The sequence below is a fragment of the Pseudomonas sp. GL-B-12 genome (assembly GCF_019955895.1).
Lineage (GTDB): Bacteria > Pseudomonadota > Gammaproteobacteria > Pseudomonadales > Pseudomonadaceae > Aquipseudomonas.
The window spans coordinates 56,888-109,599 of the sequence record NZ_JAHBCX010000010.1; the positions used below are offsets into that span (position 1 = coordinate 56,888).

At 60.9% G+C, this 52,712-nt stretch carries 47 protein-coding genes (1 of these 47 cut by a window edge); 23 read left to right on the forward strand and 24 right to left on the reverse strand.

Annotation, left to right across the window (positions count from 1 at the left end):
- The 5 genes from KGA85_RS05840 to KGA85_RS05860 form a co-directional block, all read left to right on the forward strand.
- Positions 1-777, forward strand: the 3' portion of a protein-coding gene (locus KGA85_RS05840) for an NnrS family protein (RefSeq protein WP_223458090.1). It extends 378 nt beyond the left edge of the window; 777 of the gene's 1,155 nt are visible here — the last part of the coding sequence; its start codon lies beyond the left edge, outside the window; it ends in the stop codon at positions 775-777.
- A 171-nt stretch (positions 778-948) separates the two neighbouring features.
- Complete coding sequence (locus tag KGA85_RS05845; RefSeq protein WP_223458088.1) at positions 949-1,404, forward strand: (2Fe-2S)-binding protein; 456 nt, start codon at positions 949-951, stop codon at positions 1,402-1,404.
- Positions 1,405-1,429: 25 nt separating this feature from the next.
- Positions 1,430-3,598 carry a xanthine dehydrogenase family protein molybdopterin-binding subunit gene (locus tag KGA85_RS05850; RefSeq protein ID WP_223542972.1) on the forward strand — a complete coding sequence of 723 codons (2,169 nt, stop codon included), beginning with the start codon at positions 1,430-1,432 and terminating at the stop codon, positions 3,596-3,598.
- Position 3,599: 1 nt separating this feature from the next.
- Positions 3,600-4,181 (forward strand): hypothetical protein, encoded by a 582-nt coding sequence (locus KGA85_RS05855; protein WP_223458084.1) that lies wholly within the window; start codon positions 3,600-3,602, stop codon positions 4,179-4,181.
- Positions 4,182-4,255: 74 nt separating this feature from the next.
- Positions 4,256-4,828 (forward strand): GGDEF domain-containing protein, encoded by a 573-nt coding sequence (locus KGA85_RS05860; RefSeq protein ID WP_223458082.1) that lies wholly within the window; start codon positions 4,256-4,258, stop codon positions 4,826-4,828.
- Positions 4,829-4,953: 125 nt separating this feature from the next.
- On the opposite strand, the gene KGA85_RS05865 is transcribed toward KGA85_RS05860, so the two are convergent.
- Complete coding sequence (locus KGA85_RS05865; protein WP_223459466.1) at positions 4,954-5,379, reverse strand: VOC family protein; 426 nt, start codon at positions 5,377-5,379, stop codon at positions 4,954-4,956.
- A gap of 113 nt (positions 5,380-5,492) precedes the next feature.
- On the opposite strand from KGA85_RS05865, the gene KGA85_RS05870 reads away from it, so the two are divergent.
- Complete coding sequence (locus tag KGA85_RS05870; protein WP_223459468.1) at positions 5,493-6,353, forward strand: LysR family transcriptional regulator; 861 nt, start codon at positions 5,493-5,495, stop codon at positions 6,351-6,353.
- 170 nt (positions 6,354-6,523) lie between these two features.
- Here the strand turns inward: KGA85_RS05870 and fabI are convergent, their stop codons facing one another.
- The 8 genes from fabI to gloB all read right to left on the reverse strand — a co-directional run bounded on the left by fabI (position 6,524) and on the right by gloB (position 17,281).
- A complete protein-coding gene (gene fabI / locus KGA85_RS05875; RefSeq protein ID WP_057398455.1) occupies positions 6,524-7,318 on the reverse strand; it encodes an enoyl-ACP reductase FabI in 795 nt (264 codons plus the stop codon).
- Between the two features lie 19 nt (positions 7,319-7,337).
- Positions 7,338-8,948, reverse strand: coding sequence for an ABC transporter ATP-binding protein (locus tag KGA85_RS05880; RefSeq protein WP_223459470.1), 1,611 nt, complete (start codon positions 8,946-8,948; stop codon positions 7,338-7,340).
- 1 nt (position 8,949) lies between these two features.
- Complete coding sequence (locus KGA85_RS05885) at positions 8,950-9,969, reverse strand: ABC transporter permease (protein WP_223459471.1); 1,020 nt, start codon at positions 9,967-9,969, stop codon at positions 8,950-8,952.
- 1 nt (position 9,970) lies between these two features.
- The gene (locus KGA85_RS05890; RefSeq protein ID WP_223459473.1) at positions 9,971-11,044 is read right to left on the reverse strand and encodes a microcin C ABC transporter permease YejB; all 1,074 of its coding nucleotides are present in this window, start codon (positions 11,042-11,044) and stop codon (positions 9,971-9,973) included.
- Between the two features lie 4 nt (positions 11,045-11,048).
- Positions 11,049-12,890, reverse strand: a complete 1,842-nt coding sequence (locus KGA85_RS05895; protein ID WP_223459475.1) for an extracellular solute-binding protein — start codon at positions 12,888-12,890, stop codon at positions 11,049-11,051.
- Entirely contained in the window at positions 12,887-14,707 is a 1,821-nt protein-coding gene (locus KGA85_RS05900) for an extracellular solute-binding protein (protein ID WP_411741651.1), read from the reverse strand. Before KGA85_RS05900 ends, KGA85_RS05895 begins: the two co-directional genes overlap by 4 nt.
- Before the next feature lie 276 nt (positions 14,708-14,983).
- Positions 14,984-16,414 (reverse strand): LysM peptidoglycan-binding domain-containing protein, encoded by a 1,431-nt coding sequence (locus tag KGA85_RS05905; RefSeq protein WP_223459479.1) that lies wholly within the window; start codon positions 16,412-16,414, stop codon positions 14,984-14,986.
- 99 nt (positions 16,415-16,513) lie between these two features.
- Positions 16,514-17,281, reverse strand: coding sequence for a hydroxyacylglutathione hydrolase (gene gloB / locus KGA85_RS05910; RefSeq protein WP_223459481.1), 768 nt, complete (start codon positions 17,279-17,281; stop codon positions 16,514-16,516).
- Positions 17,282-17,346: 65 nt separating this feature from the next.
- Here gloB and KGA85_RS05915 point away from each other — a divergent pair, with 65 nt between their 5' ends.
- The 5 genes from KGA85_RS05915 (at position 17,347) to KGA85_RS05935 (ending at position 22,723) form a co-directional block, all read left to right on the forward strand.
- Positions 17,347-18,105 carry a class I SAM-dependent methyltransferase gene (locus tag KGA85_RS05915; RefSeq protein WP_223459483.1) on the forward strand — a complete coding sequence of 253 codons (759 nt, stop codon included), beginning with the start codon at positions 17,347-17,349 and terminating at the stop codon, positions 18,103-18,105.
- A gap of 93 nt (positions 18,106-18,198) precedes the next feature.
- Positions 18,199-18,651, forward strand: coding sequence for a ribonuclease HI (rnhA, locus tag KGA85_RS05920; RefSeq protein WP_007979123.1), 453 nt, complete (start codon positions 18,199-18,201; stop codon positions 18,649-18,651).
- A gap of 154 nt (positions 18,652-18,805) precedes the next feature.
- Positions 18,806-19,564: a DNA polymerase III subunit epsilon gene (gene dnaQ, locus KGA85_RS05925; RefSeq protein ID WP_223459485.1), complete on the forward strand. Its 759-nt coding sequence runs from the start codon at positions 18,806-18,808 to the stop codon at positions 19,562-19,564.
- 274 nt (positions 19,565-19,838) lie between these two features.
- Positions 19,839-22,094 (forward strand): Orn/Lys/Arg decarboxylase N-terminal domain-containing protein, encoded by a 2,256-nt coding sequence (locus KGA85_RS05930; RefSeq protein ID WP_223459486.1) that lies wholly within the window; start codon positions 19,839-19,841, stop codon positions 22,092-22,094.
- Positions 22,095-22,108: 14 nt separating this feature from the next.
- Positions 22,109-22,723 carry a GNAT family N-acetyltransferase gene (locus KGA85_RS05935; protein ID WP_116261234.1) on the forward strand — a complete coding sequence of 205 codons (615 nt, stop codon included), beginning with the start codon at positions 22,109-22,111 and terminating at the stop codon, positions 22,721-22,723.
- Here KGA85_RS05935 and KGA85_RS05940 read toward each other — a convergent pair.
- Both KGA85_RS05940 and KGA85_RS05945 read right to left on the reverse strand, forming a co-directional pair.
- Positions 22,689-23,582, reverse strand: coding sequence for a LysR substrate-binding domain-containing protein (locus KGA85_RS05940; RefSeq protein WP_223459488.1), 894 nt, complete (start codon positions 23,580-23,582; stop codon positions 22,689-22,691). The two genes, KGA85_RS05935 and KGA85_RS05940, sit on opposite strands and share 35 nt — an antisense overlap.
- An 88-nt stretch (positions 23,583-23,670) precedes the next feature.
- A complete protein-coding gene (locus tag KGA85_RS05945; protein ID WP_008051885.1) occupies positions 23,671-23,898 on the reverse strand; it encodes a hypothetical protein in 228 nt (75 codons plus the stop codon).
- 175 nt (positions 23,899-24,073) lie between these two features.
- Between KGA85_RS05945 and KGA85_RS05950 the strand changes: the two genes are divergently transcribed.
- Positions 24,074-24,634, forward strand: coding sequence for an NADPH-dependent FMN reductase (locus tag KGA85_RS05950; RefSeq protein ID WP_223459490.1), 561 nt, complete (start codon positions 24,074-24,076; stop codon positions 24,632-24,634).
- A gap of 196 nt (positions 24,635-24,830) precedes the next feature.
- On the opposite strand, the gene KGA85_RS05955 is transcribed toward KGA85_RS05950, so the two are convergent.
- Positions 24,831-25,781, reverse strand: coding sequence for a DUF1853 family protein (locus KGA85_RS05955; RefSeq protein ID WP_223459492.1), 951 nt, complete (start codon positions 25,779-25,781; stop codon positions 24,831-24,833).
- A gap of 117 nt (positions 25,782-25,898) precedes the next feature.
- Here KGA85_RS05955 and KGA85_RS05960 point away from each other — a divergent pair, with 117 nt between their 5' ends.
- Genes KGA85_RS05960 through pepN form a run of 6 tightly spaced genes read left to right on the forward strand, consistent with a single transcriptional unit; the run spans position 25,899 to position 32,414 of the window.
- Positions 25,899-26,789, forward strand: a complete 891-nt coding sequence (locus tag KGA85_RS05960; protein ID WP_008016128.1) for an NAD(+) kinase — start codon at positions 25,899-25,901, stop codon at positions 26,787-26,789.
- On the forward strand, positions 26,789-27,760 hold the full coding sequence (locus tag KGA85_RS05965) for a metallophosphoesterase (RefSeq protein WP_150724073.1): 972 nt from the start codon (positions 26,789-26,791) through the stop codon (positions 27,758-27,760). The genes KGA85_RS05960 and KGA85_RS05965 overlap by 1 nt, the downstream gene beginning before the upstream one ends.
- On the forward strand, positions 27,757-28,626 hold the full coding sequence (locus KGA85_RS05970; RefSeq protein WP_223459494.1) for a rhomboid family intramembrane serine protease: 870 nt from the start codon (positions 27,757-27,759) through the stop codon (positions 28,624-28,626). The genes KGA85_RS05965 and KGA85_RS05970 overlap by 4 nt, the downstream gene beginning before the upstream one ends.
- A gap of 32 nt (positions 28,627-28,658) precedes the next feature.
- The gene (locus tag KGA85_RS05975; RefSeq protein WP_223459496.1) at positions 28,659-28,919 is read left to right on the forward strand and encodes a YeaC family protein; all 261 of its coding nucleotides are present in this window, start codon (positions 28,659-28,661) and stop codon (positions 28,917-28,919) included.
- A complete protein-coding gene (locus KGA85_RS05980; protein ID WP_223459498.1) occupies positions 28,916-29,746 on the forward strand; it encodes a DUF2797 domain-containing protein in 831 nt (276 codons plus the stop codon). The genes KGA85_RS05975 and KGA85_RS05980 overlap by 4 nt, the downstream gene beginning before the upstream one ends.
- A 10-nt stretch (positions 29,747-29,756) precedes the next feature.
- A complete protein-coding gene (pepN, locus tag KGA85_RS05985) occupies positions 29,757-32,414 on the forward strand; it encodes an aminopeptidase N (RefSeq protein WP_223459500.1) in 2,658 nt (885 codons plus the stop codon).
- 1,385 nt (positions 32,415-33,799) lie between these two features.
- Here the strand turns inward: pepN and KGA85_RS05990 are convergent.
- From KGA85_RS05990 to KGA85_RS06035, 10 genes are all read right to left on the reverse strand, one after another.
- Positions 33,800-35,755, reverse strand: coding sequence for an acetoacetate--CoA ligase (locus KGA85_RS05990; protein ID WP_223542973.1), 1,956 nt, complete (start codon positions 35,753-35,755; stop codon positions 33,800-33,802).
- 125 nt (positions 35,756-35,880) lie between these two features.
- Positions 35,881-36,654, reverse strand: a complete 774-nt coding sequence (locus KGA85_RS05995; RefSeq protein ID WP_223542974.1) for a 3-hydroxybutyrate dehydrogenase — start codon at positions 36,652-36,654, stop codon at positions 35,881-35,883.
- 7 nt (positions 36,655-36,661) lie between these two features.
- A complete protein-coding gene (locus KGA85_RS06000; protein ID WP_223459506.1) occupies positions 36,662-38,053 on the reverse strand; it encodes a GntP family permease in 1,392 nt (463 codons plus the stop codon).
- Between the two features lie 201 nt (positions 38,054-38,254).
- A complete protein-coding gene (locus KGA85_RS06005; protein WP_223542975.1) occupies positions 38,255-39,661 on the reverse strand; it encodes a sigma-54 interaction domain-containing protein in 1,407 nt (468 codons plus the stop codon).
- A gap of 140 nt (positions 39,662-39,801) precedes the next feature.
- Positions 39,802-41,379 carry an ABC transporter ATP-binding protein gene (locus KGA85_RS06010; protein ID WP_223533791.1) on the reverse strand — a complete coding sequence of 526 codons (1,578 nt, stop codon included), beginning with the start codon at positions 41,377-41,379 and terminating at the stop codon, positions 39,802-39,804.
- 14 nt (positions 41,380-41,393) lie between these two features.
- Positions 41,394-42,416: an ABC transporter permease gene (locus KGA85_RS06015; RefSeq protein WP_223542976.1), complete on the reverse strand. Its 1,023-nt coding sequence runs from the start codon at positions 42,414-42,416 to the stop codon at positions 41,394-41,396.
- Entirely contained in the window at positions 42,416-43,477 is a 1,062-nt protein-coding gene (locus KGA85_RS06020; RefSeq protein ID WP_223461731.1) for a microcin C ABC transporter permease YejB, read from the reverse strand. Before KGA85_RS06020 ends, KGA85_RS06015 begins: the two co-directional genes overlap by 1 nt.
- Positions 43,477-45,345: an extracellular solute-binding protein gene (locus tag KGA85_RS06025; protein ID WP_223461733.1), complete on the reverse strand. Its 1,869-nt coding sequence runs from the start codon at positions 45,343-45,345 to the stop codon at positions 43,477-43,479. The genes KGA85_RS06020 and KGA85_RS06025 overlap by 1 nt, the downstream gene beginning before the upstream one ends.
- A 135-nt stretch (positions 45,346-45,480) precedes the next feature.
- Entirely contained in the window at positions 45,481-45,762 is a 282-nt protein-coding gene (locus tag KGA85_RS06030) for a peptidylprolyl isomerase (RefSeq protein WP_008051985.1), read from the reverse strand.
- 107 nt (positions 45,763-45,869) lie between these two features.
- A complete protein-coding gene (locus KGA85_RS06035; RefSeq protein WP_223461734.1) occupies positions 45,870-46,751 on the reverse strand; it encodes an esterase/lipase family protein in 882 nt (293 codons plus the stop codon).
- A gap of 338 nt (positions 46,752-47,089) precedes the next feature.
- Here KGA85_RS06035 and KGA85_RS06040 point away from each other — a divergent pair, with 338 nt between their 5' ends.
- Positions 47,090-48,154 carry a hypothetical protein gene (locus KGA85_RS06040; protein ID WP_223461736.1) on the forward strand — a complete coding sequence of 355 codons (1,065 nt, stop codon included), beginning with the start codon at positions 47,090-47,092 and terminating at the stop codon, positions 48,152-48,154.
- Between the two features lie 57 nt (positions 48,155-48,211).
- Here the strand turns inward: KGA85_RS06040 and KGA85_RS06045 are convergent, their stop codons facing one another.
- Positions 48,212-49,291 (reverse strand): 3-deoxy-7-phosphoheptulonate synthase, encoded by a 1,080-nt coding sequence (locus KGA85_RS06045; protein WP_223531847.1) that lies wholly within the window; start codon positions 49,289-49,291, stop codon positions 48,212-48,214.
- Between the two features lie 337 nt (positions 49,292-49,628).
- Positions 49,629-49,757, reverse strand: coding sequence for a hypothetical protein (locus tag KGA85_RS31120; RefSeq protein ID WP_259674428.1), 129 nt, complete (start codon positions 49,755-49,757; stop codon positions 49,629-49,631).
- Between the two features lie 162 nt (positions 49,758-49,919).
- Here KGA85_RS31120 and KGA85_RS06050 point away from each other — a divergent pair, with 162 nt between their 5' ends.
- From KGA85_RS06050 to uvrC, 4 genes are all read left to right on the forward strand, one after another.
- Positions 49,920-50,678, forward strand: a complete 759-nt coding sequence (locus KGA85_RS06050) for a carbon-nitrogen hydrolase family protein (protein WP_223461740.1) — start codon at positions 49,920-49,922, stop codon at positions 50,676-50,678.
- Positions 50,678-51,151: a GNAT family N-acetyltransferase gene (locus KGA85_RS06055; protein WP_223461743.1), complete on the forward strand. Its 474-nt coding sequence runs from the start codon at positions 50,678-50,680 to the stop codon at positions 51,149-51,151. Before KGA85_RS06050 ends, KGA85_RS06055 begins: the two co-directional genes overlap by 1 nt.
- A gap of 96 nt (positions 51,152-51,247) precedes the next feature.
- Positions 51,248-51,889 (forward strand): UvrY/SirA/GacA family response regulator transcription factor, encoded by a 642-nt coding sequence (uvrY, locus tag KGA85_RS06060; protein WP_008015884.1) that lies wholly within the window; start codon positions 51,248-51,250, stop codon positions 51,887-51,889.
- Between the two features lie 2 nt (positions 51,890-51,891).
- Positions 51,892-52,712, forward strand: an 821-nt coding sequence (uvrC, locus tag KGA85_RS06065) for an excinuclease ABC subunit UvrC (protein ID WP_223542977.1), incomplete at its 3' end; no start/stop codon positions are given.

The window sequence follows — 52,712 nt, forward strand, 5'->3', positions numbered from 1 at the left end:
GGGCGCGACCTGCTGGCCGCGGGCAAGCGCGAGAATTATCCGATTCTGTTGATGGTGATGCTGCTGGCCGGGTGTCAGGCGTTGACGTTGCTGGGGTTCGCCGTTGATGACGCCAATCTGCAACGCCATGGCGTGCTGGCTGCCTTGTGGCTGGTGGGCGCGCTGATGAGCGTGATCGGCGGGCGGGTGATTCCGTTCTTTATCCAGCGCGGCTTGAACCGTCCCGCAGCGCCTGCGGCCCATCCGTTGCCGGGCAAGGTGTTGCTGATCAGCGCCATGCTGGCGGCGGTGTCTTTTGCCGCCGGTTTGAATGACGTCCCACGTGTATGGCTGGCGCTGTTGTTTGCGTTGATCAGCGGTTTGCATCTGCTGCGATTGTGGCGCTGGCATGATCGTGGCCTGTGGCGCGTGCCGCTGTTGTGGTCGCTGTACCTGGCCTACGCCTGGCTCGCGGTGGCGACGTTGGCCATGGCGCTGTGGCACTTGGGCTGGATGCCGCAACAAAGCCTGGCCACCCATTCGCTGGCCGTCGGCGGTATCGGCGGGTTGGTTCTGGCGATGATCGCGCGGGTCAGCCTGGGGCATACCGGGCGCTTGTTGCAGCCGTCAAAGGCGATCGTTGCGGGGTTTGCCCTGTTGTTGCTGGCGGGTGCGTTTCGAGTGTGGCTGGTGCCGTTTTCCGGTCAGGGGTTGGCGCTGTCGGCGTTGCTGTGGTGTAGCGCTTTCGGTGTTTTTGTCTGGCGCTACACCGGCATTTTATTGGGGCCGAGGCTCTAGCGAAGACCTTCAGGGCCGCCCTTCGAGGCGGCTTTTTCATGACCGGTGGTCGATGCGCCACGGCCTGCCGGCAAATTTGCGCTTAGCTGAAGGGATAGCCCGAGGCGCGCGCAGGTTTACAAGGCCGCAGCGACGCCCCTTCAGATCACCCTGAGTCTGAGGAACCGCGCCATGCTCACCCTGAACATCAATGGCCAGGATCAGGAGCTGGATGTCCCCGCCGACATGCCGCTGCTCTGGGTCTTGCGCGATGTCGCCCACCTCACTGGCACTAAATTCGGCTGTGGCGTCGCCCAGTGCGGGGCCTGCACCGTGCACGTCGATGGCGCTCCGCTGCGCTCCTGCATCACACCGGCCACGGCCGTGGCCCAAGGGCAGAAAATTCTCACCATCGAAGGCCTGTCTGTCGACGGCTCGCACCCGGTGCAACAAGCCTGGGCAGAGATCGATGTGGTCCAGTGTGGCTACTGCCAGTCCGGGCAGATCATGTCGGCGGCGGCGTTGCTGGCGAAAATTCCGCAACCGACCGACAGCGACATCGATCAGGCGCTGTCCGGCAACATCTGCCGTTGCGGCACTTACCCGCGGATCCGCGCAGCGGTCAAACGCGCCGCCGAGCTGGGTTGAGGCCGGGTTTAAGGGAGCTTGCGCCATGAACAGCATCAACGCGTTATCGCGTCGTGGTTTTCTCAAGGGCAGTGCCGTGCTGGGCGGTGGGCTGGTGGTGGCGTTTGCCATGCCCGGTGCCCACCGATTCGCCATGGGCGCGGAGAACCAGGGCAACGTCTTTGCACCCAACGCCTTCCTGCGCATTGGTAACGACAACAGCGTCACCGTGTTGCTCGGCCATTCGGAAATGGGCCAGGGCATCTGGACCGGCCTGACCATGCTGATCGCCGAAGAGCTGGACGCCGACTGGACGAAAATCCGCGTCGAGCATTCCCCGGCCTCGGCCGCCGATTACGGCCTGCCTGGCTTTGGCGGGATGCAAATCACCGGGGGCTCGACCTCGACCTGGATGGAGTTCGACCGCTATCGCCAGGCCGGCGCGGCGGCACGCTTGATGTTGATCGACGCGGCGGCCAAGCGTTTCAACGTTGCGCCTTCCGAGATTCATACCGAATCGGGGGTGGTCATTGCCGGTGAGCACCGTGCCACCTATGGCGAGTTGGCCGATGACGCCGGGCAGTTGCCACGGCCGGACCCGGCCTCGATCAAACTCAAGGACGCGAAGGACTGGCGGCTGATCGGCAAACCCACCAGGCGCCTGGACACACCGGAAAAAATCACCGGCCGGGCGAAGTTCGGCATGGACGTGCAGTTTGACGGGCTGATGACCGCGATGGTCGCCCGTTCACCCACCTTCGGCGGAAGCGTCAAATCCTTTGAAGGCGCCGAAGCGCTGGCGATTCCGGGTGTGCACAAAGTGGTGCAAGTGCCGACGGGCATCGCGGTGATTGCCGATCATTTCTGGGCGGCGAAGCTGGGGCGCGATGCGCTGAAAATCGAGTGGAACCCGGGGCCGAATGCCGGGCTCAATAGCCGGGCGCTGCTGGAAAACTTCCGCAAACTCGCTGCCACTCCCGGCATGAACGCCGGTCAGGCGGGCGATACCCAGGCTGCGCTGGCGAAAGCGGCCAAGAAAATCGACGTTGAATACAGCGTGCCTTATCTGGCCCACGCGCCGATGGAGCCGCTGAACTGCACGGTGAGCATCACTCAGGACAAGTGCGAAATCTGGACCGGCACCCAGTTCCAGACCCTGGACCAAATGGTCGCCGGGAAAATCACCGGGCTCAAACCGGAACAGGTCGAGATCCATACCGAGTTTCTCGGCGGCGGCTTCGGGCGCCGGGCCAATCCGACGTCGGATTTCGTCAGCGAAGCGGTGTATGTCGCCAAGGCCGCCGGTGCACCGGTGAAAACCGTGTGGGCGCGGGAAGACGACATCCGTGGCGGCTATTACCGCTCGGCGTTCCTGCACCATGCGCATATCGGGCTGGGCGCCGACGGTATGCCGCTGGCCTGGAAGCATGTGATGGTCGGGCAGTCGATCATGGCCGGGACCTCGCTCGAAGCGAGCATGGTCAAGGACGGGATCGACAAGACCTCCGTCGAAGGCGTAGCCGACAGCCCTTACTTCGAAGGACTGGCCAATCACCAGATCGAACTGCACTCACCGAAAACCGGCATCAGCGTGTTGTGGCTGCGTTCGGTGGGACACACCCACACCGCGTTTGTCATGGAGTCGCTGATCGATGAGCTGGCCACGGCGGCCGGCAAGGATCCGGTGGAGTATCGGCGTACCTTGCTCAAGGACCATCCGCGCCACCTCGGTGTGCTGAACCTCGCGGTGGAGAAGGCCAACTGGACGGCGCCGCTGGCGGACGGCCATGCGCTGGGTGTGGCGGTGCATGAGTCGTTCGGCAGCTACGTGGCCCAGGTGGCCGAGGTGTCACAGGATAACCTCGCCATCCGCGTGCACCGGGTGGTGTGTGCGGTGGACTGCGGTATTGCGGTCAACCCGCAGAGCATCGCCGCGCAGATGGAATCGTGCATTACCTTTGGCCTGAGCTTTGCCTTGCGCAGCAAGCTGACGATCAAGGACGGGCAGGTGGTGCAGTCCAACTACCACGACTATCAGGTGCTGCGGCTCAACGAAATGCCGGTGGTCGAAGTGCATATCGTGCCCAGCAGCGACAAACCCGGTGGTATCGGCGAGGCCGGTGTGCCACCCATGGCACCGGCGGTGGCCAACGCGGTGTTTGCCTTGACCGGGCAGCGCCTGCGGGAGCTGCCCTTGCAGCTGTCGGGGGTGTGAGATGAAACGACATCACTGGTTGCTTGGTGCGGTGATCCTGGTCCTTCTCGTCGCCTACGCATCCCACGTGCTCGCCGATGACCACGATGCCTTGCAGGCGTTCGACACCGTGCAGAAGGTCTTCCAGAGCCCCCGTTGCCAGAACTGCCACATTCCCGGGGATTCGCCGCTGCAATTCGATGCTGGCGTGCCCCACGCCATGAATGTCGTGCGGGGCATGGACGGCAAGGGCTCGGCCGGGTTGCCCTGTGCAACCTGCCATGGCCAAAGCAATTCGCCGGCCAGTTACGGTCCGCACGCGCCACCCGGGGCGCCGCACTGGAGCCTGCCGCCAGCAGCGCAGCGGATGGCCTGGATTGGCCTGCCAGCCGATCGGCTGTGCGCGATGATCAAGGATCGCTCCAGCAACGGCGATCGGGATTTTGCCGCGCTGATCAAGCACGTCAGCGACGACAAGCTGGTGCTGTGGGGCTGGAACCCCGGCGGCAATCGCGCGCCGGTACCGGTGCCCCACGATATCTTCGTCACCCGGTTCAAACGCTGGGCCGATGCAGGAGGGCCGTGCCCGGTGGCAGGTAGCTGACCAACGGCACGCTAACAGGGAGTCAATGTGGGTACGGGCGACTCTAACGTGCATACCTGCCAAAGGAGTGAACGATGTTGATCTCAGGCAAAACGGGCCGATCCGCAAACCCGTTGCTCACGCCACAGCAAGAACGTGAACGGCTGCGCGATCTGGCTCGCCGGGCCGAGCAAGAGCTGGCAGGCGTGCAGATGGCGAGCATGGACGAGCTGACGCTGCTGTCCAATCGCCATGGTTTCACCGCGCTGGCCCGGCTCGGGCTGGACGCCTGCCGGGAACTGGGGACGCCGGCGACGCTGCTGTACTTCACCCTCGATGAATTCAAGCGCATGAGCTATCTGTATGGCCGGGCCAAAGGTGACGATGCGCTGAAGACGTTCGCCGATGTCCTGCGTATCGGCTTTCGTGAAAGCGATGTGGTCGGCCGACTTGAAGGCGACCGGTTCGTGGCGCTGTTGACCGGTTCCAGCGTCGTGGAGATTGCGGCGATCAAGGTACGGCTCAATGAGATTCTCGATGAACGCAACGCTACGGCGCATCGCAGTTATGACATTCGGTTCAGCGTTACCCAGGTCGAATATGACCCCACTGCTCATGACTCAATCGAGGAACTGCTGGGTGAGGCCGAGCGTTTGATGAGCCGTTAGGGCGGTGTTGTGTTGGCGGGCCTCATCGTCGGATCGCCGCCCGGAGCAGGCTCCCCACAGGTTTTGTGAACGCCACAAATCCACTGTGGGAGCGAGCCTGCTCGCGAAGGCGTCCTGACAGACAACTATTTGGCAAACAACTGCCCAATGTCCTTGAACGCCTTGAACTCCAGCGCATTACCGCAAGGATCAAACAGAAACATCGTCGCCTGTTCACCCACCAGCCCCTGAAAACGAATCCCCGGTTCGATCACGAAGCGAGTCCCCAGTGACTTCAACCGTTCGGCCAGCGCCTCCCACTCGGCCATCCCGAGCACCACGCCAAAATGCGGCACCGGCACATCGTGACCATCCACGGCATTGGTGTGCGCGGCTTCTTGCGCAGGGCTTTTCGGTGCCAGGTGAATCACCAGTTGATGGCCGAAGAAATTGAAATCGACCCAATGCTCGCTGGAACGACCTTCTTCCAGACCAAACACTGAACCATAGAAATGTCGGGCGGCCGGTAAGTCGTAGACCGGGATGGCCAGGTGAAAAGGGGACAATTGCATCAGGCGAACCTCGTTGGTGGGTGGGAATGTGTCGAGTTTAGCCCTGTGCTTTTTGATTGAAAGACGATAATTTTTGCGTCGAGCTCAAATAATTTCGATCAATCGAGGCCGCCATGCTGCGAGAACTGAAAACCTTTATCGCAGTGGCGCGTTACGGCACGTTCGCCGCGGCCGGCATGCACATTGGCCTGACGCAATCGGCGGTCAGTGCGCAGATTCGCAATCTGGAACAGGCCCTTGGCATCCGTCTGTTCGACCGCACCGGCCGCCAGGCGCTGCTCAATGCGGCGGGGCAGCGGGCGTTGCCGATGGCCAGGGAAATGCTCGAAACCTTCAGCCGTATGGCTGTCAGTGACGATGTCAGCGAGTACCGTGGCGAACTGAAAATCGGCGCGGTGGCCACCGCCCAGACCGGGCTGCTGCCCCAGGCATTGTTGAAATTGCGCCAGCAGGCGCCCTTGCTGGAACCCAAGCTGGTGCCCGGTGTGTCACTGAACTTGCTGAGCCAGGTGGACACGGGAGAAGTGGACCTGGCGATCCTGATCAAGCCGCCGTTTGAGCTGCCCAAGGAGTTGTCCGCGCAGGTGATTCGCCGGGAGCCGTTCGTGCTGATCGTACCGGCGGACTTGGACGGCGATGATCCGTTACAACTGCTCGCCGAGCACCCTCATGTGCGCTACGACCGCAATTCGTTCGGCGGGCGACTGGTGACGCGGTTTCTGCGCGAGCGGCAGATCGAGGTGCACGTGGCGCTGGAGTTGGATGAACTGGAGGCGATTGTGAAAATGGTCGAGTGCGGCTTGGGGGTTTCCCTGTTGCCGGAGGCCGGGTTGTGGCTTGAGCATGGGGCCAGGGTGCGAGTCATCCCCTTGGGCGAGTTGACGTTCTATCGGGAGATTGTGTTGTTGCAGCGGTACAGCCAGCGAATGCAGCCAATTCAGCAGTTGTTTGCGCAATGCCTGACACAACACTAACCCTGTGGGAGCGGGCTTGCTCGCGAAAGCGGTGTGTCAGTCAACATCAATGCTGAATCTGAAGCCGTCTTCGCGAGCAAGCCCGCTCCCACAGGGGATTGTGTTTGTCCGTGAAATCGCAGGCATAAAAAACCCGCCAAAAGAGGCGGGTTTTTTAGGCTGACCGAAGATTACTCTTCGAGGCTGCCCATGGCTGTGGTGTTGAAACCACCGTCCACGTACATGATTTCACCGCTGATGCCGGACGCCAGGTCCGAGCACAGGAAGGCGCCGGCGTTGCCGACTTCTTCGATGGTGACGTTGCGGCGCAGCGGGGTTTGCGCCTCGTTGGCGGCCAGCATCTTGCGGAAGTTCTTGATACCGGAAGCGGCGAGGGTGCGGATCGGGCCAGCCGATACACAGTTGACGCGAGTACCGTCCGGGCCCAGGGAGCCGGCCAGGTAACGTACGCCAGCTTCCAGGGAAGCCTTGGCCATGCCCATTACGTTGTAGTTCGGCATGGTGCGCTCGGCGCCCAGGTACGACAGGGTCAGCAGGCTGCCGTTGCGGCCTTTCATCATTTCGCGGCCAGCCTTGGCCAGGGCCACGAAGCTGTAGGCGCTGATGTCGTGCGAGATGCGGAAACCTTCACGGGTGGTGGCTTCAGTGAAGTCGCCGTCCAGTTGGTCGCCCGGGGCGAAGCCTACGGAGTGCACGATGCAGTCCAGGCCGTCCCACTTCTTGCTCAGCTCTTCGAAGACCTTGGCGATTTCTTCATCGCTGGCCACGTCGCACGGGAAGCACAGCTCAGGGCTCGAACCCCAGCCTTGTGCGAACTCTTCGACACGACCCTTGAGTTTGTCGTTCTGATAAGTGAAGGCAAGCTCAGCGCCCTCGCGATGCATGGCGGCAGCGATGCCGGATGCGATGGACAGCTTGCTGGCGACACCGACGATCAGTACGCGCTTACCGGCGAGAAAACCCATGTGTTGCTCCTCTTTCAGGTTATTGCGCAGTGGCCGGAGCCAAAAAAGCGGCTTCCAGCAACTGCTGTGTATACGGATGTTGGGGGGCGGCAAAAATACTTTGCGCGTCTCCCTGTTCGACCACTTGGCCATGCTTGACCACCATCAACTGGTGGCTCAGCGCTTTCACCACAGCCAGGTCATGGCTGATAAACAGATACGTCAGGTTGTACTTGGTTTGCAGTGAACGTAAAAGCTCCACTACCTGGCGTTGTACCGTGCGGTCGAGGGCCGAAGTCGGCTCGTCCAGCAAAATCAACGCCGGTTTTAACACCAATGCCCGGGCAATGGCGATTCTCTGCCGTTGCCCGCCGGAAAATTCGTGGGGGTAGCGGTGCCGGGTTTCCGGATCCAGGCCTACCTCCTTGAGTGCTGCAATGATCGCTTGTTCCTGTTCCGCCGCGGTGCCCATCTTGTGGATCCGCAGGCCTTCGCCAACGATGTCATTCACGCACATCCGTGGGCTCAGGCTGCCGAACGGGTCCTGAAACACTACTTGCATCTCCCGCCGCAGCGGCCGGACCTGTTGCTGCGTCAGGCAGTCTAGCTGCTGGCCCTCAAAACGGATGGCGCCTTTGCTGGCGATCAACCGCAAAATCGCCAGACCCAGTGTCGATTTGCCGGAACCGCTTTCGCCCACGATCCCCAGGGTCTGGCCCTGGGGCAGGCTGAAGTTGATGCCGTCGACCGCCTTGACGTAATCCACCGTGCGCTTGAGCAGGCCTTTCTTGATCGGAAACCAGACTTTCAGGTCCTCGACCGCCAGCAAGGGCGGGCCGATCACGTTGCTTGCAGGCTTGCCGCCGGGCTCCGCTGCCAGCAGTTCCCGAGTGTACGGATGCTGCGGCGCGCGGAACAATTCTTCGCACGATGCCTGTTCGACGATACAACCTTGCTGCATGACACATACGCGATGCGCAATTCTTCGCACAAGGTTCAAATCGTGGCTGATCAGCAGCAGCGCCATGCCCAGGCGGGCCTGCAGTTCCTTGAGCAATTCGAGGATTTTCAGCTGAACGGTCACGTCCAGCGCGGTGGTTGGCTCGTCGGCAATCAGCAGTTCCGGCTCGTTGGCCAGGGCCATGGCGATCATCACCCGCTGGCGCTGGCCGCCGGACAATTCGTGGGGCAGGGCCTTGAGGCGCTTGTGCGGCTCGGGGATGCCGACCATCTCCAGCAGTTCCAGCGTGCGTTTGGTCGCGACCTTGCCGGTCAGGCCCTTGTGGATGCCCAGCACTTCGTTGATCTGCTTCTCGATCGAGTGCAGCGGATTGAGCGAGGTCATCGGCTCCTGGAAGATCATCGCAATGCGGTTGCCGCGAATGTGGCGAATGGTTTTTTCTTTCAGGTCCAGCAGGTTCTGCCCGGAATACAAGATGGTGCCGGACGGATGCCGCGCGAGCGGGTAGGGCAGCAGGCGCAGGATCGAATGCGCTGTTACCGATTTACCGGAACCGCTCTCGCCGACCAAAGCCAGGGTTTCACCGCGCTTGATGTCGAAGCTGACACCTTCGACCGCCAGCTGGCAGCGATTGCCGACGACAAAATCGACGGACAGGTCGCGCACTTCGATCAGATTGTTCTGATTCATTTCACTTCCTCGGGTCGAAGGCATCGCGAGCGGACTCGCCGATGAACACCAGCAAACTCAACATCAAGGCCAGCACGGCAAAGGCGCTGATGCCCAGCCACGGCGCTTGCAGGTTGGATTTGCCCTGGGCCACCAGTTCACCCAGGGATGGGCTGCCCGCCGGCAGGCCGAAACCGAGGAAGTCCAGGGCGGTCAATGTGCCGATGGCGCCGGTGAGGATGAACGGCATGAAGGTCATGGTCGAGACCATCGCGTTGGGCAAAATGTGGCGGAACATGATCGCACCGTTCTGCATGCCCAGGGCGCGGGCGGCGCGTACGTATTCCAGGTTGCGCCCGCGCAGGAATTCGGCGCGTACCACGTCCACCAGGCTCATCCACGAGAACAGCAGCATGATCCCCAATAACCACCAGAAGTTGGGCTGCACGAAACTGGCAAGGATGATCAGCAGGTACAGCACCGGCAGTCCGGACCAGATCTCCAGGAACCGCTGCCCGGCCAGGTCCACCCAGCCGCCGTAGAAACCCTGCAAGGCCCCGGCGATCACGCCGATGATCGAGCTGAGCACGGTCAGGGTCAGGGCGAACAGCACCGAAATGCGGAAACCGTAGATCACCCGAGCCAACACGTCGCGGCCCTGATCGTCGGTGCCCAGCAGGTTATCCGTCGATGGCGGGGCCGGGGCCGGGACTTTCAGGTCGTAGTTGATGCTCTGGTAGCTGTAGGGAATCGGCGCCCACAGCACCCAGGCGTCCTTGGCCTTGAGCAGTTCGCGGATGTACGGGCTCTTGTAGTTGGCCTCCAGCGGAAATTCGCCGCCGAAGGTGGTTTCCGGGTAGCGCTTGAGCGCCGGGAAGTACCAGTTGTTGTCGTAGTGCACCACCAGCGGCTTGTCGTTGGCGATCAACTCGGCGCCCAGGCTGGCGCCGAACATGATCAGAAACAGCCACAGCGACCACCAGCCACGCTTGTTGGCCTTGAACAGTTCGTAGCGTCGGCGATTGAGAGGGGACAGGTTCATCTCAATGCTCCCGGCTTTCGAAGTCGATGCGCGGATCGACAAAGGTATAGGTGAGGTCGCCGATCAGTTTCACCACCAGCCCGAGCAGGGTGAAGATGAACAGCGTGCCGAACACCACCGGGTAATCGCGGTTGATCGCTGCCTCGAAACTCATCAGGCCGAGGCCGTCGAGGGAGAAGATCACCTCCACCAGCAACGAGCCGGTGAAGAAGATGCCAATGAGGGCCGAGGGGAAACCGGCGATCACCAGCAGCATGGCGTTGCGGAACACGTGGCCGTACAGCACACGGTGGTTGGTCAGGCCTTTGGCCCTGGCGGTTATCACGTACTGCTTGTTGATCTCATCGAGGAAGCTGTTTTTGGTGAGCAGGGTCATGGTTGCGAAGTTGCCGATCACCAGCGCGGTCACCGGCAGCGCCAGGTGCCAGAAGTAGTCGAGGATCTTGCCGCCCATGCTCAGTTCATCGAAGTTGTTTGAGGTCAGCCCGCGCAACGGGAACCAGTCCAGGTAACTGCCGCCGGCGAACACCACGATCAACAGGATGGCGAACAGGAACGCCGGGATCGCGTAGCCGACGATGATCGCCGAACTGGTCCAGACGTCGAAGTGGCTGCCGTGCCGCGTGGCCTTGGCGATCCCCAGCGGGATCGACACCAGGTACATGATCAGCGTGCTCCACAGCCCGAGGGAGATCGACACCGGCATCTTTTCCTTGATCAGGTCGATGACCTTGGCGTCACGGAAGAAGCTGTCGCCGAAATCCAGGGACGCATAGTTCTTGACCATGATCCACAAGCGTTCCGGCGCCGATTTATCGAAGCCGTACATGTGCTCGATTTCCTTGATCAGCGCCGGGTCCAGGCCCTGGGCGCCGCGATAGGCCGAGCCTGCCACCGAGACTTCGGCACCGCCGCCGGCGATGCGGCTGGTGGCGCCTTCGAAGCCTTCGAGCTTGGCGATCATCTGTTCCACCGGCCCGCCCGGGGCGGCCTGGATGATCACGAAGTTGACCAGCAAGATGCCGAACAGGGTCGGAATGATCAGCAACAGTCGCCGAAAAATGTACGCCAGCATCTGATTACTCCGTGCCCGCAGGATCGGCCTGCAGTGTGGTTTCGACTTCTATCGCCGGCTTGATGTCGGGCTTGACCCACCAGGTGGCCGTGCCGATGTCGTATTTAGGCGAGACTTTGGGATGGCCGATGTGGTTCCAGTACGCCACGCGCCAGGTCTTGATGTGCCAGTTGGGTATTACGTAATAGCCCCATTGCAGCACCCGGTCCAGCGCACGGGCGTGGGCCACCAGGCTGGTGCGCGAATCGGCGTTGATCAGTTGCTCGACCAGTTGATCGACCACCGGATCCTTCAGGCCCATGGAATTGCGGCTGCCGGGTTTGTCGGCGGCGGCCGACATCCAGAATTCCCGTTGTTCGTTACCCGGCGAATTGGATTGCGGGAAGCTGCCGACAATCATGTCGAAGTCCCGGGAACGCACGCGGTTGATGTATTGCGAGACGTCGACCCGGCGGATCACCAGATCAATGCCCAGGTCACTCAGGTTGCGCTTGAACGGCAGCAGCACCCGTTCGAATTCGGTCTGGGCCAACAGGAATTCGATGACCACCGGTTTGCCGGTGGCATCGACCATTTTGTCATCGACGATGCGCCAGCCGGCCTCTTGCAGCAGTTGATAGGCTTGCCTTTGCTGGGTGCGGATCATGCCGCTGCCGTCAGTGGTCGGGTTCTGGAAGGCTTCGCTGAACACCTGCGGTGGCAGCTTGCCGCGGAACGGTTGGAGGATCGCCACCTGATCAGTGTCAGGCAGCCCGGTGGCGGCCATTTCCGAGTTTTCGAAGTAACTGCGGGTACGCGCATAGGCACCGTTGAACAGTTGCTTGTTGGTCCATTCGAAATCCAGCAGTAGCGACAATGCCTGACGCACGCGGACATCCTGGAACACCGGGCGGCGCAAGTTGAACACGAACCCCTGCATGCCGGTCGGATTGCCGTTGGGAATCTGTTCCTTGACCAGTCGACCTTCGGTGACTGCCGGAGTGTTGTAGGCATTGGCCCAGTTTTTCGCGGTCATTTCCAGCCAGTAGTCGAACTGTCCGGCCTTGAGCGCTTCCAGAGCCACGGTGTTGTCGCGGTAGTAATCGGTGGTCATTACGTCGAAGTTGTAGAAACCCCGATTGACCGGCAGGTCCTTGCCCCAGTAGTCCTTGACCCGCTCGTAACGCACCGAGCGTCCGGCCTTCACTTCGCTGACTTTGTACGGGCCGCTGCCCAGCGGAATTTCCAGGTTGCCCTTGTTGAAGTCGCGGTCGGCCCACCAATGCTTGGGCAGCACCGGCAACTGGCCGAGGATCAGCGGCAGCTCGCGGTTGTTGGTGTGCTTGAACTTGAACAGCACGGTCAGCGGGTCTTCGGCGATCACTTCAGCCACGTCACTGTAGTAGCCGCGGTACATCGGCGCGCCATCCTTGGTCAGCATCTGGAAGCTGAACACCACGTCTTCGGCGCGAATCGGATGGCCGTCATGGAAGCGTGCTTCGGGGCGCAGGTAGAAGCGCACCCAGGCGTTGTCCGGAGCTTTCTCGATCAGCCGGGCAATCAAGCCGTACTCGGTGAACGGCTCGTCCAGGCCTTGCTTGGCCAGGGTGTCGTAGATCATGCCAATATCGTCCGCCGGCACGCCTTTGCTGATGAACGGGTTGAGGCTGTCGAAGCCGCCGAAACCGGCCTGACGGAAAATCCCGCCCTTGGGCGCGTCGGGATTGACGTAATCGAAGTGTTTGAAATCGGCCGGGTATTTCGGCGGCTCGTTGTACAGGGTCACGGCATGTTGCGGGGCGGCGCAGGCCAGCCCGGCGAATAGCAGACCGCTGGCCTGCAGGAGCAGGGCACGGATGGGTTTCATTGATCTTTCTCCGAAGATTTCAGCCACCACGCGTTCAGGCCCAGGGTGTAAGGCGGCGTGGTGACGAAGGCGAGCCGGTTGCGGTACGCCAGACGGTGATAATTGAGGTACCAGTTGGGAACGATGTAGTGCTGCCACAGCAGCACGCGGTCGAGGGCCTTGCCGGCGGCGACTTGTTCATCGCGGGTCTGGGCGGCCAGCAACTGTTCGAGCAAGTGGTCGACCACCGGGTTGGCAATGCCGGCGAAGTTCTTGCTGCCCTTGACCCCGGCCTGGCTGGAGTGAAAGTACTGCCATTGTTCCAGGCCGGGGCTGAGCGTCTGGTTGAGGGTCATCAGAATCATGTCGAAATCGAACTGGTCGAGGCGCTGCTTGTATTGCGCGCGATCGACCGTGCGCAGCCGCGCATCGATGCCGATGCTGGCGAGGTTCTCGACGTAAGGCTGGAGGATGCGTTCCAGGTTCGGGTTGACCAGCAGCAGTTCCAGGCGCAAAAGCTGCCCGGCGGCGTTTTGCAGACGCTGGCCATTGAGCTTCCAGCCGGCGTCGGCGAGCAGGCCGAGGGCTTTGCGCAGAGTCTCCCGGGGGATGCCACTGCCGTCGGTCTGCGGCAGGCTGAACGGCTCGGTAAAGAGCCTGGCCGGCAGTTGCTCGCGATAGGGCTTGAGCAACAGCCATTCATGCCCGACCGGCAACCCGCTGGCCGAGAACTCGCTGTTGGGGTAGTAGCTCATGGCGCGTTGGTAGGCGCCGCTGAACAGCGTGCGGTTGGTCCATTCAAAGTTGAACATCAGCCCCAGTGCTTCACGGACCTTGGCGTCCGAGAAAGCCGGACGGCGGCTGTTCATGAACAGGCCCTGGGTCTGGGTCGGGATCTGGTGGGGAATCTGCGCCTTGATCACCTCACCGCGGCGTATGGCCGGGAAGTTGTAGCCGGTGTCCCAGTTCTTCGCCTGATGCTCGATATAGATATCGAATTCACCGGCCTTGAACGCCTCGAACGCTACGTCGCTGTCGCGGTAGAACTCGACCTCCATGCGGTCGAAGTTGTACTTGCCGCGATTGACCGGCAGGTCTTTGCCCCAGTAGTCCTTGACCCGTTCGAAGACGATCTGTCGTCCCGGCGTGACCGAGGTGATGCGATACGGCCCGCTGCCCAGCGGCGGCTCGAAAGTGGTGGCCTTGAAGTCGCGGCCTTTCCAGTAGTGCTGCGCCAGCACCGGCATTTCGCCCAGGCGCAGGATCAGCAGCGGATTGCCGGCGCGCTTGAACACGAAGCGGATGCGCTGCGGGTTGAGGATGTCGACCCGCGACACTTCCTGAAGGCTGGTGCGGTACAGCGGATGGCCTTCCTTGAGCAACACGCGATAGGAGAACGCGACGTCGTAGGCGGTGATCGGTGTGCCGTCATGGAAGCGTGCTTCGGGACGCAGGTTGAACACCACCCAGCTGCGGTTCTCGCTGTATTCCACCGACTGGGCGATCAGGCCATAGCTGGACGCGGGCTCGTCACCCGAAGGCGCGTACTGCCCGGTACCGACCATCAGCGGCTCGTTGAGCTCGTTGATACCGTATTGCAGGAAGTTCGGCGTGGTGACCGGGCTGGTGCCCTTGAAGGTGTAGGGGTTGAGCGTATCGAAGGTGCCAAACGCCATGACCCGCAACGTACCGCCCTTGGGCGCTTGCGGGTTGACCCAGTCGAAGTGGGTAAATCGGGCCGGGTACTTGAGCGTGCCGAACTGCGCATAACCATGGCTTTCGCTGATCGTCGCGCTTGCGGTGGAGCTCAAGGCCAGGCTGATCAGGAGCAGGGGCAGGGGACGCTTCAAATAGGGGATCCGATCCAGGCGGCTTGGGCTTTGTGGACCGTACAGTAACAGCTTGTATGGACAGGAAAAAGACGGGGGGTTAAAGCGCAATATCGGCCGGGCCACAATCCTGTAGGAGCGAGCTTGCTCGCGAAGGCGGCCTGACAGACGAAATGGATGTTGATTGTGCCGGCGCCTTCGCCGGCAAGCCAGCTCCTACAGGTTTTGTGCTCGCCACAAAAACTGCGCAGGCATAAAAAAGCCCCTGAATTCAGGGGCTGTTTTTTAATGCGGATTGGCCACTGTCAGCATCTGACCAGGCTTCAGCGCCTGGCCGACACGCGGATTCCAGCGCTTGAGGTGCTGCATCTCTACGTTGAAGCGTTTGGCCACGATGTACAGCGAGTCGCCTTGCTGGACCTTGTACGTGGTCTGCTGCTTTTTGGTATTGGCTGCAATCACGGTGTTGACGCGCCCGGAGCTGCGTTTGCTGGTGTCCTGCATGACCAGGGTCTGGCCGGGCTTGAGGTTCTTGCCAGTCAGATTGTTCCAGCGCTGCAGGTCCTTCACGTCAACGTTGTTGGCCTTGGCGATGGAGCCGAGGTTGTCACCCCGCTTGACCCGGTAGGAACGCTTGACGCTGGCGACCTGGGTATCGTCGGCACCTTCGAAGACCGGTTTGAGCGATTTCTTGCTGATCAGTTCTTCAGGACGCATGGTCTGCAGGCTGCTGGTCAGCAGTTGCGCCTTGGAGGTCGGGACCAGCAGGTGCTGCGGGCCGTCGATGGTGGTGCGTTGCTTGAAAGCCGGGTTGAGCTGGAACAGTTCGTCTTCGTCGATGTTGGCGACTTCAGCAACCTTGGACAGGTCCATGCGCTGGTTGATTTCAACGACCTTGAAGTAAGGTTCATTGGCGATCGGGTTGAGGTTCACGCCGTAGGCTTCCGGCGCCATCACCACTTGCGACAGTGCCAGCAACTTCGGCACGTAGGCCTGGGTTTCGGAAGGCAGCGGCAGGTTCCAGTAGTCGGTCGGCAGGCCGAGGCGTTCGTTGCGCTCGATGGCCCGGCTGACGGTGCCTTCGCCGGCGTTGTAGGCCGCCAGGGCCAGCATCCAGTCGCCGTTGAACATGTCATGCAGGCGGGTCAGGTAATCCAGCGCGGCGGTGGTCGACGCGGTGATGTCGCGACGGCCATCATAGAAACGGGTTTGACGCAGGTTGAAGTAACGCCCGGTGGAGGGGATGAACTGCCAAAGACCCACCGCGTCGGCCCGGGAGTAGGCCATCGGGTTGTAGGCACTTTCAATCACTGGCAGCAGGGCCAGTTCCAGCGGCATGTTGCGTTCTTCAAGGCGTTCGACGATGTAGTGAATGTAGAGGCTGCCACGTTCGCCGGCGTTTTCGAGGAAGGATGGATTGCTGGCGAACCATAGGCGCTGTTGCTCGATGCGCGGGTTGACGCCCAGCCCGTCCTGCAGCTGGAAGCCCTGGCGCATGCGCTCCCAGACGTCCTGGGGAATTTGCGGGCTGGGTTTTTCGCTGAGCCAGATCGGCTTCTGCTTGGCGCGCGCGGCGATGTTCTGCGTGTGCGCCGCATCGGTCTGCGGCGCATGGCTGGAACAGCCCGCCAGGGTGGCGGACACAGCCACCGCAATGGCTTGAGCCAAGCGGGTCAATGCGTCTGAACTGATGGCTTTGCGAATAGGTGACGACATTGGCTGGAAGTAAGTTCCGGGCAAAAATGTCGGGCGATTCTAGAAAGCGCACCTTGCGCGGTCAACCTTTCAGAATTGTTGCAATCTTGAGAGGCCCCTTTAGAACCTGTCTTTCCATGCTCGAAGCGCAGCAAAAACCATATCGGGCGCCGAGTTATCGGTGCCGGTCCGTTCGTCCGCTTTTTCTTTAACGGATGTTTCACCGGAGCGCAAAAACGGGTTAGTGAGCTTTTCCAGTGCCAGTGTCGACGGCAGCGTCATGATCCCGGATTCCCGTTGGCGGGTGACTTTGGCCAGGCGTTCGGCGGTGTGCGGATTGTTCGGTTCGACGGCCGCGGCAAACTTCAGGTTGCTGAGGGTGTACTCGTGGGTGCAGTACACCTGCGTGTCATCCGGCAGCCCGGCGAGGCGTGTCAGCGAGTTGTACATTTGCTGTGGCGTGCCTTCGAACAAGCGTCCGCAGCCGGCGGCAAACAGTGTGTCGCCGCAGAACAGCAAACCGTGATGGTAATAGGCGATGTGCCCCAGGGTGTGGCCCGGGACCGCGAGGACGTCGAAGTCGCAGCCGAGCACGCTGACCTTGTCGTTGTCCTTGAGCGCAACGTCCCGTGCCGGGATCGTTTCGCTGGCTGGACCATAGACTTTCGCGTCCGTCGCTTTTTTCAGCTGTTCGACGCCGCCGACGTGGTCATGATGGTGATGAGTGATCAGAATATCACTCAGTACCCAGCCCGGATTGGCCGCGAGCCAGGCTTGTACGGGGCCGGCATCACCCGGGTCGACGACCGCGCAGCGTTTGCTGCCGTGGTCTTGTAACAACCAGATGTAGTTGTCGGTGAAGGCGGGCAGGGCAGTGATCTGTATCATCGTCGGATTCGCCAAGCGGAAAACATTGGCGCATCTTAGAACTTCCTGGCGCGTTGGAGAATGCAATGACTGATAAAGCGTTCGCACAGGCTGATCCTGACTGGCTGGCGTTGATCAGCGCCGCCCGTGAATGGCTGGCCGGTCCCCTCGGGCAATTTCTGCTGGGCGAAGAGCGGCGCATGCTCGAAGACGAGCTCGGGCGGTTCTTTGGTGGCTATCTGGTGCATTACGGTCCCTCGGCCCAGACCCCGCCGTCGGCCCCGCAGGTACAGCGCAACGTGCGCCTTGGCGCGCCCTTGCCGGGGGTCGAGATCGTTTGCGAAGAACAGGCCTGGCCTTTGAGCGAGCATGCTGCCGATGTGGTGGTGCTGCAGCATGGCCTGGATTTCTGCCTGTCGCCCCACGGTTTGCTTCGTGAGGCGGCAAGTAGCGTACGCCCCGGCGGGCATTTGCTGATCATTGGCATCAACCCCTGGAGCAGTTGGGGCCTGCGGCATGTGTTTGCCCAGGATGCGCTGCGCAAGGCGCGCTGCATTTCGCCGTCACGGGTCGCGGACTGGCTGAACCTGCTGGGCTTCGCGCTGGAGAAACGCCGCTTCGGGTGCTATCGTCCGCCGCTTGCGTCACCGGCGTGGCAGACCCGCCTGGCCGGTTGGGAGCGCAAGGCCGGTGACTGGCAACTGTCGGGCGGCGGCTTCTATTTATTGGTGGCGCGCAAGATCGTGGTGGGTTTGCGGCCGGTCCGTCAGGAGCGGCGCGAGCCGATGGGCAAGCTGATCCCGTTGCCGATGGCCAAGGTCAACCGGCGCAACATCGAACCGTAATACACACTTTTTTATTTGCTGCCGGGCCTGTCCCGGCTTCGGGCGTCGTCGGTCAGCGATCGGCGGGCCAGCGCATTTTCTGGATAGATTGGCATGAGCGATAGCGTAGAACTGTTCACCGACGGCGCCTGCAAAGGCAACCCTGGCCCTGGTGGCTGGGGCGCACTGCTGGTGTGCAAGGGCGTCGAAAAGGAACTCTGGGGCGGCGAAGCCAATACCACCAACAACCGCATGGAACTGATGGGTGCGATCCGTGGCCTGGAAGAGCTCAAGCGTCCCTGCGAGGTGCTGCTGGTGACCGACTCCCAGTACGTGATGAAAGGCATCAACGAGTGGATGGACAACTGGAAGAAGCGCGGCTGGAAAACCGCGGCGAAGGAGCCGGTGAAAAACGCTGACCTGTGGAAGTTGCTTGACGAGCAGGTCAACCGCCACAAGGTCACCTGGAAATGGGTGCGCGGACACATTGGCCATCACGGCAACGAACGGGCCGACCAGCTGGCCAACCGTGGCGTGGATGAAGTGCGTGGGTACAAGCAGGGCTGATTCGGTTCAACCGATGCACCGAGTTGCGGCCAATCGTCGGAGCGCCGCCCGGAGCCTGCTCGCGAAAGGCGCAACACGGTCCACCTGAAAGACCCCCGCGAGCGTGTTAACATCGCCGCTTTTGCACGATTGACCGATTGAGAGCTGAGCACTGATGGCCACCAGATCCGTTGTACTCGACACCGAAACCACCGGCATGCCGGTGACCGACGGCCACCGGATTATCGAAATCGGTTGTGTCGAGTTGATCGGCCGACGCCTGACGGGCCGGCACTTTCACGTGTACCTGCAACCCGATCGCGAAAGTGACGAGGGCGCCATCGGCGTCCACGGCATCACCAACGAATTCCTCGTGGGTAAGCCGCGTTTTGCCGAAGTGGCCGAAGAGTTCTTCGAGTTCATCAAGGGCGCGCAGCTGATTATCCATAACGCGGCGTTCGACGTTGGCTTCATCAACAACGAATTCGCCCTGATGGGCCAGCAGGACCGCGCGGACATCACGCAGCACTGCTCGATCCTCGACACCCTGATGATGGCCAGGGAACGTCACCCGGGGCAGCGCAACAGCCTCGACGCCCTGTGCAAACGTTATGGAGTAGACAACTCCGGCCGTGAACTGCACGGCGCCTTGCTCGACTCCGAGATTCTCGCCGACGTCTACCTGACCATGACCGGGGGGCAGACCAGTCTGTCCCTGGCCGGCAACGCCTCCGATGGCAATGGCTCCGGTGAAGGAGCGGACAATTCGGCCACCGAGATTCGCCGTTTGCCAGCGGACCGCCCGCCGACGCGCATCATCCGTGCCAGCGAAGACGACCTGGCCCGCCACGCGGCGCGCCTGGAAATCATCGGCAAATCCGCTGGCGCCCCGGCGTTGTGGGTGCAGTTGGCTGAGGCTGAAGCGCAGGCATAACACCAAATTTGGCAGACACTGCTTTTGTGGCGAGGGGGCTTGTCGGAACGCCGCACCGCCCCGTTCGGCTGCGAAGCAGTCGTCATTGCTGCTAGCGTGATTTGCCTGAATAAACACGGGACCGCTTCGCGCTCCAACGGGGGCAAGCCCCCTCGCCACAGAGAAACTCCCTCGTCGCCACAAGTTGGTGCGTCCCGCTCGCCACATCCTCTACAACACTCTACCCTGAGGTGATTGGCAGGCTCTGGTCTGCCGCCTCAGGACACTGTGCCTCATGTACAAAGACTTGAAATTCCCGGTCCTGATTGTCCATCGCGACATCAAGGCCGACAGCGTCGCCGGCGACCGCGTGCGGGGGATTGCCCGGGAGCTTGAGCAGGAAGGATTCAGCGTCGTTTCGGCGGTGGACTACACCGAAGGGCGTCTGGTGGCGTCGACTTACCATGGCCTGTCCTGCATGTTGATTGCGTCTGAAGACGCCAGTACCCACTCCCATCTGTTACAAAACATGGCAGAGCTGATCGGTCTGGCGCGGGTGCGTGCACCGGATCTGCCGATCTTCGCCTTGGGCGAAAAAGTGACCCTGGAAAACGCGCCCGCCGATGCCATGGCCGAGCTCAACCAGTTGCGCGGCATTCTTTACCTGTTTGAGGACACCGTGCCCTTTCTCGCCCGGCAGGTGGCCCGCGCCGCGCGCAAATACCTCGATGGCCTGCTGCCGCCGTTTTTCAAGGCGTTGGTGCAACACACGGCGGACTCCAACTACTCCTGGCACACCCCCGGTCACGGCGGTGGCGTGGCGTATCACAAAAGCCCGGTCGGGCAGGCGTTTCACCAGTTTTTCGGGGAGAACACCCTGCGCTCGGATCTTTCGGTGTCGGTGCCCGAACTCGGCTCCTTGCTCGATCACACCGGCCCCCTGGCTGAAGCCGAGGCCCGCGCGGCACGCAATTTCGGCGCCGATCACACCTTTTTCGTGATCAATGGCACCTCCACGGCCAACAAGATTGTCTGGCACTCGGTCGTCGCCCGCGATGACCTGGTGCTGGTGGATCGCAATTGCCACAAGTCGGTGCTGCACTCGATCATCATGACCGGCGCGATCCCGCTGTACTTGTGTCCGGAGCGTAATGAGCTGGGGATCATCGGCCCGATTCCCCTGAGCGAGTTCAGCCGCGAATCGATCCAGGCCAAGATCGACGCCAGTCCGCTGACCAAGGGCCGTTCACCGAAGGTCAAACTCGCGGTGGTGACCAATTCGACATACGACGGCCTCTGCTACAACGCCGAGCTGATCAGACAGCAACTGGGCAATAGCGTTGAGGTATTGCACTTCGACGAGGCCTGGTACGCCTATGCGGCGTTTCATGAGTTCTTTGCCGGGCGCTACGGCATGGGCACCTCCCGTGATGAAGACAGCCCGTTGGTGTTTACCACCCATTCCACCCACAAGTTGCTGGCGGCCTTCAGTCAGGCGTCGATGATTCATGTGCGCGATGGCGGAGCGCGGCAACTGGACCGGGATCGCTTCAACGAAGCATTCATGATGCACATCTCGACCTCGCCGCAGTACGGCATCATTGCCTCGCTGGATGTGGCTTCGGCGATGATGGAAGGGCCGGCCGGGCGTTCGCTGTTGCAGGAAATGTTCGACGAAGCCCTGAGTTTTCGCCGGGCGCTGGCCAATTTGCGCCAGCACATTGCCGTGGATGACTGGTGGTTCTCGATCTGGCAACCGCCGTCGGCGCAAGGCATCGAGCGGGTCGTCACCGAGGACTGGTTGCTGCAACCCGATGCCGACTGGCACGGCTTTGGCGGCGTGACCGACGATTATGTGCTGCTCGACCCGATCAAGGTCACGCTGGTGATGCCGGGATTGACCGCCGGTGGGGCCCTCAGCGAGCGCGGGATTCCGGCGGCGGTGGTCAGCAAGTTCCTTTGGGAACGCGGCCTGGTGGTCGAGAAGACCGGGCTGTATTCGTTCCTGGTGTTGTTCTCCATGGGCATCACCAAGGGCAAGTGGAGCACGCTGCTCACCGAACTGCTGGAGTTCAAGCGCAGCTACGACGCCAACGTCAGTCTGGCCAGTTGCCTGCCCTGTGTGGCGCAAGAGAATGTCGCGCGCTATCAGGGCATGGGCCTGCGTGATCTGTGCGATCAGCTACATGCCTGTTATCGCAGCAACGCCACCGCCAGGCACCTCAAGCGCATGTACACCGTACTGCCGGAAGTCGCGATGAAGCCGGCGGACGCCTATGATCAATTGGTGCGGGGTGAAGTCGAAGCCGTGTCGATCGATGCGCTGGACGGGCGAATCGCCGCGGTGATGCTGGTGCCGTACCCACCCGGCATTCCGCTGATCATGCCGGGCGAGCGTTTTACCGAGCCGACCCGCTCGATCATCGATTACCTGGCGTTTGCCCGCACGTTCGATAGCAGTTTCCCGGGGTTCGTTGCTGATGTGCACGGATTGCAACATGAAGATCAGGGCAGTGGACGGTGCTACACCGTCGATTGCATCAAGGAGTGAGGACCTTTCCCAGTATGCAGCCGGTTATAAATCCGAATTATCCAGGGTTGTCGGTACGGGTTGCCGACGAGGGTTTCGCCGCCTATATCTGGGGCAGTGATTTCAGTTTTGAAGTCGCGGCCTACGGTGCGGCCGAAATAGGCAAGCCGGTGGCACAGTGGCCGGTCACCCCGATCACGCCTTATCGCAAGTGCTACGGCATCGACCCCGAGGAATTCAGCAGCTTTCGCGATGGCGCCGACAGCGCGATTTTCATGGCGTATCTGGATGACCAGCCCGTGGGGCACCTGGTGGTCAGTACCAACTGGAACGGCTTTGCCCATATCGACGAACTGGCGGTGCACGCACCGGCCCGGCGGCATGGCGTGGCCAAGGCCTTGCTGGACGTGGCGCAGTTCTGGAGCCGCAAGAAGAAACTCCCGGGCATCATGCTCGAAACCCAGAACAACAACCTGGGGGCCTGCCGGCTCTATGAACGCTGTGGTTACGTGATTGGCGGGATCGACCACCTGCGCTATCGCGGCATCGATCCGAATACCGCCGAAGTGGCACTGTTCTGGTACCGACTGTTCGAAAACCCGCTGGAAAACCCGTTCAGTTCGTCAGCATCGCCGCGGCTTGTTCCGTGACGATGGTCAACAGTGCCTGAACCGCCGCAGAGGGTTCGGCGTTTTTCAGGGTCAGGGCGTAGAGACTGATCGGGACCGCCGGCGCCAGCGGGCAGGCGTCCAGCCCCGAGGCTTTGGCGCCGAGGGCGGTGAAGGGGTCGACGATGGCCAGGCCTTCGCCGGCCTCGACCATGCTGCGCATCATCTGATGCGTCTGGACCCGGGTCTGAATCACCGGGGCAGGGCGCAAGCCGTGCAGTTTGTTTTCCAGCGCAGGGCTCAACGGGTCGTGCCCCTCCAGGCCGATCATTGATTGACCGGCCAGATCCTGCAGTGAAATGTATTTCTGTTTCGGTTGCAGCCAGCCATGGGGGGCGAGCAACTGAAGTTTGCCCTGTGCAATCACTTGGCAATCGAGGTCGGCGTGATCGGGGTCATGCAGGCTCAGGCCCAGGTCACTTTCACGCAGCAGCAGGCTTCTGACGATGTCGCGGGTGGGCTGGCTCAGCAGTGTGCAAGGCGCATCGGGCAGGCGTCGGCGCAGGGCCGCGATACTGTGTGGCAACAATTGGTTGGCCAGAGGCGGGGTGCAGACGATTCGCAGCGGCGGCGCCAGGTATTGCCTGAGGCTGTTGGCCAGGCGCTGCACCGGTTCGAGGGCATCGTAGACCCGGGCAATTTCCACCTGCAATTCCCGTGCTTCACGGGTGGCCTGCAATCGTCCGCGCACGCTGGCGAACAGCATGAAACCCAACTGATCCTCGGCGTCGCGCAGCAAGCGCTCGACTTCGGCCACCGGCAGCTGCAGCCATTCGGCGGCGGTGCCCAGGTGACCGGTCTGCAGGAGCGCCTGGATCACTTCGATATGGCGTAAGCGCATGCGTGAAGTCCATGTTCAGCAGGTGGAGGAGTCAGTGGCTGAATCCTACCCCAAGTCCGCGCATATGACTTCTGCTCATAACGACGGGTTATGAAACGCTGGCGGTTTGCGGTTCGCGGGTAATGGTCACGCCGGTTTGCACCAGCATGAATTCATTGTCGTCGACCTTGTTGACACGGTCGCCAATGGCCAGCTTGTAGGTGGTGACAGGGCCTGAACCGTCTACCGCCGGGGTGGAGTCCTGGAACTCGTGCACCGAATAAATACGGCCTTCCGCGTCTCTTGCATGGAACTGACCGACGAGTACTGCTGCCATCTGCTTAGAACCTCTGGAGATAAATCACTCAATTTGCGGCACTGTAGACCGTGCTTGGGCGAGGTAAGTTTTCCTACGGGAAAAAAATAGTCAGGGGCGGTGTTTTCGGTCGCCCACTGCTTGAATCGTCATCTATAACTACAAGCTCTTCCTATCGGACAGTCGAGAAACTCTTATGAGCAACGTCTATACGATCGCCGTCGTGGTCGGCAGCTTGAGAAAGGAATCGATCAACCGCAAGGTCGCACGGGCCCTGGTGGAGCTGGCGCCAGCCAATCTCAAGCTCAACATCGTCGAAATTGGCGATCTGCCGCTCTATAACGAAGACATCGATGGTGCTTCACCGCCGGCAGCCTACAGCACTTTCCGACAACAGGTGAGCTCATCCGACGCGGTGTTGTTCGTGACCCCGGAATACAACCGTTCGGTGCCGGCGCCGATGAAGAATGCGATTGACGTGGGCTCGCGTCCATACGGCAAAAGTGTCTGGAACGGTAAACCGGGGGCCGTTATCAGCGTTTCGCCGGGGGCCGTCGGCGGGTTTGGTGCCAATCACAACCTGCGTCAATCCATGGTGTTTCTGAATGTGCCGATGATGCAGCAACCGGAGGCCTATCTGGGGAACGCCGGTTCGGCGTTCGACGAGGAGGGCAAGTTGTCCGAGTCGGTCAAGCCGTTCCTGCAAAAATTCATCAATGCCTATGGGCAATGGGTCGAACAGCACAAGAAAGTTTGATGGTCATTGACCAGAGTTTTGTCCTGCCAGGCGCTGGATAACCGGCGATGCGGTTATCTCTTTAGACCGGGTTGGCCCCTTCGCGAGCAGGCTCGCTCCCACAGGGTTCTTCAGTGGATACAAGACTTGTGTTCGGCTGAGGCGCAATGTGGGAGCGGGCTTGCTCGCGAAGGGGCCGGCTCAGGCAATACAAGACTCAACCCTGTCCCGGCACATTCGGCCAAAGATCCGCCACCAGAAACAGCCGTTCGGCCTCTTCCCAGTCGCCGCTGGCATTTTCCGTCAGGCGCACCAGCAACTGCGCCGGTGCCAAGGGGTCCAGTTCATCCAGCCACGCCTGCATCTGTCCAGGGTTCCAGGTGTGCTCCGCCGAATAATGCGCCGGCGCCAGCCAGGCGTGGCGGGGCAGGGGTTGCCAGCGACCGGGCGGGCTCTGGGCCAACAACGCCGGCCAATCCTTTTGGTGCAACCAGCGTCCTCGTAAATGCTGTGGATGGGCACCCGACGGCGGGGCAGCCTGTCCGGGCCACGGGTACAGCAAATAACCCCCCAGCCACAAATGGGCGCTGAACGCCTGGATATCCAGCGCCGCCAGCACTTCACGGCTCTCGGGGCGCGCGGAAATCGGCAATTGATGCTGGCTCAGGTGCGCCAGTTTACGGTCGAGCCGGTCGTGGCAGCCCGGGCCCAGCCACTGGGCGGTGTCGTTCCCGTCGCCGGATTGCGGGCCGAGGTAGAGCTTGATCGCCAGTTCCAGGTGATGCACGCCGTCGCGGTCGCGCAGCAGCATGTCCAGTTCACCCAGGGTGTGCCCCTCGCGGCGAATCGGCAGGTTGGCGGCAATCAGTTCAATGCCCGGCGCATGCTGCACGGCGAACTGCCAGAGGCGTTCGTAATACAAACCCAGGCGCCGGGTCCGGGCCTGGGCCAGCCAATGCAGCAGGCCATAACTGTCCCGATCCAGCTGCCGCAGCCAATGCTCCAGCCGATCCGGTGCCTGCACCCAGTCGCTGCCGGCCAGCGGGTGACGCTGCGGCCACGGGGTATCGTCCAGCATGGGCGGCGCGAGGATGACCCACGCCAGGTCACGCACTTCAGGATGGCGTAACTGATGGGGCAGGTGGAGCAAATCCGGAAATAGCATCATCTTGCGAGCATAGCCTGAAACCCGGGCACACCCTTGAAGCTGAAAGGATTTTGTCTACGGGCGGCTTTCGCCCATAATCGGGTTTTTCGCCGCCACGCAGATCCCCGCAGGAGCCCCATGGAGCAATTTCGCAATATCGGCATCATCGGTCGCCTGGGCAGTTCCCAGGTGCTGGATACCGTCCGCCGACTGAAACGGTTTCTGCTCGATCGTCACCTGCACGTGATCCTCGAAGACACCATCGCCGAAGTGCTGCCAGGGCACGGCTTGCAAACCTCGTCGCGCAAGATGCTCGGCGAAGTCTGCGACATGGTCATAGTGGTCGGTGGTGACGGCAGTCTGCTCGGTGCCGCCCGGGCGCTGGCCAAGCACAATATTCCGGTGCTCGGTATCAACCGCGGCAGTCTGGGTTTCCTCACCGACATCCGTCCCGACGAGCTGGAAACCAAGGTCGCCGAAGTGCTGGACGGCCACTATCTGGTGGAAAACCGCTTCCTGTTGCAGGCCGAAGTCCGTCGCCACGGCGAGGCCATCGGCCAGGGCGATGCACTGAACGACGTGGTGCTGCACCCCGGCAAATCCACGCGAATGATCGAATTCGAGCTGTACATCGACGGCCAGTTCGTCTGCAGCCAGAAGGCCGACGGCCTGATCGTCGCGACGCCGACCGGTTCCACAGCCTATGCGCTGTCCGCCGGCGGGCCGATCATGCATCCCAAGCTCGACGCTATTGTGATTGTGCCGATGTACCCCCATACCTTGTCGGGTAGACCGATTGTGGTCGATGGCAACAGTGAGCTGAAAATCGTCGTGTCCAAGGATATGCAGATTTACCCGCAAGTCTCGTGTGACGGGCAGAACCACTTCACCTGCGCGCCCGGCGACACCATTACCGTCAGCAAGAAAGCCCAGAAACTGCGGCTGATTCACCCGCTTGACCACAACTACTATGAAGTCTGCCGGACCAAGCTCGGCTGGGGCAGCAAATTGGGGGGTGGAGGCGACTGATGCTCGATCCCGCGCGTAGCTACGACCTGATCGGTGACGTGCACGGTTGCGCTCTGACCCTGGAGCACTTGCTCGACCGACTCGGTTATCACAAGCAGGGTGGCGTCTGGCGGCATGCCTCGCGCATGGCGGTGTTCGTTGGCGATATCATCGACCGCGGCCCGCGGATTCGTGAGGCACTGCATATCGTCCACGACATGGTCGAGGCCGGTCAGGCGTTGTGCATCATGGGCAACCACGAGTTCAATGCGCTGGGCTGGAGCACGCCGGCGCTGCCCGGCAGCGGCAAGCAGTTCGTGCGCGAGCACACACCGCGCCATGCCCGCCTGCTGCACGAAACCCTGACCCAGTTCGAACACCATCCGGGTGACTGGCACGACTTTCAGCAATGGTTCTACAAATTGCCATTGTTCGTCGATGCCGGGCGTTTTCGCGTGGTCCACGCCTGCTGGGACGCCGGGCTGATCGAACCGCTGCGGGCGTTGTTCCCCAACGGTTGCGTCGATGAGCACTTTCTCCAGGCGTCGGCGGAGTCGGGCTCTTTTGCCTGCACCGTATTCGACCGGCTGCTGCGCGGCACGGATATGCGCTTGCCCCATGGCCTGACCATGACCAGCGGCGACGGCCTGGTGCGTTCGTTCTTCCGGACCAAGTTCTGGGAAGACGATCCGAAAACCTACGGCGATATCGTGTTCCAGCCGGATGCACTGCCGGAACCCGTGGCCCGGACGCCGCTGACGTCCACCGAAAAGAACAGTTTGCTGCGCTACGGCATCGATGAGCCGCTGTTGTTCGTCGGCCATTACTGGCGCAGCGGCAAGCCGGCACCGATCCGGCCGAACCTGGCCTGCCTGGATTACAGCGCGGTGCTGTACGGCAAACTGGTTGCCTACCGACTGGATCAGGAAACCCGCCTGGATCCGCAAAAATTCGTCTGGGTCGATGTCGAGCGGCCGGAGGTGCTGCAATGAGTGCTGTAGCGGTATTGCGTCTGCCCTTGGCGGTGGACTTGAGCGGGTTCGTCACCCTGCTCAAGCGCATGCAAGTGCCCCACCGGGTCAGCGAGGAAGCGGGCGAGCAGGTGCTTTGGGTGCCGAGCAACATCAGTGAAGACGTGCGTGCGCTGTACGAACGGTTTCCGGCGGGCGATCCCGACCAGCAGCTGGACATTCCAGTGGCACAGACCGTCACGCGTCCGGGGTTCGTCGAGCAGTTGAAATACGCCAGGGCCACCGCGCTGGTATTGCTGCTGAGTGTGATTGTCGGCGCGGTGACCATGCTCGGCGACAACCTTGAAACGATGCGCTGGCTGACCTTCCTCGAATTCCGTGTGGTCGGCGAGTACCTCCACTTCACGCCACTGGCCGACAGCCTGGCGGCGGGGCAGTGGTGGCGCCTGTTCACGCCGATGCTGATCCACTTTGGCATCCTGCACCTGGCGATGAACGGCATGTGGTACTGGGAGCTGGGGCGGCGCATCGAGTCGCGCCAGGGCAGTATCAACCTGATCGGCCTGACCTTGCTGTTCAGCCTGGTGTCCAACTTCGCCCAGTATTTTTTCAGCGGCCCGACCTTGTTCGGCGGTTTGTCCGGCGTACTGTATGGCCTGCTCGGGCATTGCTGGATCTTCCAGTTGCTGGCGCCGAACCCGGCTTATCGCCTGCCCCGAGGCGTGCTGGTGATGATGCTGGTGTGGTTGCTGCTGTGCCTGTCCGGGCTGGTCTCGATGATCGGCTTCGGCGAAATCGCCAACGCGGCCCACGTCAGCGGGTTACTCATCGGATGCTTCACCGGTTTGTTGGGCGGTTTGTATAACCGCCGTAAACTGGCCGCCTAATTCAGAACATGCAATAAAGAGATGGAGACCCAATGTCCTCTTTTAACGAAATGATCAACAACATCACCCACGATATCTACGAGAGCCTGAAACTGGCCGTGGAAATCGGCAAATGGTCCGACGGTGGCAAACTCACCGCCGAACAACGCGAGCTGTCGCTGCAGGCGATGATCGCCTGGGAAATCCAGAACCTGCCCGAGGAACAGCGCACGGGCTACATGGGCCCGCAGGAATGCAACTCGAAGTCGATTCAAGTGCCGAATATCCTGTTCAAGTCGGATGCCATCCATTGATCGAGATTGGCCGTGGTGCAATCAGTAAAATGTCGGCGCGCCTGGACGGGCCGAACGTGCAATACGCTTTCCGTCTGGGCGAAACCGAGGTCCCGGTCAATCCGTTGATCGGTACCACGGTGCGCCTGGAATACCTGGGTGCGATCCACTGCATCCATTGCGGACGCAAGACCAAGACCAGTTTCAGCCAGGGCTACTGCTACCCGTGCATGACCAAGCTGGCCCAGTGCGACGTGTGCATCATGAGCCCGGAGCGCTGCCACTTCGAGGCCGGTACTTGCCGGGAACCTGAGTGGGGTGAGAAATTCTGCATGACCGACCACGTGGTGTACCTGGCCAATTCGTCGGGGGTCAAAGTCGGGATTACCCGTGCCACCCAGTTGCCGACCCGCTGGCTCGACCAGGGTGCGAGCCAGGCCTTGCCGATCATGCGCGTATCGACCCGCCAGCAGTCCGGTTTCGTCGAGGATCTGTTCCGCAGCCAGGTGGCCGACAAGACTAACTGGCGTGCTTTGCTCAAGGGCGATGCGGCGGCGGTGAACCTGGCCGAAGTCCGCGATCGACTGTTCGACAGCTGTGCCGAAGGCTTGCTCGGGTTGCAGCAGCGATTTGGCTTGCAGGCGATCCAGCCGGTGACCGATGTCGAACCGCTGGAAATCCGCTACCCGGTCGAGCAGTACCCGGCGAAGATCGTCAGCTTCAACCTGGACAAGAACCCGATTGCCGAAGGCACGCTGATGGGGGTCAAGGGCCAATACCTGATCTTCGATACCGGCGTGATCAATATTCGTAAATACACGGCTTACCAGCTCGCCGTGCATCAGTAAGGACTCCAGCATGCGCACCGAACAACCGAAGATGATCTACCTCAAGGACTATCAGGCGCCCGAGTACCTGATCGACGAAACGCACCTGACCTTCGAGTTGTACGAGGACCACAGCCTGGTCCATGCGCAACTGGTGATGCGCCGCAACCCCGAGCGTGGCCCGGGCCTGCCGCCGCTGGTGCTGGACGGCCAGCAGCTTGAGCTGTTGGCGGTGACGTTGGCCGACCAGGAGCTTTCCGAGGCGCAGTATCAGCTGACCGAGAATCACCTGACCCTGCACCCGACCAGCACCACCTTCACGGTCGATACCAGCGTCAGGATCCACCCGGAAACCAACACCGCGCTGGAAGGCCTGTACAAGTCCGGCACGATGTTCTGCACCCAGTGCGAGGCCGAAGGCTTTCGCAAGATCACCTATTACCTCGACCGCCCGGACGTGATGAGCACCTTCACCACCACGGTCGTGGCCGAACAACACAGCTATCCGGTGCTGCTGTCCAACGGCAACCCGATCGCTTCCGGCCCCGGCGAAGAGGGCCGGCACTGGGCGACCTGGGAAGATCCGTTCAAGAAACCGGCGTACCTGTTTGCGCTGGTGGCCGGTGACCTGTGGTGCGTCGAAGACAGCTTCACCACCCTGAGCGAGCGCAACGTGGCGCTGCGCATTTACGTCGAGCCGGAAAACATCGACAAGTGCCAGCACGCGATGAACAGCCTGAAGAAATCCATGCGCTGGGACGAAGAGGTCTACGGTCGCGAGTACGACCTGGATATCTTCATGATCGTCGCTGTGAATGACTTCAACATGGGCGCCATGGAGAACAAGGGCCTCAACATCTTCAACTCCAGCGCCGTGCTGGCCAAGGCCGAAACCGCAACCGATGCCGCGCACCAACGGGTCGAGGCGATTGTCGCCCACGAATACTTCCACAACTGGTCGGGCAACCGCGTGACCTGCCGCGACTGGTTCCAGCTGTCGCTCAAGGAAGGCTTCACGGTGTTCCGCGATGCCGGTTTCTCCTCGGACATGAACTCGGCCACGGTCAAGCGCATCCAGGACGTGGCGTACCTGCGCACCCACCAGTTCGCCGAAGACGCCGGCCCCATGGCCCACGCCGTGCGCCCGGACAGCTTCATCGAGATTTCCAACTTCTACACCCTGACCGTGTACGAAAAGGGCTCGGAAGTGGTCGGCATGATCCACACCTTGCTCGGCGCCGAAGGCTTCCGCAAAGGCAGCGACCTGTACTTCGAACGCCACGACGGCCAGGCCGTGACCTGCGATGACTTCATCAAGGCCATGGAAGATGCCAATGGCGTTGACCTGATCCAGTTCAAACGCTGGTACAGCCAGGCTGGCACACCGCGCCTGGCGGTGAGCGAGTCCTTTGATGCGGCGGCGAAAACCTACAGCCTGACCTTCCGCCAGAGCTGCCCGGAAACCCCGGACAAGGTTGAAAAACTGCCGTTCGTGATCCCGGTCGAACTGGGGCTGCTGGATTCCAAAGGCGCGGCGATTGCCCTGCGTCTGTCCGGTGAAGCCACCGCGCATGGCTCCTCGCGGGTCATTTCGGTGACTGAAGCCGAGCAGACCTTCACTTTCGTCGACATCGCCGAACAACCACTGCCATCGTTGCTGCGCGGCTTCTCGGCGCCGGTGAAATTGAGCTTCCCGTACAACCGCGATCAGTTGATGTTCCTGATGCAGCACGACAGCGACGGCTTCAACCGTTGGGATGCCGGCCAGCAACTGTCGGTGCAGGTGCTGCAAGAGTTGATCGGACAGCAGCAGAAGGGCGAAGCGCTGGTACTAGATCAGCGTCTGGTGTCGGCGCTGCGCACGGTGCTCTCGGATGAGTCGCTGGATCAGGCCATGGTCGCCGAAATGCTGTCGTTGCCAAGCGAGGCGTACCTGACCGAAATCAGCGAAGTGGCGGATGTCGAAGCGATTCACACGGCGCGTGAATTTGCCCGCAAGCAATTGGCCGATGCGTTGTTCGAAGGCCTGTGGCTGCGTTATCAGGCCAACCGCGAGTTGTCGAAGCAGACGCCGTACGTGGCCGAAGCCGAGCACTTTGCCCGTCGTGCCTTGCAGAACATCGCGCTGTCGTACCTGATGCTCAGCGGCAAGCCGGAAGTTCTGGCGGCAACCCTGGAGCAGTTCGATTCGTGCGACAACATGACCGAGCGCCTGACCGCACTTGCCGTGCTGGTCAACTCGCCGTTTGAAGCCGAGAAGGCCAAGGCGCTGGCCAGCTTCGCCGAGCACTTCAAGGACAACCCGCTGGTCATGGATCAGTGGTTCAGCGTTCAGGCTGGCAGCGTGTTGCCCGGTGGCCTGGCACGGACCAAGGCGTTGATGCAGCACCCGGCGTTCAACATCAAGAACCCAAACAAGGTGCGGGCGCTGGTCGGTGCGTTTGCCGGGCAGAACCTGATCAACTTCCATGCCGCTGACGGTTCCGGGTATCGCTTCCTGGCGGATCTGGTGATTGAGTTGAATGGCTTCAATCCGCAGATTGCTTCTCGCCAGTTGGCGCCTTTGACTCGCTGGCGCAAGTACGACAGTGCTCGTCAGGCTTTGATGAAGGGGGAGCTGGAGCGGATTCGGGCTTCGGGGCAGTTGTCCAGTGATGTGTTTGAAGTGGTCAGCAAGAGTTTGGCCTGAGTTTGTTGTTGACCTTGGCGGCCTTCGGGCCGACCAGGGTCATGGGTTGATTGGGTACATATCCGTTTCTTCGGTAATGGCGGCTTATGGTTTCGCCCTTACGGCGAGTCCCTTTTGGCAAACGCCCCAAAAGGAACCAAAAGGTCTCGCCCCTTACGTACGGCCCCTCGCTTAGGCTCGGGGTTCCTTCGCTCCGGCATTCATCCGGGGGCATCGCCTCCGGTCGGCTTCGCGCGACCTCCTCTCGATGTGTTCGGCTGCGCCGAACGGCGCTGCGCGCCTCCCCCCGGATGAACGCCTCCACTCAGCCTGCCGAGGGGGCGGGTGGATCAAGATCAAGAGCTGCAGGCGAGCTAACGCTCGGCCTGATGAGTGGTGAAGAGCGTGGGTGTACGCCGCTCTGCTTTTGCTCTTCTGTGGGAGCGGCGGTGCGGCGATCCGACTTGCCCGCGAAAGCGGCCTGACAGCCGACCAATTTCTTTCGAATGTACCCAGCCCAACTGTAGGAGCGAGCTTGCTCGCGATGGCGGCCTACCGGCCGACCAAGAGCATCAAAGGCGAACGAACCCCGCGATCAGGCCGGCCGGTAGGCCGCCTCGCTTTTGCTTTGGCTTTTGATCTTCTTGCCCCCTCGTGAGGCCGAGTGGAGGTTCTGCGCAGTGGGCAACCCGGCATGGATGCCGGGTTAGCCGCCCCCGGCCATGGATGGCCGATGGCGGCGGGCCCACGGAGCAGGACCGGAGCGAGGGCATGCCGAGCCTAGGCGAGGCACCGAATGTAAGGGGCAAAGCGCTTTGGTTACTTTCGCGCTTTTCGAAAGTGACCCGCCGTAAGGGCGGAACCAATAGCGGCCGTTACCGCAGCAACGGATATGTACACCAAACACCAAAACCGCAATCACCCCACCTGATACCCAACCATTCAGAACAACCCCCCATCCCCCCCGGTTAACAAATCATAACGTGCCGTCGAATGTCAGCCCTTCAAAAACACCGATAGGATAAGCCAGCTTCCGAAGGGGCTTTGGATTGCGGGTTTCAGGACTATGCTCTGAAACAGCCGGTCCAGACACGCACCCTTGCGGCGCCCAGAAAGGTTGAACGACCTAACAATAATAATGGGGGAAGGTCTATGAGTGAGCCTGCCATGGGTGTGGGTATCTGCCGCCCGCCGGCATTACGCAAATTCGCGTTGCTGGCTACAGCGCTCTCGCTGTTGGGCTCTGCCATGCTGTCGACACCCTGGCCGCGCTCAACGGGCTGCTTGCCCAGTCGATTCGGGCGATCAAGGCCTGGGCATCGCTGGCGGTTGGTGTTGCGTTCATCTGGGAGTCCTGCGCCTGAGTCGATTTAGCAGGCGTCTATTCTTGCACAGGTAACCCTTTTTCAATCCAGGAGTTCGGGCCTGTTTCGGTACTGTTCCAGCGCTTCGGGATTGGCCAGTGCATCAGTGTTCTTCACCTTCTGCCCATGCACCACATTGCGCACTGCCAACTCGACGACTTTGCCGCTGATGGTCCGGGGGATGTCCGTCACTGCGACAATTTTCGCCGGCACATGACGCGGCGTGGTGTTGGCGCGAATCGTCTCGCGGATCTGCTGTTGCAGTGTCTCGTCCAGTTCGAGCCCGTCGCGCAAGCGTACGAACAGCACCACCCGCACGTCATCTTGCCACTGCTGACCGATGGCCACGCTGTCGAGTACCTGGGGGATTTTTTCCACCTGACGATAGATTTCCGCCGTGCCGATGCGTACGCCGCCGGGATTGAGCACGGCATCGGAGCGACCGTGGATCATCATCCCGCCATGGGGCAGTTGTTCGGCGTAATCACCTTGGGCCCAGACGCCGGGGAATAGGCTGAAATAGGATTCGCGCAGTTTTTCGCCATCGGGATCGTTCCACAGGCCAATGGGCATCGCCGGGAAATGTCGGGTGCAGACCAGCTCGCCTTTTTTACCGATCACTGGGTGGCCGGCGTCGTTCCACACTTCGACGGCCATGCCCAGGCTCTTGCCCATGATTTCGCCACGCCTGACCTGCGACATCGGGTTGCCGTTGACGAAGCACGAGACGATGTCGGTACCGCCGGACATCGAGGCCAGGCACACGTCAGCCTTGAAGTCGCGATAGACGTAGTCGTAACTCTGCGGCGACAGTGCCGAGCCGGTGCAGAGCAACGTCTTGAGGCTGCCCAGGTCATGACTTTCACGCGGCTTGATACCACTGCTTTCCAGGGTCGCGAGGTATTTGGGGCTGGTGCCGAAGACGCTGATGCGTTCGTCGTCGATCAGGTCGATCAGGCGTTGCGGCTCGGGCTGGAACGGTGAGCCGTCGTACAGCACCACGGAGCTGCCTGTCGCCAGCGCGGACACCAGCCAGTTCCACATCATCCAGCCGCAGGTGGTGTAGTAGAACAGCCGTTCACCGGGGCCGAGATCGCCATGCAGGCCGTGTTCCTTGACATGTTGCAGCAACACGCCGCCGGTGCTGTGGATGATGCATTTGGGCACGCCGGTGGTGCCGCTGGAATAGAGGATGTACAGCGGATGGGCGAAGGGCACAGGGACGAAATCCGGCTCGCCTCCGGGCGTGTAGAAGTCGTCCCACAGCGTCACGTTGGCCTGGGTGCGGAATTCTTCTATGTGCGCCTGTGGCCGGGCGTAAGGCACGATGATCAACTGCTGCAATGACGGCAGGCGTTCGAGGATTTCGTTGACCTTGGCGGTCTGGTCGATCTCTTTGCCGGCATAGCGGTAGCCGGCACAGGTCACCAGCACTTTCGGTTCGATCTGGCCGAAACGGTCAACCACCCCTTGGGTGCCGAAGTCCGGTGAGGAGCAGGACCAGATTGCGCCAAGGCTGGTGGTGGCGAGCATGGCCACCAGGGTTTGCCAGGTGTTGGGCATGCAGGCGGCGACCCGGTCACCCACACCGACGCCAGCAGCGATCAAGCCATTCTGAAAACCGGCGACCTGTTCGGCCAGTTCGGCCCAGGTCAAATGTTCACGCTGACCGTTTTCGCCGACGGCTATCACGGCGATCGCATCATCGCGACGCTGTAGCAGATGTTCGGCAAAGTTCAGCGTTGCGCCGGGGAACCACTGGGCGCTGGGCATCTGCGGGCCTTCGAGGAGCACGGCGTCGGGTTGCTCGTGGAAGCGGATGTCGAAGAAATCGACAATGGCCTGCCAGAATTCCGGGCGTTGATCGATGGACCACTGGTGCAGGGCCGGGTAGTCGTCGATCTTGAGGTGGTGTCGCTGATTGATGAAGCGCCGAAAGGCCTCCATGCGGGTCTTGCCAATGCGTTTGGCGTCGGGTTGCCAGAGGATGTCGGACATGGTTTGCCTCTTTTTGTTGGCGAGTGCTGCGCACTCGATCGCGAGCTGGCTCGCTCCCACAGACACCACAGAGCCTGTGGGAGCGAGCCTGCTCGCGATGAACGATAACGCGGTCTAGCAGATGATCACTGCGCCAACCACCCACCATCAACATTCCACGCCGCGCCCCGCACCTGGCTGCCGGCTTCGCTGCACAAAAATAACACCAGTTCACCCAGTTGCGGCGGTGTCACGAACTCCAGCGATGGCTGCTTCTCAGCGAGCAGATCATGTTGCGCCTGCTGCGGGTCAACCCCACGGGCGGCACGATCATCAATCTGCTTCTGCACCAGCGGCGTCAATACCCAGCCTGGGCAAATCGCGTTGCAGGTGACCTGGGTGGTCGCGGTTTCCAGCGCGACCACTTTGGTCAAGCCGATCACCCCGTGCTTGGCGGCGACATAGGCTGACTTGCCCACCGAACCGACCAGTCCATGCACCGAGGCAATGTTGATCACCCGGCCCCAACCCTTGGCGCGCATGCCCGGCAGGCTCAAACGGGTGCTGTGGAACACCGACGACAGGTTGATCGCAATTATCGAATCCCAGCGCTCCACCGGGAACTCGTCCACCGGCGCCACATGCTGGATGCCGGCGTTGTTGACCAGAATATCGACGCCGCCAAATTCATGCTCGGCGTAGTCAATCATGTCGGCAATCTGCGCAGGGTCGCTGACATCGGCCGGATGGTGGCCGACCTTGCCGCCAAATTGTTCTACTTCGGCAATCACCTTGGACGCATCGCCGAAGCCGTTGAGGATCAGGTTGGCCCCGGCCTTGGCCAGACACAGGGCGATGCCCAGGCCGATGCCGCTGGTGGAACCGGTGACCAGTGCGGTCTTGCCCGAAAGAGTCGTCATGAATACCTCACACAATGCCAGTGGCGTAGAAGGTGCCGATCACCACGAAAACCGCCAGGGTCTTGATCAGCGTAATACAGAAAATGTCTTTGTAAGCCTCGCGGTGGGTCAGCCCGGTGACCGCCAGCAGGGTAATCACCGCGCCGTTGTGCGGCAGGGTGTCCATGCCGCCGCTGGCCATCGCGGCGACCCGGTGCAGCACTTCCAGCGGAATGTTCGCCGCATGGGCGGCGCTGATGAACTGCTCGGACATCGCCGCCAGCGCGATGCTCATGCCACCCGAGGCGGAACCGGTGATGCCGGCCAGCAGGGTCACGGTAATCGCTTCGTTGACCAGTGGGTTGGGAATGCTCTTGAGCCAGTCGGCCAGTACCAGGAAACCTGGCAGGGACGCGATCACCGCGCCGAAACCGTATTCCGAGGCCGTGTTCATTGCCGCCAGCAAGGCACCGCTGACCGCACTTTTACTGCCTTCGGCAAGCTTGCGGCTGATCGCCTTGTAGCCGAACACCAGCACCATGAGGATGCCGACCAGCAAGGCTGCCTGTACGGCCCAGATCGCCGTAAGCTTGGCGATTTCCGTGGTCACCGGCGCAGCCATGCCCGGCAGCGCCAGACTGTGGGTCTTGCCGTACACCTGCGGAATCCACTGGGTGAACAAAAGGTTCATGATGCCCACCGCCAGCAGTGGCGACAGCGCCAGCCACGGGTTGGGCAGCTTGAGGTCGGCGGCGGTTTCCGGCTCATTGCGCAGGTCCGAACCATAGCCTTCACCGGAGCGCTGGGCCTTGCTGCGCTGGCGCTGGAGAAACAGCATGCCGGCGCAGAACACGAAGATCGTGCCGATCACACCCAGCCACGGCGCCGCCCAGGCGGTGGTGTTGAAGAAGGTGCTGGGGATGATGTTCTGGATTTGTGGCGTGCCGGGCAGGGCGTCCATGGTGAACGAGAAGGCGCCCAGGGCAATGGTCGCCGGGATCAGCCGCTTGGGGATGTTGCTCTGGCGGAACATTTCAGCGGCAAACGGATAGACCGCGAACACCACCACAAACAACGATACGCCGCCGTAGGTCAGCAGGGCGCAGACCAGCACGATCACCAGCATTGCCTGGCGGGTGCCGAGCAGGCGAATCGCCGCCGCGACGATGGAGCGCGAGAAACCGGACAGTTCGATCAGCTTGCCGAACACCGCGCCGAGCAGGAACACCGGGAAATACAGTTTGATGAAGCCGACCATTTTTTCCATGAACACCCCGGTGAAAGCAGGGGCGACGGCAGACGGGTCAGTCAGCAGGACAGCGCCGAGGGCGGCAATCGGGGCAAAAAGGATAACGCTGTAGCCACGGTAGGCAGCCAGCATCAGCAGCGCGAGAGCTGCCAAGGCAATGATCACACTCATGGTGTGTCTCCTGGGTTGTTATTTTTGTTGGGTGAAACCTGGTAGGAGGGGCGTATAGCGAGTTTTGTGCCATTTTATTAAGTTGTTGAAATATAAGGATATATTTGGCTTTTGTGGGCTGGATTCGAATGCTTTGTCTCTAATCGGAGACTTCTCGCGATGGCCTGTCTAACAATGGAGATGCATGTCTCTTTATGGAGACTAGGCAATCCCCAGCGCCACCATCTTCTTGTACAACGTCGACCGCCCAAGACCCAATCGTGCTGCTGCTTCAATCACCTTGCCCTCGCATTGCGCGAGGGTCGTTTCGATCAGCTGCCGGTCAAATCGCTCCCGCGCCGCACTGAACGTCTCATGGGCAATCGGTTCAATGGCCAGGGGCGCCAAGCGTTCCACCGGCGTGAACGTACCAATAGCCGCGCGGATATCCGCTGTAGTCAGGCGCAAGTCATCACTGAGCAACGCGGCCCGCTCCAGCACATTGCGCAGCTCCCGGATGTTCCCCGGCCAGGCGTGTTGGCCCAACAGTTCCAGGGCTTCATGGTGCAGTTCATGCTGGCTGCGCAGTTCCTCAAGAATCGCTTCACTGAGCGCCGGCACGTCATCCAGGCGGTCGCGCAGGGGCGGAACCTGGATCGGCAGCACATTGAGCCGGTAATACAAGTCGGCGCGAAATTCGCCACGCTTGATGGCTGCTTCCAGGTCCGTAGAGGTCGCGGCGATCACCCGCACATCACTCTGGATCACTTCGTTGGAGCCCACCGGCTCGAATTCCTTTTCCTGCAACACCCGTAGCAGTTTGCTTTGCAGGGGCAGCGGCATGTCGCCGATTTCGTCGAGGAACAGCGTGCCGCCCTGGGCGATCTGCAATTTTCCAGCGCGGCCCTTGCGGTCGGCTCCGGTAAACGCGCCGGGGGCGGTGCCGAAGAATTCGGCCTCTAGCAGCGATTCGGGAATCGCCGCGCTGTTGATGCTGACAAACGCCTTGTGCGCGCGGGGCGAGGCATTGTGGATCGCCTGGGCCAGCAATTCCTTGCCGGTGCCGGTTTCGCCGAGCAGCAATACCGGCGATTCGGTGCTCGCACTGCGCCGGGCACGGCGTTTGACTTCCAGGCTGGCGGCGCTGGTGCCGATGAAGTGGGCGAAGTTGTATTTGGTCTGCCGCGCGCGCAGCAGCGAGCGGGTGGAGGCCAGTTCTTCCTGCATGCTCATGTAGCGCTTGAGCATCGGCGACAGGCTGCGCAATTCGTCGAACAGGGCGAAACCGATGGCGCCGATCACCATGCCGGCATCGTCGTGAATCGGCAGGCGCATGACCACCAGCGGCTCTTTGGGGGTGTCTTGCATATCCAGCAAAATCGGCCGGCCGGTGCGCACCACCTCACGCAGCAGGCTGCCGGGGATCACGCTTTCGCAGGGCTTGCCGATCGCGCCTTGCGCCGATTGGAGGCCAAAGCGCCGGGCATAGCGTTCATTCATCCAGACGATGTTGGCATCGCGGTCGACAATCACCGTGCCTTCACTCGATTGCTCGATGATTTCGAACAACGAACGGATCGCCAGCAAGCGAACGCGCTGGTAGTCCTTGAGGCTTTCGGTGGTGTTCATGGGGGCTGATCCTGATTATGTTTTGCCTGTGCCGGCCTCTTCGCGAGCAGGCTCGCTCCCACAGGGGATTTGTGTACGACACAGATCAACTGTGGGAGCGAGCCTGCTCGCGAAGGCCGCGATGCGGTCTGACGGCCAGATTATGCCTGCCCCAACATCGCCGCCGCCAACAGCTCCTTGGTGTACGGATGCTGCGGTGAGTCAAACACCTCATGGCTGGCGCCGCGTTCCACCACTTTGCCGTCCTTGATCACGATCATGTCGTGGGCCAGGGCGCGCACCACTGCCAGGTCATGGCTGATGAACAGATAGGTCAGCCCGTATTTTTCCTGAAGCTGGCGGAGCAGGGCGACCACTTGTTTCTGCACCGTGCGGTCCAGCGCCGAGGTCGGTTCGTCGAGCAGGATCAGCGCCGGCTTCAGCACCAGCGCCCGGGCGATGGCGATGCGCTGACGCTGGCCACCGGAGAACTCGTGGGGATAGCGATGGCGACTTCGGGGGTCGAGGCCGACTTCGCTCAGCGCCCGGATCACTTCGGCGTTGCACTCTTCAGTGTTCAACTGGCTGTGCACTTCCAGGCCTTCGCTGATGATCTGCGCGACCGACATTCGCGGGCTGAGGCTGCCGAAGGGGTCCTGGAACACCACCTGCATCTTCTTGCGCCACGGTCGTAGCTGTTTTTGCGTCAGGCCGTCCAGCGCCTGGCCTTGAAAGCGAATACCGCCTTCGGAGTCGAGCAAGCGCAGGATTGCCTGACCAAGGGTAGACTTGCCGGAACCGGATTCGCCGACGATGCCCAGGGTCTTGCCGCGTTGAATGTTCAGGCTGATGCCATCGACGGCCCGCAGCCAGGTCTTGCGCTGAAACAGGCCGCCACCGACGGGAAACCGCACCTGCAGGTTGTCCACCTCCAGTACGTTTTCGCGCTCGTCCCGGGGCAAGGCTTCGCCCTCGGGTTCGGCGTGCAGCAATACGCAGCTGTAAGGGTGCTTCGGTTCGGTGAACAGGACTTCGCAAGGCGCCTGCTCGACAATTTCCCCGGCCTTCATCACGCACACGCGCTGGGCGATACTGCGCACCAGATTGAGGTCATGGCTGATCAGCAGCAGCGACATGCCCAGCCGCTGTTGCAGGGACTTGAGCAGCAGCAGGATCTTGCGCTGCACCGTCACATCCAGCGCGGTGGTCGGTTCGTCGGCAATCAGCAGTTCCGGTTCGCACGCCAGGGCCATGGCGATCATTACCCGCTGGCGCTGCCCGCCGGACAATTGATGGGGATAGGCCTTGAGGCGTTCCTCGGGTTTCTGGATGCCTACCAGGTGCAGCAATTCGAGAATTCGCACTTGCGCCGCTTTGCCCGCCAGGCCTTTGTGCACCAGCAAGGTTTCACCGATCTGTTTTTCGATGCTGTGCAGCGGGTTGAGGGAGGTCATCGGCTCCTGGAAGATCATCGCGATGCGATTGCCGCGCAGTTGTCGCAACTTGCCGGCATCGGCGCCCACCAGTTCCTGGCCGCGATAGCGGATGCTGCCCGTCGTCTCGGTATCGGTATGCGGCAGCAGTTGCAGGATCGAGTGGGCCGTCACCGACTTGCCCGAGCCCGATTCGCCCACCAACGCCAGGCATTCGCCAGGGCGGATGTCCAGGCACAGATTGCGCACCACGGTCTGGCCGCTGAAGGCCACGCTGAGGTCACGGATTTCGATCAGGTTGGTCATCTCTACATTCCGAATCAAGAGCGCGGATCAAAAGCGTCGCGCAGCGCTTCGCCAATGAACACCAGTAAAGAAAGAATCAGCGCCAGGGTAAAGAACGCCGTCAGCCCCAACCACGGCGCTTGCAGGTTCTGCTTGCCCTGGCCGATCAGTTCGCCCAGGGAAGCGCTGCCCGCAGGCATGCCGAAGCCGAGGAAGTCCAGCGCCGTCAGGGTGGAAATCGCCCCGGTGAGAATGAACGGCAAGTAGCTCAAGGTCGCGTTCATGGCGTTGGGCAGAATGTGCCGCACGATGACCTTGCGGTCGGTCAGGCCCAGCGCGCGCGCGGCCTTGACGTATTCCAGGTTGCGCCCGCGCAGGAACTCGGCCCGCACCACGTCCACCAGAGCCAGCCATGAAAACAGCGCCATGATCCCCAGCAGCCACCAGAAATTCGGCTCGACGAAGCCCGACAGGATGATCAGCAGGTACAGCACCGGCAACCCGGACCACACCTCCAGCAGACGCTGGCCGAGCAAGTCCACCCAGCCGCCGTAATAACCTTGCAGGGCCCCGGCAGCGATGCCGATCAAGGCACTGACAAAGGTCAGCATCAAGGCAAACAGGATCGATACCCGGGCGCCGAAGATCACCCGGGCTAGAACGTCCCGTGACTGGTCGTCGGTGCCCAGCCAATTGACGCTGGAGGGCGGGCTGGGTGCGGGTTTATTCAGGTCATAGTTCGGTGTGTCGTCACTGAACGGAATCGGCGGAAACAGCAACCAGCCGCCATCCTTCTTGATCAGTTGCTGCACGTAGTCGCTGCGGTAGTCGGCCTGGAACGGCAGTTGCCCGCCGAACGCCTGTTCGGTGTGGCGTTTGAAGACCGGGAAGTACCACTGGCCCTGATAGCTGACCATCAGCGGTTTGTCGTTGGCGATCAGTTCTCCGCCAAGGGTCATTGCGAACAGGCCGACAAACAGCCAGAGCGACCACCAGCCCCGACGGTTTTTCTTGAAACGCTCGAAGCGGCGACGGGCCAGCGGTGAAAGCTTGAGCATCAGGCGTTCCTCGCGGCGAAGTCGATACGCGGGTCGACCAGGGTGTAGCAGAGGTCGCCGACCAGTTTTATCAGAAGGCCAAACAGGGTGAAGATGAACAGCGAGCCGAACACCACCGGATAGTCCCGGGATACCGCCGCTTCGTAGCTCATGCGGCCCAGGCCGTCGAGGGAGAAGATCACCTCGATCAGCAGCGAGCCGGCAAAAAATACGCTGATGAATGCCTGGGGAATGCCCGACACCACCAGCAGCATGGCGTTGCGGAACACGTGCCCATACAGCACCCGTCGTTCACTCAAGCCCTTGGCCCGGGCAGTGACCACGTACTGGCGGGTGATTTCATTGAGGAACGAGTTCTTGGTCAGGATGGTCAGCGTGGCGAAGCCACCGATCACCAGGGAGGTCACCGGCAACACCAGATGCCAGAAGTAGTCGGCAACCTTGCCAAGGGTCGACAGCGATTCGAAGTTGTCCGAGACCAACCCGCGAACCGGAAACCAGTTCAGCGAAGTGCCACCGGCAAAGACCACGATCAGGAACATCGCAAACAGGAACGCCGGCATGGCATAGCCGATGATGATCGCGGTACTGCTCCAGATGTCGAAATGGCTGCCATGGTGCACGGCCTTGCGGATGCCCAGGGGAATCGACACCAGGTAGGTGATCAGCGTCGCCCAGAGCCCGAGGGAAATGGTCACGGGCATTTTTTCGAGGATCAGGTCGGTGACGGTGGCGCCGCGGAAGAAACTCTTGCCGAAGTCCAGGCGCGCGTAGCTGGTGAGCATCAGCCAGAGGCGTTCGTGTGCCGGTTTGTCGAAGCCGTATTGTTTTTCAATGTCCTTGATCAGCTGCGGATCAAGCCCGCGACTGGCCCGGGACTTGCCGCTCATGGCTTCGCCGGAACCACCGCCAACCGCGGCGCCGCCAATGCCTTGCAGGTGCGCGATGGCCTGTTCGACCGGCCCGCCTGGCGCCACCTGGACGATGACAAAGTTGACCAGGAGAATGATCACCAGCGTCGGAATGATCAGCAGCAGGCGCCGCAATATGTAAGCCCACATCAGTGCGGCCCTCCGGGTTTGCCACGGCTGATACGCTCGGCCGTCATCTGTTGGTTGGTCAATGGCGTGGTGCTCATCTCCCACCAGCTCTCGATGGCTTCGTCATTGCTCGCTTGTACGTTCGGGATGCCAAAGCGGTTCCACCACACCGTCGAGGTGCCCGGCGGGTAATAGTTGGGAATCCAGTAGTAATTCCATTGCAGCACCCGGTCCAGGGCATGGGCGTAGTGCAGCATGTCAGCTTGGGTATTGGCGCGGATCAGCCCGGTGATCAGGGTGTCCACGGCCGGGTTCTTCAACACCATGTAGTTGTTGGAGCCAGGATCGGTGGCCGCCGCTGAACCAAAATAGTTAAGCAGTTCGTTTCCCGGAGAAGTGGTAACCGGGTAGCCGGTGACGATCATGTCGTAGTCGCGGCTCATCAGGCGATTGACGTATTGGGACGAGTCGATGCGGCGGATGTTCAGGTCGATGCCAATCTGTTTCAAGGTGCGTTTATAGGGCAGCAGCAGGCGGTCCATGCCGTTCTGACTGACCAGGAAGGTGAAACTCAGCGGCTCGCCGTCGGCATTGACCAGTTGGTCGCCATCGGGTTTCCAGCCGGCCTGTTCGAGCAAGTCCAGGGCTTGCAGCTGCTTGTCGCGAATCACGCCGCTGCCATCGGTCTTCGGCGCTTCGAACACCTGGGTGAAGACTTCGTCGGGAACCTGCCCGCGCAGCGGTTCGAGAATCGCCAGCTCACCGGCATCCGGCAGTTGCCGGGCCGCGAGATCGGTATTGGAAAAAAAGCTCTGCTGGCGGATGTACATGTCACGCATCATCTGCCGGTTGCTCCACTCGAAGTCCCACAACATCACCAGCGCCTGGCGCACGCGACGGTCCTGGAACATGGGCTTTTGCAGATTGAACACAAAACCCTGGGCCGGCTGCGGTGCCTCTGTGGCGAGGTGAGCCTTTTGCAGGCGACCGTCGCTCAGGGCCGGGCTGTCGTAGCCGATGGAATAGCCGGTGGCGGAAAATTCGCGGTTGTAGTCAAAGGCGCCGCCGCGCAGGACCTGGCGCGCCACGTCGGTATCGCCGAAGTACTCGATGCTGAAATGATCGAAGTTGTACAGGCCACGGCTGACCGGCAGATCCTTGCCCCACCAATCGGGATTGCGCTCGAAGGTGATGCTGCGTCCGGAATCGATCTTGCTGACTTTATAGGGACCGCTGCCCAGCGGCGCTTCATAGCCGCCGCCACCGGCGAAATCGCGGCTCTTCCACCAGTGTTCGGGAAACACCGGCAAGGTCGCGATATCCAGGGGCAGGGTGCGATTTTCGTTGTTCTTGAAATCAAAGCGTACGGTCAGTGGCGATTCCACTTCGACGCTTTTGACGTCGGCGAACTGGGTACGGTAACGCAGGCTGCCCTGGGTCATCAGCAGGTCGAAGGTGTAACGCACGTCTTCGGCGGTAATCGGTTTGCCATCGGCAAAACGCGCCTTGGGGTTGAGGTAAAAGCGCAGGGACAGGCCGTCCTCGGAGCGCTCCATCTTCTCTGCCACCAGACCGTACACGGTGTAAGGCTCGTCCAGCGAGCGTTGGGCCAGTGGTGAATAGAGCAAACCGTCGATCTGTGTGACGCCGATGCCTTTGTCGATGTAAGGCAAAACATGGTCGAACTGACCGATTTCGATCGCCGAGCGCCGCATCGTGCCGCCTTTGGGGGCCTGCGGGTTGGTGTAGGCGAAATGACTGAAGCCGGCAGGGTATTTCGCCGGTTCGCCGTACACGGTCATTGCCGGTTGCGGTGCCGCATTCACACCCGCGGCACCCATCAGCAGGGCCACGGCAGTGAACAACAAGGTAGGGAAAGCCAGTCGCATTGTCAGCCTTGGAGCCGGGTGGTCGTTAACGACAATTTGTACGCTAGCGGCGCGTCCCTCGCCAGCCGTATTACGCATCGCAAACACAACGGCCCACCAAAAGGCGGGCCGTTGCGTGAATAGCTCAAGCGTCGATCAGTCCTGACGGCTGGTCACTTCCAGCAGGTGGAAACCGAACTGGGTCTTGACCGGGCCCTGGACCACGTTGAGCGGTGCGCTGAAGACCACGGTGTCAAATTCCTTGACCATCTGGCCCGGACCAAACGAACCCAGGTCACCGCCCTGGCGGCTGGAAGGGCAGGTGGAGTTTGCCTTGGCAACTTCGGCGAAATCGGCGCCAGCCTCGATTTGGGCCTTGAGTTCGTTGCACTTGGCTTCGGAGGCAACAAGGATGTGACGGGCAGTGGCTTTAGCCATGGGAAAATACTCCTTTCAATACTCGATAAAGTGCTGAGCCTACCGGATTCAGTGAGCTATTTCTCCTCAAAGTTCCGTTCCACGCGGGATCCACGGCAGGTAGTACCTCAAAGGCCGGCGTCTCTCAAACGCTCGGCATGCTGAACATACAGCTCAATCGGATCGACGCCTGTGCGCAACTGACCGGTCGGTTGGCCAATGGTATCCAGATGATCCAGCGCATAGTCGGAACGGATAACCGTGCCCAGATGGGAGCTGAAGCGACCGACCAACCCGTCGTTCTGCTCGCTTTCCGTGACGAAATAACCGGAAAGGGCTCGGCAGAAGGCGTTGAGCGGATCGAACGCATTGAGCCTGGCCTCGAGAACATTCAACGGCAGCACGCCGCTCCACGAGTAGTAACGAACACCGTTGACCCGTTCACGCCCCTTGCCACCCCAGGTGGTGGGCAGCCCTTGCGGGTATTTGTCGTTGAATGCGCCTACGCCTTCGGTGGTCAGTGCATTGAGCGCCACAATGGCGTTCTTCGGTTGGTACTGATTGTCGCTTAATGTCGCGAGGAAGTCGGCGAACAGGGTCACCACCGTCTCGGCCACCTGTTCCGGCAGGCAGCCTGGTATCAATGCCTTGCGCAGGAAATCGGCGAGTTCCGAGCCATGGTTCGGCCCGCTGACGGAGGTCACCGACGCCACACTGTGCGGCGCAATCGCTGCGGCATAACGTGCGGTCAGTGCGCCCTGGCTATGGCCTATGAGGTTGACTTTGCGTGCACCGGTTCCTTCCAGTACCCGCTCGATCTGCGAGAGCAATTGGCCACCGCGTGCTTCGTTGTCGTGGGTGGCCGACAGGTGGGGAACGAACACCCTTGCTCCGGCGTTCCTCAGCGCCTGCCTGATGTCGTGAAAGAGCTCGAACTTGCCGATTCTATCGAAGCCGAAAAGGCCATGGACCAGCAGTATTGGGTAACAAGTGCTTGCATTCCTTTGCATGTTCATACCTTTGCACAGTAATTCGTTGGGACTGCATGGCACTTCACTCTAAAACACTCGAGGTTGGCGCGGTGTATGAAAAGTCCGCCGATGCTTGCGGATAACGGAATAGAACAGGTGCGAATACTCAAGAGTGGCTGAGGCCTTAATCGGAACAGATTGAGGACTTTTCACGGCAATCAGCTTGCTGCTGAACAAAGACCTACTTCGTGTGTATCGATTTTCCGCGCGAGCCGGAGTAAGTGGCCGACATCACGGCTGTTTGCCGTGAGATTAAATAGGCGTCATCCAAAGCCGGCCACCCGTTCGGTGTTTATTCCAAGGACTGGAGCGAATGAATGACTGTTTATGAACCCGATACCTTGAATCTCGCGCAGCAACCATTACCACCTCCCATACTTGAGCAGGCGCAAAACAGCGTTCTGAGTCCCTCTGACAAAAAAGCCGTCATCAGGGTCCAGCCTTATCCAGACATGACCTGCGGCGACAAATTGCTGTTGAATTGGGCGGGTCTGGATGCCGATGGCCTCGCCTGCAATCATCAGGTGGCGCGTTTTGTCAGTGAGGATCGGGTCGGCGAGGAGATAATCTTTGCCGTGGGTAGCGCACACATCGCGGCGCTTGACGGTGGTTCACTCGAAATCAGTTACTCACTCACGAGCACCCGCTTTGCCGAGCCCGTGCATTCCCATCGATTGCAGCTGAGTGTCGGTGATGTGCAATCCGACCTGTTGCCTGCGACGGTGAACGATGCGGTGGGTAGAACGCTTGATCCGGATCGGGTGAAAGAAGGGGCGATCGTTACGATCAAACCCTATGCGCGAATGGCGGCGGGCGACTGGGTGTTGCTGACCTGGGCGGGCGTTTCGGTCGAAGGAAGTTTCAGTGATGCACTCAAGGTCGAGTCCTTTTCTGTGGGGGGCGAACTGTCGTTTTGGGTCAGCCCGGAGTGCATTGCGCCCAATCTGGGTTCCTCCATTTCCGTCGATTATTGCGTCAAGCAAGCAGGACATGGTCCTCGTTACTCTGAACTAACGACACTGATGATTGGCAGCATGGAGCGGGGACCATTGCCAGCACCCACTGTGTTGGAAGCCGACGAAGGTTGGGTGGATCTGCATGATGCGCAGGATGGCGTGACCGTCGTCATCGAAAACGCCAGGGCTGAAAAAGGGGATCTGGTTTGCCTGGAATGCGACGGGGAGAAATTCAATCACCATGACGACCGCGAAGTAACCGGAGACACCGCCGGCGAGCCATTGGTATTCATCGTTCCCTATCGCTTCTGGAGGGAACATCGAGATTCTGCGATCCGTGTTTCCTATTCAGTCGAGCGCCGTGACGGCACACTCCAGCAATCCGGGGTGACGCCGGTTCAGGTGCAGTCCCTGATGGGGCATTGATTGCCATTTGCCCTCCAGTCTCCGCATGAAGGCCGGAGGGCGGACGGATGCTGCTGATTATTGGGCGTTGTTTGACGCGCGCAACCGATCTGCCGCTTCAAGCAGCAGCTGTTCTGTCCCGGCCCAGCCGAGGCAACCATCGGTCACTGACACACCGTATTGCAATGACGAGCTCAACGGCTGGCAGCCTTCGAACAAATGGCTCTCGATCATCATGCCGATCAGCGAACGATCACCTTGCAGGCGTTGTTCAAGTACATCCTTGAACACGGCTGGCTGGCGCAACGGGTCTTTGCCGCTATTGGCGTGACTGCAATCGACCATGATTCGAGCCGGAATTTTGAGCCTGGTCAGGTCGCTGTTTACCTGGGCGACGCTGGCGCTGTCGTAGTTCGGCCCGCGATGGCCGCCGCGCAATACCAGGTGGGTGTCCGCATTGCCCGGGGTTTGAATGATCGCCGGATGTCCTTGGCTATCGACACCGAAATGGCGATGGGGATGGGCGGCGGAACGCATGGCGTCGCTGGCGACACCGACACCGCCGTCAGTTCCGTTCTTGAAACCGACCGGCATCCCCAGGCCGCTGGCCATTTCCCGATGGATCTGCGACTCCGTGGTCCGGGCGCCAATCGCTACCCAGCTCAACAGATCGTCGAAGTAGCCGGCTGCCATTGGTTGCAACAGTTCAGTGGCAACAGGAAGACCCAGACGGAGCATTTCGCACATCAGCTCGCGGGACAGTGTCAGGCCGGCGGCCATATCATCGCTGCCATCCAGGTGCGGGTCGTAGGCCAGGCCTTTCCAGCCAACCGTGGTACGGGGTTTTTCGACGTAGGCGCGCATCACCAGCAGCATTTCGTCGCTGACTTCGGCGGCGAGGCGGGCAAGGTTGCCAGCGTATTCGAGGGCTGATTTCGGATCGTGTATCGAGCATGGGCCGACGATGATCAGCAGACGGGAATCTTCACCGTTGAGGATCGCGCGAACCGCCTGGCGGTGGGCGGTGACTTGCCGGGACAGGGCGTTGCTGAGGGGCAATTGCTGTTTGAGTTGCAATGAGCTGGGCAGACGCAGGGTCAGCGCTTCATTGGCAGGGCTCAAAGTGGACAGCGGCAGTGCAGAGACGGACGAGTTCATATTCAAGGCTTCCTGGGCTGGTGGCGGGTTCGTGCCCGCGCGCTCGGCCCTACTGGGGTGTTCGACAATTGGCCAAATTGGCTGCGTGTGTGTGCTTGCCACCTGTGGGTGACCGATCGGAGGCGGCAGGCTGTCCCGAGCGGAGGGTGGTAAATCGCCAGGCGGTAAAACTGTCGTAACGGTAATAAGTGGCGTAGTTCATGTTCTGAATCCTCTGAATGTCTGGTGTGTCGCTAAAAGTGTTGGGGCTGAAAAAACAAAACCCCCGGTCGGGAGGCCGACCGGGGGTTGAGAATTCTCTGGTGGCGACCCGTTTAAAGTGGGCGCCGTGTGGGTATCAGGCGCGCCAGTGGCTAAACCAATACCCAAAATAAAAGCTGACCGGAGCACAACCGTCGTTCACCCGGGCAGCCGCAACCGAGCGCAGGGCACTGGCGGTACGAAGCTGTAAGAGGGTGTTGAACATGGTCTGTCTCCGATGGATGGGTCGAGCTTACTAGAGGCCGGTACGCAGATTCAATCAGAAAATGCTATCGGCCAACGACCACGCGTTCTATCGCTTGAGCGCCCTGAAGGTTGTGACACACTCTGCCCCTCAACAAAAAACACATCGTCACAAGGACGCATCATGACGGCACTGACTATCGCCGCCGCTCAATCGATCTCCATCGCCGGAGATCTCGCCGGCAATATCGCCAGACATCAACGTTTCATGCAGGTGGCTGCGGAGCAGGGCGTGCAATTGCTGGTGTTCCCTGAATTGTCGCTGACCGGCTATGAACGGGGGCTTGCGGCGCAATTGGCTATTGCGCCGGACGCGGCCGTACTGCAGCCGCTGCGTGATTTTGCCAAGGAAGTCGGGGTGACGGCCGTCGTCGGCATGCCGATTCGGCTGACGGACACATCGCCCGTGCTGATTGGCGCGCTGACTTTGGGTGCCGATGGTTCTCTCGCGGTCTACAGCAAACAGCATCTGCATCCGGGGGAGGAAGAGGCGTTTGCGCTGGGAGCGGGGGGCGAGCCGCTGACAATCGGCGCCGACACGATTGCGTTGGCCGTGTGCGCGGATTTCAACCATGCCGATCATGCGGCTATGGCCGCACTGACAGGCGCAGGCATATATGCCGCTGGTGTGCTGATCACAGCAAAAGGCTACGACCCGGATACCGCGTTATTGCAGGGTTATGCCGCTGGCCATTCAATGGTGGTGTTGATGGCCAACCATGGCGGTGCAACGGGTGGCTGGGAGTCGGCAGGACGTAGCGCGGTGTGGGCGCCGGACGGTTCGCTGATTGCGGCCGCCTCCGGTACTGGCAACATGATGGTGGTTGCCAGGCGTAATCCCGCGGGCTGGACCGGGGATGTGTTGGCGGTGGAGCTGGAATGATGGAGCGCCAATGGCGTCCGGCAACACCTGATGACTTGGGATTCGCCCGCGAACTGACCTGTAAGGGCATGTTGCGTTACTACATTCAGCATGACCTGTTGTGGCAGGACGAAGCCTTTGACGTGGCCTGGGCCGGGCGAGACAACCGCTTGATTGCATGGGGCGACAAAGTCCTGGGTTATGTCAGCCTGAGCCGTGATGCCAGAGCCTTGTATATCCGCGAATTGCATATCGTCGAAGCGTTTCGTGGGCAGGGCACTGGGTCCTGGGCGATCGATCAGGCACTGGCTCTGGCGCGCCAGGAGCGGCGCCCGGCGTTGCGCCTGACGGTTTTCGAAAACAACCCGGCGCGAGCGTTGTACGAGCGCAAGGGATTGAGGGTGGTGGGCAAGGACGAATGTTTCTTGAGGATGCAACTGGATATCCCTGACCGGCATTGCTGCAACACGCTTGCGACAAGCCTTTCAAGATGAATTGAAACTTTTAATCTGACGCTTTCCGCTAGGTCTGCCAGATGCTTTTTGCTAAGGTGTCTGATAACCAATAAGACCATATCGCGAGGTGTCTGCTTGATTAGGGTGCTAGTAGTCGATGACCATGATCTCGTTCGTACAGGCATTACACGAATGCTGGCTGACATCGATGGCCTGCAAGTAGTCGGCCAGGCCGAGTCGGGTGAGGAATCCCTGCTCAAGGCGCGTGAGCTGAAACCCGATGTGGTGTTGATGGACGTCAAGATGCCGGGTATCGGCGGTCTTGAAGCCACTCGCAAGTTATTGCGCAGTCATCCGGATATCAAAGTCGTCGCGGTGACCGTGTGTGAAGAGGACCCGTTTCCTACGCGGCTGTTGCAAGCCGGTGCGGCAGGGTACCTGACCAAGGGGGCAGGTTTGCCGGAAATGGTCCAGGCCATCCGTCTGGTGTTCGCCGGGCAACGCTACATCAGCCCGCAAATTGCCCAGCAGTTGGCAATCAAGTCCTTCCAGCCCACCAACGATTCGCCTTTCGATGCGTTGTCGGAGCGGGAAATCCAGATCGCGCTGATGATCGTCGGCTGCCAGAAAGTACAGATCATTTCCGACAAGTTGTGCCTGTCCCCGAAAACCGTGAATACCTACCGTTACCGCATCTTCGAAAAGCTTTCGATCAGCAGTGATGTCGAGTTGACGCTGTTGGCGGTTCGTCATGGCATGGTCGACGCCAGCCTCTGAAAATGACCGACACCTTTGATCCGAGCGCCTTTCTGTCGACCGTTAGCGGGCGCCCCGGCGTGTACCGCATGTTCGACAGCGAAGCGCGGTTGCTCTACGTCGGCAAGGCGAAAAACCTAAAGAATCGCCTGTCGAGTTACTTTCGCAAGACCGGGCTTGCCCCCAAGACCGCCGCACTGGTAGCGCGTATCGCCCAGGTCGAAACGACGATCACCGCCAACGAAACCGAAGCCTTGTTGCTTGAGCAGACGCTGATCAAGGAATGGCGCCCGCCCTATAACATCCTGCTGCGCGACGATAAATCCTACCCCTACGTCTATCTCTCCGACGGAGAGTTTCCGCGCCTGAGCATTCATCGCGGCGCGAAAAAGGCCAAGGGCAAATATTTCGGGCCTTACCCGAGCGCCGGTGCGATCCGCGAAAGCTTGAGTCTGCTGCAAAAGACGTTTTTCGTTCGGCAATGCGAAGACAGTTATTACAAGAACCGCACACGTCCATGCCTGCAATACCAGATCAAGCGCTGCAAGGCGCCCTGTGTCGGGCTGGTGGAGCCTCAGGTGTACGCCGAAGATGTGCGCCATTCGGTGATGTTTCTTGAAGGGCGCAGCAATGCGCTGACTGACGAGTTGTCCGCCGGGATGGAAGAAGCGGCGATCAATCTCGAATTTGAACGAGCAGCCGAGTTGCGGGACCAGATTGCGTTACTGCGCCGGGTCCAGGATCAACAGAGCATGGAAGGCGGGACCGGGGACGTCGATGTGATTGCCGCCTTCGTCAACCCGGGCGGCGCCTGTGTTCACTTGATCAGTGTGCGGGGCGGGCG

Bases quoted from the DNA above. Each gene is read 5' to 3' on its own strand.
- KGA85_RS05845 (WP_223458088.1), top strand. From the start codon at position 949: ATGCTCACCCTGAACATCAATGGCCAGGATCAGGAGCTGGATGTCCCC.
- KGA85_RS05850 (WP_223542972.1), top strand. From the start codon at position 1,430: ATGAACAGCATCAACGCGTTATCGCGTCGTGGTTTTCTCAAGGGCAGT.
- KGA85_RS05855 (WP_223458084.1), top strand. From the start codon at position 3,600: ATGAAACGACATCACTGGTTGCTTGGTGCGGTGATCCTGGTCCTTCTC.
- KGA85_RS05860 (WP_223458082.1), top strand. From the start codon at position 4,256: ATGTTGATCTCAGGCAAAACGGGCCGATCCGCAAACCCGTTGCTCACG.
- KGA85_RS05865 (WP_223459466.1), bottom strand. From the start codon at position 5,379: ATGCAATTGTCCCCTTTTCACCTGGCCATCCCGGTCTACGACTTACCG.
- KGA85_RS05870 (WP_223459468.1), top strand. From the start codon at position 5,493: ATGCTGCGAGAACTGAAAACCTTTATCGCAGTGGCGCGTTACGGCACG.
- fabI (WP_057398455.1), bottom strand. From the start codon at position 7,318: ATGGGTTTTCTCGCCGGTAAGCGCGTACTGATCGTCGGTGTCGCCAGC.
- KGA85_RS05880 (WP_223459470.1), bottom strand. From the start codon at position 8,948: ATGAATCAGAACAATCTGATCGAAGTGCGCGACCTGTCCGTCGATTTT.
- KGA85_RS05885 (WP_223459471.1), bottom strand. From the start codon at position 9,969: ATGAACCTGTCCCCTCTCAATCGCCGACGCTACGAACTGTTCAAGGCC.
- KGA85_RS05890 (WP_223459473.1), bottom strand. From the start codon at position 11,044: ATGCTGGCGTACATTTTTCGGCGACTGTTGCTGATCATTCCGACCCTG.
- KGA85_RS05895 (WP_223459475.1), bottom strand. From the start codon at position 12,890: ATGAAACCCATCCGTGCCCTGCTCCTGCAGGCCAGCGGTCTGCTATTC.
- KGA85_RS05905 (WP_223459479.1), bottom strand. From the start codon at position 16,414: ATGTCGTCACCTATTCGCAAAGCCATCAGTTCAGACGCATTGACCCGC.
- gloB (WP_223459481.1), bottom strand. From the start codon at position 17,281: ATGATACAGATCACTGCCCTGCCCGCCTTCACCGACAACTACATCTGG.
- KGA85_RS05915 (WP_223459483.1), top strand. From the start codon at position 17,347: ATGACTGATAAAGCGTTCGCACAGGCTGATCCTGACTGGCTGGCGTTG.
- rnhA (WP_007979123.1), top strand. From the start codon at position 18,199: ATGAGCGATAGCGTAGAACTGTTCACCGACGGCGCCTGCAAAGGCAAC.
- dnaQ (WP_223459485.1), top strand. From the start codon at position 18,806: ATGGCCACCAGATCCGTTGTACTCGACACCGAAACCACCGGCATGCCG.
- KGA85_RS05930 (WP_223459486.1), top strand. From the start codon at position 19,839: ATGTACAAAGACTTGAAATTCCCGGTCCTGATTGTCCATCGCGACATC.
- KGA85_RS05935 (WP_116261234.1), top strand. From the start codon at position 22,109: ATGCAGCCGGTTATAAATCCGAATTATCCAGGGTTGTCGGTACGGGTT.
- KGA85_RS05940 (WP_223459488.1), bottom strand. From the start codon at position 23,582: ATGCGCTTACGCCATATCGAAGTGATCCAGGCGCTCCTGCAGACCGGT.
- KGA85_RS05945 (WP_008051885.1), bottom strand. From the start codon at position 23,898: ATGGCAGCAGTACTCGTCGGTCAGTTCCATGCAAGAGACGCGGAAGGC.
- KGA85_RS05950 (WP_223459490.1), top strand. From the start codon at position 24,074: ATGAGCAACGTCTATACGATCGCCGTCGTGGTCGGCAGCTTGAGAAAG.
- KGA85_RS05955 (WP_223459492.1), bottom strand. From the start codon at position 25,781: ATGATGCTATTTCCGGATTTGCTCCACCTGCCCCATCAGTTACGCCAT.
- KGA85_RS05960 (WP_008016128.1), top strand. From the start codon at position 25,899: ATGGAGCAATTTCGCAATATCGGCATCATCGGTCGCCTGGGCAGTTCC.
- KGA85_RS05965 (WP_150724073.1), top strand. From the start codon at position 26,789: ATGCTCGATCCCGCGCGTAGCTACGACCTGATCGGTGACGTGCACGGT.
- KGA85_RS05970 (WP_223459494.1), top strand. From the start codon at position 27,757: ATGAGTGCTGTAGCGGTATTGCGTCTGCCCTTGGCGGTGGACTTGAGC.
- KGA85_RS05975 (WP_223459496.1), top strand. From the start codon at position 28,659: ATGTCCTCTTTTAACGAAATGATCAACAACATCACCCACGATATCTAC.
- pepN (WP_223459500.1), top strand. From the start codon at position 29,757: ATGCGCACCGAACAACCGAAGATGATCTACCTCAAGGACTATCAGGCG.
- KGA85_RS05990 (WP_223542973.1), bottom strand. From the start codon at position 35,755: ATGTCCGACATCCTCTGGCAACCCGACGCCAAACGCATTGGCAAGACC.
- KGA85_RS05995 (WP_223542974.1), bottom strand. From the start codon at position 36,654: ATGACGACTCTTTCGGGCAAGACCGCACTGGTCACCGGTTCCACCAGC.
- KGA85_RS06000 (WP_223459506.1), bottom strand. From the start codon at position 38,053: ATGAGTGTGATCATTGCCTTGGCAGCTCTCGCGCTGCTGATGCTGGCT.
- KGA85_RS06005 (WP_223542975.1), bottom strand. From the start codon at position 39,661: ATGAACACCACCGAAAGCCTCAAGGACTACCAGCGCGTTCGCTTGCTG.
- KGA85_RS06010 (WP_223533791.1), bottom strand. From the start codon at position 41,379: ATGACCAACCTGATCGAAATCCGTGACCTCAGCGTGGCCTTCAGCGGC.
- KGA85_RS06015 (WP_223542976.1), bottom strand. From the start codon at position 42,416: ATGCTCAAGCTTTCACCGCTGGCCCGTCGCCGCTTCGAGCGTTTCAAG.
- KGA85_RS06020 (WP_223461731.1), bottom strand. From the start codon at position 43,477: ATGTGGGCTTACATATTGCGGCGCCTGCTGCTGATCATTCCGACGCTG.
- KGA85_RS06025 (WP_223461733.1), bottom strand. From the start codon at position 45,345: ATGCGACTGGCTTTCCCTACCTTGTTGTTCACTGCCGTGGCCCTGCTG.
- KGA85_RS06030 (WP_008051985.1), bottom strand. From the start codon at position 45,762: ATGGCTAAAGCCACTGCCCGTCACATCCTTGTTGCCTCCGAAGCCAAG.
- KGA85_RS06035 (WP_223461734.1), bottom strand. From the start codon at position 46,751: ATGCAAAGGAATGCAAGCACTTGTTACCCAATACTGCTGGTCCATGGC.
- KGA85_RS06040 (WP_223461736.1), top strand. From the start codon at position 47,090: ATGACTGTTTATGAACCCGATACCTTGAATCTCGCGCAGCAACCATTA.
- KGA85_RS06045 (WP_223531847.1), bottom strand. From the start codon at position 49,291: ATGAACTCGTCCGTCTCTGCACTGCCGCTGTCCACTTTGAGCCCTGCC.
- KGA85_RS31120 (WP_259674428.1), bottom strand. From the start codon at position 49,757: ATGTTCAACACCCTCTTACAGCTTCGTACCGCCAGTGCCCTGCGCTCG.
- KGA85_RS06050 (WP_223461740.1), top strand. From the start codon at position 49,920: ATGACGGCACTGACTATCGCCGCCGCTCAATCGATCTCCATCGCCGGA.
- KGA85_RS06055 (WP_223461743.1), top strand. From the start codon at position 50,678: ATGGAGCGCCAATGGCGTCCGGCAACACCTGATGACTTGGGATTCGCC.